Raw genomic sequence first — 57,671 nt, forward strand, 5'->3', positions numbered from 1 at the left:
GATTGTTCCCGCCATGGGCGTACGATTAATTTGATTTGCGGATTAGAAACTGGAGGCATCATGGATAAAACTGTTGAGTGGATCGTTAGACTGGCATGCGCTACGCTGATAGCAATGGCAACTCTGCCCACCCATGCGCAGCTAATGCTGGCCCACGAAGGTCATCATTCAGGAGACTGCGCCATCAAAACGGGGGCTTTTCCTGTAGCCTTCAGTGCTTATGAAAAGCCCAAGGGCGCGCTACCGCCAACTCATGCGTTTTGTGATCATGTTCCGGAACCTGGGGAATTGCATCTCACCGTTGATCTGACAGATCCGGACTCGCGCGAGATCCCCATCGCGGTGCGTCTGGTAATGGAAGGGCATGGGGAAGGGGGGCACGAGATCGTGTCTTTGCCTGCCAAGGCATATCCGTCCGGAAGTATTACCTTTGGAGCGAATCTTGAGGATCTGGGCCAATACGCACTGTTGCTGGAGACGGAGAAAGACGGCAAGATGACTACGGCAGTGCGGATTCCGATACACGTCGGAGGCGGAGGCGGTCACGGCAGCCATGGGGGCGGGATCGGTGTGACGGAAATAGCCCTCTTGGTAGGCGTGGCAGGCATTGGCGCCTTCCTGTGGTCGCGCAGGCGACCAAGCCCGAAGGCGTCCTAAACGTCAGTCCAGACGGGGCTGGTGATCATTTAAATCTGAGCCAGCCCAGCGGCGAGACTTATTGTGAAGTAAAGGTCCGGACCGTCCATTCTCTATAAGCAGCTGTAAGTGGATTAGCTGTAGAGAGGAACGGGTGATTGGGTATTACTGAAAAATAGTTTTTCGCAACCCGGCAAAAGCCTCACTTACATAGTCGATCTGCTCACTAGTATGGGCCGCGCTCACGCTGCAACGCACCAGCGACTTCCCGTCGGGCGCGGCTGGCGGTAATATCAGGTTGACGTAAATGTCGTGTTCGAGCAGGCCCCGCCATAGCGCTAGCGCTTGCTGAGGTGTATCCAGTATGGTTGCGATAATCGGGCTGGGTTCCGGGCCGAGCTGATAGCCGAGCTCCTTTAGCCGGGTGTAAAGCTGGTGAGCGTTACTCCAGAGCTGTCGACGTAACTCTACACCTTCACGCAGCAATTTGAGTGCTGCCCGAGTCGATGCAATGGTAGCGGGCGTCGGGGAGGCAGTGAAGATGTAAGGGCGGCTGACATAGCGTAACTGATCAAGTTGGGGGTGATTGCTGACGCAATATCCTCCAATACTGCCGAGGCTTTTACTGAAAGTGCCGGTGATGAAATCGACTTCGTCAATAAGCCCGGTTTCTTCGACCAAGCCTTGCCCGATTCTGCCCAGAACGCCCAGAGAGTGGGCCTCATCCAGAAGAAGCGTACTTTTGTACGCAGTTTTTAACCTGACAATCTCCGCCAGTGGCGCTCGATCCCCCAGCATACTGTAAATACCCTCAACGATGATGAGAGTTGAGCGCGAACGATCTCCCAAACGGCGGAGGCGCTTCTCCAAATCTTGGGTATCATTATGGCGAAACCTGATAATTTCAGCGCCACTCAAGCGGCACCCATCATAAATACTCGCATGCGAGTCGCCATCGATCAGAATGACATCCCCCGCTCCTGCGAGACCGGAGATCGTGGCCAGATTGGCTTGGTAACCGGTCGTGAAGACGATGCATGAGTGGCAGCGATAAAACTCCGCAAACTCCCGCTCTAGCGCTCGATGCCCGGAATAGCTACCGTTCGCCATTCGAGAACCGGTGGTACCTGTGCCTTCACTATCAATCGCCTTATGAGCGGCTTCCAGGCATTGTGGCGCAAAGGTGAGTCCAAGATAGTTGTTCGTGCCCAAAAATAGTATGCGGCGATCGCCGATCTTTGCCGCCGTCGATGAATACACCTCTTCTATGGGCGTTCCAAAAACTTCGACCCCTTCTGGCAGGAGCGCTTTTCTTGCGGCAGCAACAGCATCAAGCTTATCTAGCAGGCTCATTGTTGGGCAGATCTTATCTGATGAATCAAGTTTGTGAGTTCGTGAACAGTCTGAACATCTGCGAGAGCATTCAGGGGAACGGAAATATCGAACTCGTCTTCAATTTCCATAACGAGGTTCAAGAGCTTGACAGAATCAATGGCAAGCTGATTAATGAGATCAGTTTCAGGTGTTATTTCAATATCAGGCGGGCAAAATTGCTTTAGATGCTCGCGCAGCTTCTGCAGAATGTCGTCGTAATTGTTTGCCATGAATGAATCCCAACTAATTGCGTTTTAGAACTATATTGCCTGAGATAAGGCATCGCGCAACCGGACACGCGGATGCCAATCAGGAAGCGCACGAGTTAGCGGAGTGATATTGCACACCCAGTCCGGATGTTGCAGTTCTCTCACTTTTCCAGGGGTTAGCATTGGCGAATAACGGAGAAAGCGGGCCGCCCATAAATTAATGTTTGCTACCAGCGAGACAAGTGACGCAGGCAGAAAAACGCAGCGTACCGGACGGCCCCAAACCTCCTGGGCAATAGCCGCCACGGATTTGCCGTCATAACCCCCTGGCATTCCATCGTCAAGCTCGTACACGCCCTGGACGGGAACGGGGCTTGAAAGCCAGCACAGCACAGCCGCAACCAGGTCGCTCACGTGCAATAATCCGAAACGCATCGCTGGCTTTCCAACCATGGGCAACACCCCAAGGCGGGTCGCCTTGAATAAAGGCTTCATTTCCCTATCACCCGGACCATAGACAGCAGTCGGACGAAAAATCGTAAACGGAAGGGACGGCGAGTGGTTGACGACCAATAGCTCAGCCATGCGCTTGCTGGTCGCATACCAGGAGAGTTCGGGATTTCGGGCAGCTAAGGAAGAGATAAGGAGAAAGCGGGGCGGCGTAGTTTGCTGAGCGGAAGCGCGCAAGAGATTACCCGTGCCTTCAACATTGGTATGGATAAAATCTTCAAGCGACCTTCCCTTAACCTGGCCAGCGCAATGTACAACGGCGAACACATCCTTGACCAGCCTACTCAGTGCATCAGAATTATTCAGGTCGCCTTCTATCCATTGCGTGGATTCATCATCTGCCTGAGGATACCTTGTAAGGGCCTTGATTTTCCATCCTTGCTCGATCAAGGACTGTAACAACGCACGACCAATAAAGCCGGTGGCACCGGTTACTGCCACCCATGACCCAGACATATCCCCGCTATTTGTCCCCAGACTCGGCTGATAGCTGGTCTGCCAAATTGGTCCGCTGTATAAAACCTTGGCGGGCTGCAAAACGCGATAGCTTTCCGGATGAAGTCCGCGGCAACGTGTGCGGAGGCACTAATTCAACCAGGCAATTAACCCCGAATGCCATATAAACGAGCCGCTGCAAGCGACCGGTAAGGGACTGTCTATCTGTTACAGATGTAAGACGGCACTCGATGACCAAAACGATTGTTGTAATATCGTTCGCATCGGTTATACCAAAGGCAGAGGCTTCCCGAGTCCTAACTTCAGGTTGTTGTTCCGCGAGTTCTTCGATGTCTTGGGCGCGAATATTGCGCCCATTAACGATAATAACGTCCGTACGACGCCCCGTAACGTATAGATCACCCTCGAACACGAACCCCAGATCACCGGTATCCAGCCAATTGCCAGGCTTTAACGTCTTCTGGGTATCTTCCGGGTTATTATAGTAACCCGTCATGATACTGCTGCCTTGCACCAGTACGCTCCCTACCCTGAGATCCGACAACTCCAGGCCCGCATCGTCAACCACTTTCACAGTGTGCCCAGGCAAGGGGCGTCCACAGTTGACGAACTCGCTAAATTTTCGTCCCTCTGCTTGTAGCCGAACCGCCATTTTTTTGTCAACTAGCGTCCCGGCATCAACACGCAAACTATCAAAACCCTCACCGACTTGAGAAAAAGTTACTGCGAGCGTTGATTCAGCCAATCCATAGCACGGAAGAAAAGCGCGTGCATCGAACCCGGCGGGTGCAAATTTTTCTGCAAAATTTCGCAAGGTATCAGGGCGAATCATCTCGGCGCCTACCCCTGCCGCACGCCAACTACTAAGGTCAAGATCTTCCAAATCCGAATCACGAACGCGCAACGTGCAAAGCTTGAGGCCAAAAGGCTGGCTAAACGCGACGGTTGCACGATTTCGGCTAATCAGCCGCAGCCATTGCAGAGGTCTGATCGCAAAATCCCGGGTGGCCAGATAGTCGACCGAGACTTGGGCAACCATCGGCGCCATCACCATGCCGACCAATCCCATATCGTGATAAAAAGGCAACCACGACGCGCACCGGTCGCCGGAATGTATCTCCAATCCATGACGGACAATTCCCTGGAGATTGCTCATCAAGGCGCGCTCCGTAATGACCACTCCGCGCGGAAGACGTGTGCTCCCCGACGTAAATTGCAGATACGCGATTTCGTCAGGAACGTTTGACTCTAACGCTACATCGGGAACCGAAAAATCCTCGAGCTGTTCTGGCGTGCCGAACCAGCGCAATAGTTGCGATCCTTCAGCAGCCTCTTGCAAAAAGCCAATGTAGTCGGTATTAGCTACGGCCGCACTTGCTTGGCCAGCCTCTAGCATTCCCCGAAGTTGTTGAACATATACGGCATGACTACCAAGGTTGACTGGTACGGGCATCGCATAAGGAATCAACCCTGCATAACGGCAGGCGAAAAACAACTCGACAAATTCCGGGCTTGTATCGGCGATAATAGCCACCCGCTCACCGCGCGCAAGTCCAAGCCCACTAAGGCGCTGGGCGGAGGTACGGGCATTTTGCCGTAGGGCGTGGTAAGGGAGGACTGAACGCAGGTTGCCTTTGGCATCGTAAAAGTTATACCCAGCGGTCCCGGACGCAGCGTATTCCAACGCAGCGGTCAGTGTGTCGAAGTCAGCTAATCTCTGAACCTGGGTGTTATACGTTGGCGTTGGCGTTAGCGATATGTCTGATTCGCTTGATAATCGAGGGTTAAACGCTTGCGGTAGCGGAGCGTTCAACTTCGCTATTGTTGAACTCAAGGTCTTCCCCTCCAAATTAATCGTACTAGTCATCTTTTTATAATGTAAAGGATTCCGGTCAAACCAATATTAATTCTGGTCGCAATCATTACCGCTTGGCTCGAAATGCCTGGAGTGAGAAAAACCAGACTCGGAAAACAATAAAAGTAATTAACTAATTATCATCGAGCTAATATTACATTAGCTCGCACGTTGGCAACACAACATCATGCGCATGCCCATATCCAAGCTAAGTCCCTGAAAATAGCAGGTTTCCACCGACAGAAAATGACAATGAAATGACCGGGAGACTCTTCCTTACGGCTTGCATGGGCGACAGGTTCCATTCTGTACGAGTTGTGAGCCAATATAAAGAAATTTTGGAGAACGAGTTAGAAATGTGTGGCTTTTTTGCAACAGTTACTAATTCACCTATTGCTGGTTTGCGCGGCGGGATATTTCCGGCTGAGTTTCAGCTTTGCGCCGGTGTCTTTAACGCCTTCGCATCCCCTTGCTTCCTTTTATTAGTGAAGGTTCTTTCGCTGGGATATTTGTTCGAGAGAACGCGGAATTAAATTACGCAATCCTCTATGGAGTTACTGCTGGGGATGGGCTTCCCCAGCGAGAGTGCCAAGGGTTGGCACATGAGTGCCGGTATGAGAGGCTTGTTCAGTAATGACCTAAGCTTCCAGCCATGCCTTCGCATCTGCGTAGTTGCTGAAGACTCTGATGTCTGCATCAACAAACAGATTGAAGACCCATGCAGCCCAGGCCCGCCACTGATTATCGGTAATGATCGCAATCCGCCTGAAATCGTTGCCGTGCTCGCGAATAAATTTGATATCTTCCCATGCGACATCGACGGTGTAGTCCAGCATGTCGCGCCAATCAAACAGTACATCCACTTTGCTGTCCACACGGGATTTGTAGAGCACCTGCTCTTCGAATTCCTTAAAATCTGCCAAAGTGAATTCACCAAAAACAGCAACGCTGATCAGATTGTCGGCTTCTTGAATGGTAATCATGGATCAATCTCAACGAGGGTACATGGGCCAATTATTACCACTACAAAAGATGGGGGTCGATTTCACGTCTCAGAAATTCGTGAAAGTGTACCATGCCATCTTCCATCGGTGACTGATACGGACCTGTTTCGCTCATTCCCTGTTCATGCAGGGCGCGGCGTCCCTCACTCATCTGCCTGCAGATTTCATCATCTTCGACGGCTGTTTCATGATAGGCGGCCTGTTCCGCCTCGATGAATTCCCGCTCAAACAAAGCGATCTCTTCTGGATAATAAAATTCCACTACATTAACGCACTGCTCTGTTCCAGCCGGATGCAGCGTGCTGATAATCAGCACATGAGGATACCATTCAAGCATGACGTTAGGATAATAAAGCATCCATATCGCACCCTGCCGCGGCACCTCTCCTGCCGTCTGGCGCAGGAGTTGCTCCTGCCACTTCGCATAGACCGCTGTACCAGGGCGTGTGAGACCATGATTGACGCCGACGGTCTGGACGTTGTACCACTCGCCAAATTCCCATCTCAGTTCGGCGGTATTGACGAAGTTCCCCAAACCGGGGTGGTAGGGTTCAACGTGGTAATCTTCCAGATACACTTCAATAAACGTTTTCCAGTTGCAGGCATATTGTTCCACCTGCACTCGTTCTAGGACGTGGCCTGAAAAATCAAAATCCTTCAGAACGCCTAGCTGTCCCAGATCGCGCGCGACATTCCGCTTTCCCCCGAACAGGAGCCCGTTCCAGTTTTGCAACGGTGTAGTGCCGAGATTAAGGCAGGGATTTTGCGCAAAGTGGGGCGCACCCAGCAGTTTGCCGGTCAAATCATAAGTCCAGCGGTGTATCGGACAAACGATGTTCCTGGTATTGCCCCGCCCTTTCAGGAGCAAAGATTGCCGATGGCGGCAAACATTAGACAATAGTTCGATACCATCATGGTTACGGACCAGCATCTTGGCGTGACTCATCCATTCCGGGACGTAGTAATCGCCGATATTAGGGACCATAATCTCGTGTCCGATATAGCCCGGACCGGCGTCAAACAAGATGCGTTTTTCTAAATCGAGAATATCGGAATCGAGATACCAGCCGACGGGAAGTTGCGTGGGTGTCGATTGGGAGAGATCAACTAAGTGGGACATATCGATACGTAAGACCTTTCGAGGGGCAAAAAAGACAGTTGATATACGAAAAGCCTCAAGAAGTGCAATAAGCTTAGCAGAAACAGCACGCTCTCTTTCCTGGAAAGCCTATAATCCCGACTAGGAGGGTCGGGTTAAGGGAAAGTTTCATGGATTTAATTGACCTATACCAGCTAATTGCGTTATTTTTGCAGTTTCCCGGCAATTCACGTCTTTCGTAACATCATGCTTATCATGACAAACCCCTCCAACGGCGTCAAATTTTTGCCTCCGGCGAGCTTTGAGGCCGCCTTGACGGAACTTGAAAGTATCGTGGGCGAAATGGAAGCAGGACAATTGCCACTGGAAGATTCGCTCCTTGCTCATAAACGAGGCATGGAGCTGTTACAATATTGTCAATCCAAGCTCCAGGATGCGCAACAACAGGTGCGTCTTCTTGAGGCTGATACATTGAAAAATTTCTCCCCATCCGGTATTGATGATCGCTGATTTCCAGGATTGGGCGAGAAGCCGACAGGAACGCATCGAAGCTTCTCTGCAGATCCTGCTCCCCGCATCGAATGTCCCCCCCGAGCGTTTGCACGACGCCATGCGCTACACTGTTCTAGGTGGTGGGAAGCGGGTACGTCCTTTACTCGCGTTTGCAGCGGGAGAGCTGAGCAACGCAGCCGAAGAGCGCGTGACGATCGCCGCAGCTGCAGTAGAACTGATTCATGCCTATTCGTTGGTTCATGACGATTTGCCGTGTATGGATAACGATGTGTTGCGGCGTGGCAAACCGACCTGTCACATCGAATACGGTGAGGCTATCGCGCTGCTTGCTGGGGACAGTTTACAAAGCTTGGCTTTTCAATTGCTGGCCGAGCATACCGTGGCAGATATCCCGCAAGTTCAACTGGAAATGATAAAACACCTGGGGCAAGCGGCCGGCTCGCGGGGTATGGCCGGCGGTCAAGCGGTTGACCTGGCTAGCGTAGGGGCCACGTTAAGCCTGCCGGAGCTCGAATTTATGCATATCCATAAGACCGGCGCGCTTATTCGCGCCGCGGTCATGCTGGGCGCGTATTGTGGAAGCGGCTTGAAAGAGAGTGAATTGACGAGCCTGGACCACTTTGCCAAACGTATCGGCTTGGCCTTCCAAGTCGTGGATGATGTGCTCGATGCAGAGGCGAGCACAGCAACTTTAGGTAAAACTGCCGGCAAGGACGCTGACAATAACAAACCAACATACGTAAGCATCCTTGGGCGCGGTCAGGCACGCGACCTGGCCGAAGAGTTACGCCGCGATGCGTACCAGTCATTGGAAGGTTTTGGCGAAAAGGCGGACCGGCTGCGACAGGTTACCGACTTCATTATCCAGCGCGAATTTTAAGCTGGCAATCCCAAGGTAAAGAATATTTCCATTCTCCAAGGTTTAAATGTATCCATTGCTTGATAGTGTCACCGACCCTTCCAAGTTACGTTTGCTGGAACGCAAGCTGTTGCCTCAGCTCGCAGAGGAGTTACGGCAATTTCTGGTTGAATCCGTGGCCAAAACCGGGGGCCATCTATCGTCCAATCTGGGCACCGTTGAATTGACCATAGCCCTGCATTACGTATTCAACACGCCGTACGATCGTTTGGTATGGGACGTAGGCCATCAGACATATGTTCATAAGATATTGACCGGCCGCCGTGAAGGAATGAGCAGATTGCGTATGCATGGCGGTATCGCCGGTTTTCCGCGACGGGATGAAAGCGAATATGACGCTTTTGGTACTGCGCATTCCAGCACGTCTATCAGCGCTGCCTTGGGAATGGCCGTGGCGTCGCAGCACGAGGGTAAGGACCGATGCGTGGTTGCGGTCATCGGGGACGGCGCCATGAGCGCCGGCATGGCGTTTGAAGCCCTAAATAATGCGGGGGCCATGAACACCAATCTGCTGGTGATTCTGAACGACAACGACATGTCCATTTCACCGCCTGTGGGCGCCCTCAACAATTACCTTGCGAAGCTCATGTCCGGGCAGTTTTATGCCACCGCCCGGCGTGCCGGCGAAAAGATGCTGGGGGTGGTACCACCTGTGCTGGAACTTGCCAAGCGCGCGGAAGAACACGTCAAAGGCATGGTCACACCCAGCACGCTGTTTGAAGAATTCGGTTTCAACTATATAGGCCCCATTGATGGTCACGATCTCGACGTCCTTGTAAGCACACTTAACAACATCAAGCATCTGGATGGTCCCCAATTCCTTCATGTCGTAACCCGAAAGGGCGCGGGTTACCAGGCGGCAGAAGAGGATCCGATCCTTTATCACGGGGTCACCAAATTCAATCCACAGGCGGGCATTATTCCCAAAGCTTCAAACAAGCCTTCCTACACCCAGATTTTCGGCGACTGGTTGTGCGACATGGCGGCCTTGGACCAGCGGTTGATTGGGATTACTCCCGCAATGCGTGAGGGTTCAGGCCTGGTAAGATTCTCGCAGGAATATCCCGACCGCTATTTCGACGTTGGAATCGCAGAGCAACATGCGGTCACGTTCGCAGCAGGTCTGGCATGCGACGGACTGAAGCCCGTCGTGGCCATTTATTCAACTTTCTTGCAAAGAGCGTACGATCAGTTGATCCACGACGTCGCTATTCAGAACCTCCCCGTTGTGTTTGCCATAGATCGGGCTGGGTTGGTGGGGGCGGACGGGCCCACTCATGCCGGCAGTTTTGATTTGACCTATCTGCGCTGTATTCCAAATATAACGGTGATGGTCCCTGCTGATGAGGATGAATGTCGTCAAATGCTCTACACCGCGTTTCAGATGGACACACCCACCGCGGTACGTTATCCCCGGGGTGTGGGAACGGGGGTGGCTGCCGAGAAGCAAATGCGAATGCTGCCTATTGGGCGGGGCGAAATTCGACGCGAGGGAGAAAAAATCGCTCTGCTGGCGTTCGGCAGTATGCTTAAACCTTGCCTTGAAGCGGCCGATGAATTAAACGCTACCGTTGTAAATATGCGTTTTGTTAAACCATTGGACAATGATCTGGTCGCTTCTCTTGCGCTGAGCCACGATTTGTTGGTAACGGTGGAGGAGAATACAACCATGGGTGGCGCGGGCAGCGCGGTAATGGAATCACTTGCGAGTGCTGGCTTCAAAATCCCCTTGCTGCAATTGGGCTTGCCAGATACGTTTATTGATCAAGGCGATCCTGCTCAAATGCTTGCCGACTGCGGACTGGATAAAACATCCATCGTCACGTCCGTCAGAGCGAGATTCATCGAAGTCTAATTCAACACATTGCGGACGGCATAGCATGGATTGCTACGCCACCGCCATGTTCCAGAACACTGCATGAACGAAGTCAATGTCCCGATTGCGGACGTCCAAGCCGCGCTCGATAGTCGCCGTATCGCTATTAACAGAGCGGGGATAAGATCTATTCGTCATCCTGTAAAAATTGCGGATAAAGGGCGGCGCACGCAACATGTCGTCGCCACCTTCGATATGCACGCCAATTTATCGCATCAACTCAAAGGCGTGCATATGTCCCGTTTTGTAGAGATTTTAAACAGCAATAATCGCGTCATTTCCGTGAAATCATTCGAGAGTATCGTAAATGCAGTGGTACAGAAGCTCGAAACAGATTCTGGAGGGGTTGAGATGACCTTCCCTTATTTCATGAGCAAAACCGCGCCTATTACTGGCATAACAAGCCTGATGGACTACGAGGTAACTTTCGCAGGCAAACTTCACGAAGGAAGCTACCAATTCAATTTGAAGGTCGTGGTACCAGTAACGAGTTTGTGCCCGTGTTCAAAACAAGTGTCCGCGTACGGCGCCCACAACCAGCGCTCCCATATGTCGATTTCCGTCTCTCCCGCTAGTTCTGTGTGGATTGAAGATCTGATACACGTGGCGGAAGATCAGGCATCTTGCGAACTCTACGGACTACTCAAGCGTGCAGACGAGAAGTACGTTACTGAAAAGGCCTTCGATAATCCCAAGTTCGTCGAAGACGTCGTGCGTGACGTGGCTGCAGTGCTGAATCGGGACGCGCGTATAAACGCCTACGTGGTGGAGTCGGAAAACTTTGAATCCATCCATAATCATTCCGCTTACGCATTGATCGAACGGGACAAGCTAGAGAATCCCTGACTGCAGATCTGCTTCTTCGGCGCCGTTAACTCTCAGCCCAACGCGAGCCATATCGGCAAGCCGTATCGCTCTGTACGGATGAAAGCGGCCCAAGCGGCGCAAAATTGACCTTTTAGGGGGGTAAAGGTATTATCCGCCTTCCGGGGTGTAGCGTAGCCTGGTAGCGCGCCTGGTTTGGGACCAGGATGTCGGGAGTTCAAATCTCTCCACCCCGACCATTCATGCAATCTGGTGGGCTGATATCCGACTTGAGTGGTGCCCGTAGCTCAACCGGATAGAGCACCAGCCTTCTAAGCTGGGGGTTACAGGTTCGATTCCTGTCGGGCACGCCATACGGTTTTGCGGAATGGCACCTGAAATTAACGCTGTAGGTTATCTTTTAAAACGGTGGCTGTAGCTCAGTGGTAGAGTCCCGGATTGTGATTCCGGTTGTCGTGGGTTCGATCCCCATCAGCCACCCCATTAAAACAAAGCATTACAGAACCCGGCTTCTTTTTCGTTTGGCAGTTGTTTCAAGATGTAACCGATTTGTAACCTGATTTTGTAAGAACTCGTGCAATCGAGCATGCTCGATTGCATAAACCGAGCAGTCGGGTTGGTGCCGCCGTGTTGACTGCAGCTAAACCAAAAATGGCATCAAAGTCTGAATGCGCCAATACCTGACTCTCTAAGAGACTTGGCGCAGTTTGAGCAGGAGGCCTATGGCCAAACCAACTCTTACGCGTTCAGCAGCGTTACATCTTCGCATGGGGGCGTTTGCGGGATTGTTCGCGATATTTCTCGCGTGCTTCCCGCCTGCTGCTGCGTTCGCTTTGGCGATTGCAGTGTCGGTGTTTCTAGCGAAGCTGTAAGGCGGCAGTTCAGTGGCTCGTACAGCTTCGGCTGGCGAGCCACTTATAGCACTACCGACTCGGTAGGTATCGAAGGTAAGCTTCGATCATGTTTCGCACGATCCCCCTTGCTTCAGCCAGCTCATCTGCTCCTGCATCTCTAAGTACCGTCCGCGCATTTTGACCACGGTGCCGACCTTGATTTAGCGGCTCATTATTACAAATCCGTCCCAACCGTGACCAGATCGAATTAGGGATAGCAAGAGTTGATCGGGCGTTGGCCTCGGTGCCAAACTTATGAGCGAGTGCGTCACGTATTTCATAAAGATGGACCAACTCATTGTTAGGGTCGTTCACCGCCGCGTCATAGCTTTGTAGAAGCCTGAGGAGCAATTCATCAGAAGCGTGTGCGAGAGCTCCTTGCCGCAGTTGCTCCATTATCTGCAGACTTTTGGCGGCCGAATCTGAAATGACGTTTCCGTTTTTGTCAGTCACTTGGAAATCGACTGACCCGCCAGTTATTCTAATGATGGCCGGTTCCAGCTCAACAAAATAATCTTTTCGTCCGTTTTGATGTACAACTACTTTGGTCGGTTGAGATAATTTATAGGCCGTATGAGTTGAGAAATGTTGGGCCAAAAAAATAATATTCAGACAGCTATGTAATTTCCCGCGAAGAGAAGGATTCGACTCATAAGTCTCGGCATCAATCAGTGCTTCAACTTTACCAGGGGCAATCTTCAACGTATGCCCATCGCATGAAGCATTGAAACCTTTTTTGAAGTAATTGGAAGGAGAAAAGCTCCATTGCAATACCACGTCGGTACACATCACATCAAGTTTCCGTTGGCCCCACAAGCAACTGACGATACAACACAGCCATTAAAATATCTAGCTGAGTGACAGTATTGTTGAGTTAGCTCAACTGTATGCAGACCTTCCTTGATTGCAAATCCCCCCTAATAGAAATTGCAGACGTCTGCACTTTGCCGGACAAACAAAAACCCCCATCTTTTGAAGATGAGGGTTTTTTGTATGCGTTTCTGCTCTAGCCAGGTCAGCCGTTGGGATCCACCGTGCGCACCAGCTCGTGTTCGAGATCCTTCACCTTAGCCACTAGCTCCTCGTTTTCTTTCGTGAGCTTGTCGATCTCCGCCAGGCGTTTCGGCATTGCCGGCCCAACAATGGCAGGGTATTCCATTTCTTGTACCGCTTTCCGGAGACCAGCCTTTAGCTGGTCGCCCAGCATCCAAAATAACGCTACTTCGAGGTCATATACAGTAGATTCTTGTTCGTCGTGTTCACATGCTGATAGGATTTTAAGCCCTCCCATCTTCCCTCTGTGGCCCTGATGGTAGCAACCCGCGTCTTTGCCATGACAAGGATTCTGAGTGATAAGCTTCACCGCTCCCGCCAACTTTTGCGGATAGCGGGCTGCAATCCGATCCATACGCGCGACAAGCAGGTCCGCCAGCTCTTCGCGAGGTGGAGGCAGATTCTTGAGTTCCTCGATCCGCAGTTTGTTGTGCGCGATTGTGGCTCGCATTCCCTTGCATTCATTACGCGCGTCAGCGAGGGTCGTTTTTACTTTCAAAAAGTCAAACATTTTCAATTGTCCTTTGTCGTTTCAAGTTGATTAGCGACCGCGAGTTACCCGGCCAGCGATAATGCTGCAGCGCCCTGCGCCGGTTGCTCGCGTGTATGCGGTGAAGCTTTCCAACGTCGGAAACTCAGCGCGTATTGCGGGATCGTTGCGCCATTGCATTACGCATGAGTCCTCTACAGATAGCCCAGCTGGTACCTTAGAAACCGCAGCGGCCCCCTGGCCAGCGCCTGGAGCCGCCCCAGGTGCGCCCAGGACGCTCTCGAAAGTGCCGATCCGATCAGCCAGACCCGCCCTGACAGCTTCAGCCCCTACCAACATCCCGCCTTGTCCAAAGTCCGAGTTAACTTTCTTTTCAGATACGCCTCGATAGGTTGCGACCTTTGCGGTAAACACTGCTGCAAGGCTATCAACTCCACTCTGCAAGACGGCGCGCCCTTCCTGAGTTAATGGATCGGGTCTTTTTCTCGGCGCATTGGAGGATACGATTTCATGAAACGTGATTCCTTCCATCCCTTGGCGCACTCGATCATCAATAATGGTTCCGACCACCCCGATACTTCCTACGCTTGCCGTGTCGGAAATGGTGATGCTGCTTGCGGCGGATGCAAGCCAATACGCTGCAGAGGCTCCCATTCCGGAAACGTGCGCATCAATGGACTTGATCGATCTTGCTCTGTAAATCAGGTCTGCCAGCTCAGATATCCCCGGTACCGCACCGCCAGGCGAGTCAACATTGAGCACGATCTTACTGACTGAAGAATCTGCCAGGGCGTAGCCCAGCTCGTCCTTGATGGTTTCCACATCGGTACCACCGAAAAGCATATTGAAGAGGCTTGCGCGTGGCGTAATAACGCCAGTAATACCTATTACCGCTACGCCGCCCTCAGTGCGCCTCCTGGTCGCCCCAGGGGGAGACTTGAGGCCGGGACCGGCAGCACTGACGTTACGTATCAGGCTTTCGAACGTTTCCCTGTGCAAGGCCCAGGGACGGCCCGAGAGTTCAGTTTGCGGGTTCATAGGCTCTTCACCCCCGCTGATTTCAGCGCGCTGTTGATCTGTTCCACGCTAAGCACCTCAGTTATCAAACCCGGTACCTCGTCTTCGTCGCAGTCCATTGCCTGGCGTAGAACCCGTTGCCAATAATCCGTGGCATCGCCTTGGTGACGTTCTTGGAGTACTGGCGAGCCTTTCCAGGCGTGAAGCGCCAAGACTGCCAAATGTCCTAATGTCATATTCGATTTTCCTATAGTAGTTTGAGGATCGATCTTGGTAGATCGAGACTCATCGTACGTATCGGCCTGAACGTGCCACAAGATGGAAGAGGTTCCGGCAGCTGGCGGAGGGTTCTGCACGATCTCCTTCAAGCGGCGCCAGCTTTGCGGGACTTCCCCAGGGCTTGCCTTAAACGCGAAGAACAAGGCTTGCCGAAAGGGCGTCAGTTCCTGCGGCGGGGCTTCGCGGTCTTCCAACCCTGGCCAGAAGGCTTCCTGAAAGCTGTGGATCTGATCACTCAACTGGCGGCAGCGATTGTATGCACTGGGACCGTCAAGCAGCTCGAAGGCACGTACGAGCCAAGCGTTACGCAGGTCCAGGCGATCAATGGTCCGCCAGTTGCGCTGTGAAGCAGAAGGAGCAAGCCCCATCACTTCATCAAGCCGCTTTAATCCTTTTACGTATTCCCGGAAACTCGCTCGAAGCCACTGTAGGGTATTTGCCGGAAGTGCGTCCTCATCACGCGAGGTTAACGCTTTGATGTGCCCTTCAACTTCAGGCGGCAGTGCTCGCTGTGTGGTTGCTTCCGTAGAAGGGGAAACCATGAGCTGCCCCCATGGATTAGATTGAAAATTCTGTGTGCTCATCCGAAAAACTCCCCGACGACCACCTTATTGACCCTACAGACCACCCCACTGTGACCACCCCATGACCTGTCAGTCACTAGCGCTTTTTCGCGCCCGTGAGTGCCGCGACAAAAATTTTTTCTGGAAGGACCCATGAATGCTCGCTGGCCACTCCCTCCACTCACACACATACACATAGGGGTGAGATAAGTGAAATAAGGGAGAAATGGCGTGGTTATTAGGTTTGAGCCCGATTGGTAAGTGTGATAAAAGGGTGATTTATATATAAAGTGATTTATATTATTTATAGTTATCTCACCTTTTCTCACTGTTATCTCACGCTTAATATTCGTCTGTATCCCGCATGTATAGGCTTTCTTCACTTATCTCACCCTTTCGTATAAGCGTAATATCTCAATGCAGGACGGCCACCCGACGTGCTGTCCTTGCGTTCCTCTGCCAGTGGCGGGGCAAGGTTGAGCAATACCTCAAGCGCGTGCTTCACCTGCTTGATGCGCTTGCGGTTCCAGTGGTCCTGGAGGGCACTGAGGGTAATGCCTGGCCGCTGTGTGATGAGTTCCAATACCTCAGCGACAAATGGATCGATGCCGCCTTCATCATCCTGGCAGTTAAAGATATACGTGACACTGGCGTGCCAGTATTCCACCCAGGCAATGGCCGCCCATAGATCGCGTGGCTCGATCTCCAGTCGCCCATCCATTGCAGCAAAGATCATTGCGAGCATTCGCGCATACATCTCGGATCGCGCCAGAAGGCTACCGCCCTTGCCATCCCTATCACGGGTAAGGCGTGGGTACTGCTCTATCCATAACTCGCGTGCGGCCTCGCTGAGACGAACCTCGCGCGTATTGTTGCCATGGAGATCGCCGCCCGTTGCTACCAGCACGGCATCCGCTACACGCGCTGCCAGCCGGTTCAATGTCTCTTCCGGCGTTGGCTCTGGTAGAGGCACCAGTTTAGGACGGTACACATACAGCATCATGAAGCGATTCAGCAGCCCGTTTGCCACCTCGTTATCGGTCGATTTCTCGCGGAGTTCATGGCTGGTGATGTGCCCCAGGATGACGACATGGGGCCGCGTGGCCTTGGTCTGGTTAGTCTTGGTAAGAGGCTCCATATCGCGACCGTCGAACAGATTGCGTATGGTGGCCGATAGCGTGTTGTTGTCGCGCCGCAGCTGCGAGAGCGTGTTGTCCATTTCGCTTTCAATAACCAGCAGGCGCTTATCCGCCACGCCAGCATCGGCCCCTTTACCGTTGTCGTCAGCCTCACGCGCATCGCGTATTGCCCAGGCAACCCCCTCACCAGTGGAAAGACCGCCGGCGTGAATCCGCAGGCGGTCATTGTTCCCTTGTCGTTTTCGAAGGATTTCATCTGCACGCCGGAATATCTCTCGCACCGTGGTTTCCGCCGTCCCTTTTCTGGCCTTGCCGCTCTTGCCCACGATGATCTGGAACGGTCTGCAATGAATTGCAGCGTCCCCGATTTTCTGGAAAATGGCGCGGCCAATCATCGAGCACAAGAAGCCCAGGACGTTTGCAGCCACGGCAACGGGATGCGCTTCGCTGTTGGAGCATGCTGCCTCGACAAAATCATGAACAAGGGGAGGGAAGCCATCCTCGTGCATGCGAGGCGGTGCCAGGGGAGTATGTGTTTCGACCAGTTGCGGCGCGGGAGACTTGGCCGCACCTCCCTTCGCTGACACTTTATCGAGGGCAGCAGCGCCGCGTTCAATGCTCTGGCTATCGTTACGTATCGCCATTCGCCACCTCCACAGCTGCCTGAAGCCTGGAAGCGGCGACAAATAACCGCTTCCTGTCAAACTCCGAAACTGTTCCGCCTTTCGCTATGTTGTTCGCTGATATCGACACCAGCAGCGCCTCGAAGGCAACACAGCGCAATACATCGATTGCGGCCCATGGCCGCAGCTCCTTCGCGCCGGTGTAACCTCCTTGGCGCTCGGGGAATAAATCTTCAAGGGTTAGCCCTACCGCAGCGAGAACGTCGCGTGTAGAGCATCCTGCGAAGTCATGGATGAGCACGCGGCCATCATCCAGCTCACGAATCGCCAGGGAGGGGCGGCGATCGTCATGTGCCGGGCACGGTGCTATCCAGCGGCCCCGCCCGGTTTGCCTGATGTTGTGTAGAAGCGAGAGCAATTTTTCGGCACTCATCCCAGCACCTGTTTTTCCAGTTTTGCTCTCAGCACTCCTAGCATTCCCAGGGTGAATGTAGGGCTGTCGTACGCACGCCCCACGGCTTCAGTGCCATAAGATTGTCCACTCGTCATGTAGACGAATGCGATTCCGACCAGCTCGCCGCGCTCGGCTTTAGCAAGCAAATAACGCAACTCATCTGCGCAGGCTTTGGAGGCGTCGGACGAATCATCGCCTGGTGGCGCTGATCGGGTGACTCGGGCTATTGAGGATGAAACAAGTTTTAGAACGGGCTTATCAGTGGACGCGGCTGCGCCCTTGGATGTGCGTTTCATGGTAAGGCTCCTTATCATGCGGTTTAACCGCGCCCTCACTGCTAAATGAGGGTGGGCGGTGACAGACGGGTTAGCAGACCGGGATAAGGGACCGGCAGGGATTTCTCCCTCCCAACTGCACCGCCCATAAACTTTATGGACAGGAATGACGCGCATAAAAATGCCGCTCAAGGCGGCTGCGCGCCTTATCTCCGGACTGCTAAATCCGACGAGTGAAACCTCACCCGCGCAAAGAGCATAATCCCGGCCTGATGCGAATGTCAAGCTTTTGGACGACGTGAGGTGCATGATCACAACCCCGCTATCTTCTTAAACCGCGATAGGGCTGCATCCATTTCCTCAATATGTGCCGGACGATGATCGCCAAACAGCAGATCGGCTTCCAGTGCGCGATAGATAATGGATTTTTCTCGCTCGGTCGGCTCCGGCCTATCCTCGGCTAAGGCAGCCTTTAGGCGGACCTCATGAGCAAGCGCGTCAGCATGGGTGAGCCTGGCCAGGCCGACAACAAGAGCGGGATACTTCCTGATTATTTCGCGCTCCGGCTCCCCCATCGTTTCCAGCATGACGGCCAAAACCTTCGCAGCGTTTTCCAGCTCTTCGCTTGCGTACAGCGATGAATCCATTCCCAGCTGCTTATAATCGATCTCGGGGGCGCTCATTGCGCATCACCATTCAGCAACGCCCGGATTGCAGCAACGGGCCAAGCCAAACGTCCATTAATGCGGATCGGGCGGATCGCGCCGTTCTCAAGACATGCCCAGGCGCGGAGCGTTTGCGGCTTTCTATTTAAGTGATGCGCTGCGGCATCGGTCGGGATTGCCGATCGCGTCTCAAGCGCGAGCGGAGTGAAGGGTTGATTTACTTCTGTTTCCATGTTGAACCACCTCTAGCCTTTCGGCGTTGTTGATAATGGTTCAATCACGATTGGGCAACCACCGGAAGTCAACGGGCAATAAAAAACCCGCAAAGCTAGAAGCTGTGCGGGTTTCGGGGGATGATAGCGTTAGGCAAGAACTTGCCTATTTGAACTTGCCTACTTTGCCTAATCCGTAGGGGGTATCCATCCACTTAAAACGTGACGGTAAATATAGTCTTCTGATGGATTTATTCCTGACTTAGATATGACATTATTATCCCTGCACCACTTTGCGAGATCTCCTTTAATGCTGTTTTTGGTTGGACTGGAGCCCATTGCTTTGTATTTTCGCCAGAGGAAGGCCGCCTGCTCCTGAATCCGCATTTTCCAGTGAACAACAACGGGCTGCAAGTTCTGCACCGTACTCCCAATATGGGCGGCCTCCGGATCTCTTTCTTCTATAAAAGCTAGTACCCCATCTTTCTCATCAGCTGGCAGACAGGCAGCATATTCCCGCACACGCCTGGGAAAATCTTCCTCCATTTTGACCAGGCTACTTGCATCACCAAAAAAAGAATTTTTGAAATGTTCTAACCCAGCTGCAGTCTTGGCTTTTGGCCCAAAAAATTCTAGCCAAGAAGGGGATTTCCTATCCGAATTTACCCAGAAAGTAGACATCCGATAATAGCCAAAATGCACAAGCAAATCGCTAGCTCGGCGCTTTCTTTTAGGGATGCCGGAATAGGCAGCGGAATAGCTGAGCTTTTGCCCAAGCATATGATCGAGAATCGCGGTTTCGATATCATATTCGCCCAGTTCGCCATAATAATTTGCTGGCACAAATTCGGCGAGGTCGCGCATTACCATCGCACGCAATTCACGGGGAACAAATCGACTCATGAAACACCCCTTCAGGTGTCATCCTTCGAATAGGGGCGCCAGACAGGCGGTGAAGGTTTCCGCTTTTCTCCCCGTCGGGATAGTCTGGAGCTTAATCGTCAGGTGTTTTTCACTACCTGTAAATCAGGTTGCACCGGGACAAATTCAATCCCGGCTTGTTCCAATATCCATGCTTCAATTTTCACATGCCACTTGCGCAACAGATCAAGCGGCCGCCGGATATAGTGCTGCTCCCGTACCCCTTGTGGCGCATGCCCCTGGATCTGTGCAGCGATCCCGGCGGGCATCTCTATCCACTCGCACAGACTAGCAAAGCTGCGACGCAGGCCGTGCAGTGTCACTTCCACGCCAGCAACAGCACAGACTCTGTAATTCGCATCATGGGGGTCCTGCAAGTGGCCGGAAGCAGCTGTTGGGCTTGAGAATACATACTCATTTCGACGTGGCAATGAGGCCAGCAGATGCGCCAGGTAGGGCGGCAAGGGAATAACGCGCAATCCTTGCATCTTGTCCTTTATGGTCATGCTGCCCCATTGGAAATCAACATCGTTCCAACGAACAGCGGTCAGCTCATTCGTGCGTGCACCGGTCAATAGCAGGGCTTGCAGATAGGCCGAAATAACAGGGTTCCCAATTTGTCTTACGGCTTTAAACCATGCCGGCAGTTGCTCGCGTTGCAGCGCGTCATCTTTCTTCTGCGGTCTGCCTAATATTTCGCGGATGGATTTGTTTCTTGCAGCGTTACCAGTCACCAGCTCCCGATAAGCGGGATACTCTGCACACCAGGTGAGAAAAACAGACAGCAGGCGGCTGGCAAGGCGGGCTCGACCTGGACGTTGCTTACTTTCCACCTTTGCCCATTCCGTCACCAGGTCAGGGCTTACGTCGATAAGTCGAACCATGGCCAGTGATGCAAGGGCGCCCGGTTGGGTCAGCTTTTCGCTTCGTTTCCTTGTCTTCCCGCCAGTTTGCATGGCCTCTATATGGTCGGCATAGTGACGCTCGCCCCAGAACGGCTTGCGGGCTTTCAAATATTCATCCCATGCCATACCAAGCGTTACCGCTTCACGGGCCTCCTGCATAACCAGGGCGGCAGCTTGAGCCTCTTTAGCCAGCCTTGCTGATACCCTTGCGGCCTCCTCATCAGCTTCCACCTGGCGCGGGTCGTCGCCCTGGTCTATTGTCACCTGAAGTTTGCGGGCTTCTTTTTGTGCATCAGCAATGCTCCATGCGCTCGCGTCGCCTATAGTGACGCGCATGGACTGCCCCTTAACCTTCGATTGGAAAATGTACCGCTTTCGATCTGAACCGGCGGTTGCCCGCACTCCCAGGCCGTGTACCTCGTCACACCAAAGAAAGGCTTGCTGCTTGTCCCTAGGGCATTGGAAGTTTTCAATCCTTCCAGCGGTGAGTTTCACCTTCGCCATGAAATTTGTAACCGATTTGTAACCCGATTTTTAGTATATAGCGGAATATTGATCAACACAACGGATGAGCGAAAACGGATCAACTGATTGAAAAACAAGGGAAGAGAGATTTTGCAGAATGGCAATCAACACAGAAAAATACCCTATTACGCGGATTGTGATTCCGGTTGTCGTGGGTTCGATCCCCATCAGCCACCCCAAGTACTTCTTTTATCTGCATTATCTCTAGATTTAACGGTTGTGGTAAACTGACTGGCCCCTACAGTCTGGCACCTACACATCTCAACCGTGGATACAAAATACCTTCAGAAGCGCGGACATCAGTGGTGGGTACGAGTCACTGTGCCACGCACTCTCACACACCTCCTAGGAACACACCTAAGAGAGTCCCTTCGTACTTCAGACTTGAAGGTTGCTAATAGCCGGAAGTTCCAAGTGCTTGCAATCCTGAAGGACCGCATAGCCCAAGCTCGAAAGGATTCACCAAGTACCACTAAAAGCAAAGCGACCATCTTTCGGGAAGCTCTTCGGGAAGCGTACGCGGAAAACGATTTGTCCGCTATTGAGGCTCTTCAGTTTCTAGCTGGGGACGAAGCAGAAAGCATAGAGCGTCAGCATGGGCTTAGTGTCGCACAGGCTTTTCACGACGAGGCAACCTCGGTAGCCCCAACACTAGCCGAAGCAGCAGAGGAGTGGCTTAGCTCTACTGTTACAAAAGAGAGTACGCGACTCAAGCGCCGCAAGGCCTATGAGGGCCTACGGGAGTTCCTGGGGGGAGATAGCCTTCCTCTAAAGCTAACCGATGTCCAGGCAAGGGATTATGTTGATTCCCTCAAGAAGTCCAAGCTGGCCCCCAACACCATCCGGGATAAGCTTTCCGCTCTAGGGGGTCTGTGGACATACATGGCTGAGCGTCTGATTGTTCCTAAGGGCACTAATCCGTGGAAAGGTTTCAACATCCAGGGAGGCTCTACAGAAGCCTGTCGAGCGTTTACCCAAGCCGAGATTCTTATACTGTTGAATGCCACGTATCCACAGCCGTGGCACAAAGACGTATTCGTATGTCTACTCCTTACTGGAGCACGACCACAAGAGCTTTGCAGCCTAACTCATGCTGATATTGACCTGGCTGAGAGGCGTATCTCAATCTCTTCTAGCAAGACCAGGGCGGGAATCAGAAGGCTACCTGTAGAGCACCCTGTTCTCCTCTCCATACTCGGGAAGTACGTTAGGGAGGGGCACAAGGGGTTCATCTTCCCGGTGAAGCCTGGGGGTGCCGATAAGTCCCCAGCAGCAAACTATGGGAAGATGTTTGGAAGGATTAAGGCTAGCTTAGGGTTACCGCCAGCAGCACAGCTCTACAGTGCTCGTAAGTCTTTTATAACGACTGCCCTGGACCTGAATCTTCCCCCCATGGAGATAGAGCGGTATGTAGGGCATGAGGTGGGAAGATTGATACTTACTGTCTATAGCCAAGGGAGGGGTGAGAAGGGTCTTAGAGAAGTGGCGATGGGGTTCCGCTACGGTGAAGTCGTAGAGAAAGCCTTAATACCTGTGACGTGCTAATGCACGTGAACCTATGCAAGATGCTGTAGGAGGCTGGGGGAGCGTGGATTTGCCCGACACCTACGGCTTGGGTTACGTGCTGGACTACATAAAAGTATGGCTTGATAAAGTAGCGCTAGCGGTTATTTGACAGTAGCACTGGCCTGTTGAAATAATATAAGAATCACCCCAAACCGGGATGAATACCGAATGGCTGAGCGCACCACGCCGCAAGATAGCGGACATAGTCCGAATCCAGAAACGGTTCTACTTGAGCTTCATCGATTGGTTGCAATATTCCTTTCAAGTAAAAGCTTTGCTCAACTTCGTACAGGTATTGGCGAGAGTTGGGAACCCATCGAAGCATTACAGGCGTGCGAGGAAGGCGAAATTACACGAATATTGCTTACTGTAGCCATTACTTTCCGCATAATCGACAACCGCAAAAGGGACCACGTACCACCGAGCCGGTCCTGCGGGACATTATTGAAGAATCTCAAATACCCTGCCATTAGTACTCCATTAACAGTTAGGGAAGCATGTAACAAAATCCTTCATGCCGATGCAATTCGTGGGGATTTAGATGATACAGCGGACGGGCAGGTTTACTTGAATCCAGTCATTTACCTCTACGGACCACAGCAACCCGTGCAGTGGAAGGTTACGCTGAACATAATTGATTTTGCGAAGGAGTATGTTTCAATTGTTTCTTTCCATTAGTCGCGCCATGAAATCCCATTGAGTGAGAAACCGGCCCTACATTGGCTAAAGCGAGTTGCACGTGCGGTAGCTTGGATAATAGTTGCTGGCCTTCCAGTAGTTACCGCTATCTTTATCGCCGGTCCTGATGCCATTCGAAATTTTCCGAAAGTTCCGGGCGCTATAAGCGAGACCGTTAAGAGCGTTCTGTATCAGTCATGGTTGGACAAGCAATTGACAGGAAAATGGAGCGATAATGCTCATGGCAATGCAGGCCCCCCTCCCCCGAACTCACTGACCATAGAGCTTTGGGTTAACGATGGAACAGTAGATGGACTGATTTCGTCCTCGTACGTAGGAAAGTGGAAACCGAGTGATCTACCCGTGGGAATTCCCGCCTACTACACCGCGTTATTGCGTGGAGAAATAGAGGGCAACTCATTAAAAGTGGAGGTTTACGACTTTGTTGACGCCAAAATAGTTAAGTTTGCGGACATAGCGATATGGTACGGGGAGGAGGATTTAGGGGATTTCGGGGCTTCCACGCCCGACGATAACATACAACAATTACGTGTGGAAACGAAGTGGCAGCTATCTCCGGCGCTTCCCGAATCCTTAACCCTTACTCGTGCCCATTAGATATGTGCCGCGCAAAACTTGAGATTAAAGAAGGTTTCCACCGCATCGCGCAAATATTGCCAGAATTCTAAAAGATTATCAGTTGAGGGTCAGTGCCCACCCTCATTGGTTCCATCGGGTCCCTAAATAGTTTTACCCCAAATTTCCGAGTAGGTACCCAACGTCTCGGCTCCAAGCGTTTCCCCCCTCCTGGTCCCCTTCTCTTGTCTTTTGATCCAATGACGGTTTAGCAATGACTTTTGTCTTGATCTAGTAGCGCTTCAGTAGCTTATCGACAATCCTCCGCTGTGTTGTCTACCGTGCGTTACTTTCCTTGTTACTCTGCCTTGTCCCCGTATCGTCTACATTTGCTCTACGTTGCTCTACTTATCGTCTTAGTGCTGCTACATGTCTTGTCTACGTTGACACTCTAGTTTGCTGCACATATAGTAAGTATCAATATATTGCGGTAAACACATTGCTTTACATTGCAACAATTCATCATTAATTGGACACCCCGTATGGAAATGAGTATGGAAATTGATGATGTGAAACAGCCGACACCCGAGGAGATACGAGCTCTACTTAAGAAGCACGGCATTAGTAGGGAGAAGGCTGCTTCCCTGGTGCATGCTTCACTTCGTGCTTGGCACAACTGGAGCGCACCCGAGGGAGGAGTAAACCATAGGGAAATGCCGAAGGCTGCTTGGGAGTTGCTACTAATTAAGTTGGGAGAACATCCAAGCAAGAAACTTGTTGACAAATAGATTCATTGAGTCTATATTCGCTTCTCACTGAGTGCGGCATTTCGCCAGAGCGCCAGTAACATTAAGGAGAAACACATCATGGCAACATTCACCCTTTCGTTTACCAAGAAGTTCGCCTTAGAAGTTTCCGGCTTCTCCTCCCTCTATATCCGCTTCGGTAGCTTTGAGCGCTTTTGGAATACTGCTGGTTTCCCCTCACACTAATCACGATATACGGCTATACCAGGGGAGCTTAAAAGTCAGCTCTCCCGCTCCCCCTCTAGAAACTGGTAGCACTTTACATGTGCCGACTCACCTCGTATTAAAGCCACTCCTTTCGTTCTATTTATGACAGGGGCGTTATTAGCCAACCAAGTAGTGGCTTGGCTTGCTCAATTCTGTTCATTAGTGCGATAGCAAACTTGTCAGTTTCGACAAATGCCTTGGTGCCTTCCCTAAATCGTTGCCAAGCGCGTATAACCTTAGAATATCCCTCCTTATCCTTGGGGTCCTCAAGCGGGTCACTATGAGAACCCATGTCTGTAAATCCACTACGAAACGCGTTTTTGATTGAGCCAACACCGCTTATTGGGTAGTCGCGAATTCCGGCTTCAATAATACCGAGCTGTCTCATCAGAAAATCCTTAACTCCAGGAGAATATGACGCAGTTTCAATCTCTGCCCTCAGCTTTAGCAACATATCCAATACATCCTGTAATTCAGCTAAGGAAATCGGAGGTTCTGGTTTAAGAATTTCCGAACAGTATGCAAGCGCGAGAAGAGTATCTGGTTGAATATTGCCCTTATAATTAGACCAGGGCGCAGATATGTTTGCTACCGTAACCACGTTCCTAACCCTATCCAGGTAAGGCATATATAGTTCTGGGGAAAATTGTGTTTCTCCCATTAATGTCCTTGCGCGGTTAATCTCGATACGTACCAGTCCGAGCTTTTCCAACACATCATGAGGGTCCTCTAACGCCGCCGCAGGGTCAAGCCCAAGAACTTGTGCCCAAACCTGTACTGTAGATATCTGATCAGATTTCTCTAAAACCTTTTTCATCAGAATTAAAAGCCTTTTTGCAGAATTGTTCTGTTCGTCTGCTGCTTCATCCATTTTCTTCTCACCCGCATTGATTAATGACAGTAGCCAGCCTACAAGGATACGCTAATCCAGCCCATCCCTTATCACTGAGGTTGGAGGGAATAGTGTCCATCTAGGGTGTACCCATTTTGTACAGTCAGAAAGGTGTACAACCAGGGTATAAATGGGGGTGGTATTGACAGTTGTGTCTTATGGTCTTAAACTCTGACTGTACATTAATCACCAGGGGCCACCATGAAGCACCAAACTGTTGGATACATCCGAGTCAGCTCTGTAGATCAGAACTCCGAAAGGCAACTGGAGGGCATGACGCTCGACAAAGTGTTTACGGATAAGGCAAGCGGTAAGGATACAAATCGGCCTGAGCTTCAGGCAGCGTTGACCTACCTTCGACAAGGAGACACATTAGTAGTACATAGCCTTGACCGCTTGGCTCGGAATATCGAGGATATGCTTAGGATTGTGCGAGAGCTGAACGCGAAGGGTGTATCCATCAAGTTCATGAAGGAAAGCCTAGCGTTCGATGCAGCCACCAATGACCCTCGCTCGACCTTGATGTTTACCATCCTTACCGCGTTCGCTGAGTTTGAGAGGTCGTTGATCAGGGAGCGCCAGCGTGAGGGGATAGCAATAGCCAAAGCCAAGGGTGTGTATAAAGGTGGCACCAAGAGCCTCACCTCTCAACAAGTGGAGGACATTAAGCAGCGAGTAGCAGCTGGTGTGCCAAAAGCACGTATTGCAAAGGACCTCAAGATTAGCCGGCAAACACTATACAACTACCTTGATCCGGTAAGTAAGGTGGCACAGCCAGCGTGAGGGGGAAACGCCCGAGGGGAAACTAAGCGGGGATGCTAAGGATACAAGGGCAACAGGTCACCTTGGGGCCATAATGCTCAGCATGGGCTTAAGGTTGCCCTACAATCGATTGTCGCCTCAAATCAATACCTATCCATGGCTCAGCCCCTTATCGTTCAACCTGAGCCATTGTGGCGTGTTGCTAGGTTGCCTGAGCTACTTGAATTGGAGAGAATCAGGGTCCGTCACAGAACGCGGCATGGCATGGCTACCCTGTAAGAGGGAGCGTGTTACTGGTCAAAGATTGGAGCATACTGTCGAGCTACGAATCTTCTCCCACAACAACAATTATAAGGACTCTGCCATATGAAACCCCACGTAGCTCTCACCCTTCTGTTACTCTCCAGCCCGCTTTCCTACGCAGACTGTATCACCTATCAAGGTGGCCTCACAGAATGCAGTGGACCGAGGGGTTACCAGTCGTCACAGAGAGAATACCAAGGGGGACTGGCTGAGTCCTATGATAACCGAGGGAACAGAGCCACCATCCAGAGGCACACTGGTGGATACACCACAGTGGTAGCCCCTACAGGTATTGCCCCTAGTGTCTCCTCTGCTCCCTCACCAGGATACAGCGGGGGTAGAGGTGGGGAGATTAACGTGGGGTCCAGGACGAATCCTTATGTGGACCCCTTTGGGAGATAACAACACCTAGCTCCCTCAAGGTCACATCAGGGAGGGCTAAACTTAAGGCATTACCGACCAATTCTTCCATGTTGGCAGCATAATATAAAATGATGGTTCAAGCGGTGTGATTAGCGGTGGATCATGGGGTTAGAACAATAATCAATTCTAAAACCCCACTCTCGCACAAGCCCCACCCCCGGTGAGATATATAGTAAGGTAACCTATTGGTATAACTCTTAGTGTACCTCAGGGTAACCAGTAGGGAGACTGTGGGGTGATAGCGAGGTACTAGATACTTACTGCTACCCTAGATACACCAAAGCTAAGTGAACCTAGCAAGGAAACCTCAGGGTAACACCCCATGCTCCCCTACAAGATAGGTGCGGTAAGCGGGGTGGGTAACCTGAGGGGCAACAGTGATTGAAGCTGTAAATGGGGTAAGAGACTCAGTACTTCTATCCCAGTTATGTGCTCATAATGCCACTCTTACCAGCACCCCTGTTAAACAAGGTATTCTCATTAGCTCACATAGGGTTAGGGCAATAATCAATTCTATAACCTCACTCTCGCATAGCAGCCCTACCCCAGGGTCAACTATAGTTATATACCTATAGGGTATCTATTAGTTTACTCACTAGGTACCTATAAGTTACCTAGTAGGGATGCCAAGGTTTAGTGGTAGGTAAGGTAGTGGGTACTGTCCTCACCGTCTCACCTGTAGAACACCCTCTAGTTAACTCCCCGTCACCTGATAGCTCTGCCTAGAGGGGGACTACAGGAGGCTGGTAGTGCCCCTAATACCACTCCTTACATAGATACCTTCAATACAGGTGTCTATGGGAGTACCCCTACAGGCTACCTCTGGTTAATACCTGAGCTAGCGATGCGTACCCAGGTCACCCAGAGGGTACTAAATGTTTCCACAAAGTCCTCCCGCGATGGAGAGGCCGCTAGGCTCTGAATCAACCTAGTGTGTTATGAGAAGTAGCTATCTGCTCTTGCGAGAGCTAATAGTGGCCCTGAGGGGCAAGCTTGGTTGTTATCCACTCTTTGTAGGCAATGCAGTCAGCCCCCATTGAGTACAACCAGGAAGTACTGCCCCTCTTGCTGCACAAATTAGCCCGGTTTAGAGTGTTAGCTCAGTTGTCTATGAGTCTATATCTCTATTCCGGGCTTTTTGGCTGAGAGGGGTAATACGCAACTGCGGCACCTCAGGTTCCCCTAAAGCCACCCTCAGACTCATCAGGTTAACCTAGGAAGAGCTACAGCCTGAGTTTGATAGACTGGTAGCCAATGCTAACCACGGTACACTACAGGGCCTTGTAGGTGCCCTACTGTCGATTCAGTCTATTCCCTTCTTTCGGAGACCTCCATAGCAAAGCATCACATCAATGCTCTTTGTCTCTCGGGGGGTTAGGGTCGTTACCTGGGGCAATGGTGTCTTTGCTTCGTATCTTCCCATCTACACCCTTGGTGATTAGCTCTCCTCCGCCTTGCTTCCCTAGCATTCCCTTTGCTGCTCCGATAGCTTCCTTTTGGGTTGCATGTTTGCTAGAAGCCCGCTCGGCATCATTACGCTTGTTCTCCCAGGTTCCATCCGGTTGCTGGGATACGGTTCTGTCTCGCCCTTTACTCATGTCTTGGCCCCCTCGAATGTCCAAATAATTATTAACTGCTCATCTGTTACTACGACACTAATAACGATTAGCTAAAGCAATAAATGAAACGGAAGTAGCGTCAACGTTACCCTTTCAAAAAAGCATACACCCCTTGTTGCACCACAGCAGGTTCCCCCTAAACTTTCCATTCCCCCATATGCGATTCTAATAAAGAATATCACCCCTCCCATACCTTGTCATTAACCTCATCACACTATTCGGTGAGGCGAAAACACTTCGTTAACAGCAACCTATTCGTTACCTGTCTTGTTCTTTTAAGGACCCCATATTATGCTAGTAGCTTTAAATACTCTCTCAGCAGCCCTTCACGCATTCAAAGAGTTTACCCAACAACCCGATGTGCAAATACAGACCGTGCAGACCTTCTTAGTCATCGCCGCCCAGGGAAATCCCGGAGTAGATGAATTAGCACGGCAAATAGGACTCACCCAAGCGGCCGCCAGCAGAAATCTCAAAAAACTGCGAGAAGGTCCGCATGGGCAGGAAGGGTACAGTCTTATCACTATGACACTAGACCCCCTTGATAACCGCAGGCGAATAACTAAGCTGACTGCACGAGGGCACGAACTGGTGCGCCATCTTGAGGGAGCAATGCTCCCCCCGATCCGCTCCCACGTTATTCGGGAATTGATGAAAGGGTAGACATGATAAAGCCCACGGGGAAGAAGGGAACCTATTGGTGTGATTTCCGAACCCCCGATGGGAAGCGTATCAGACAGTCCCTGCATACCGCTGATTGGGCAGAGGCCAAGGCTCTAGAGATAAAGCTGAGATACGATGCTAAAGCTACTACCGACCGCATACGCAAAGGAGGAATCACCCTTTCAGAGGCATTTCAACATGCTCTACGGGTAAGGGACTCTTGGAGGTCCGCCAAAAGCTTAGGCTCTATCGAAGCGATATATAACCAAGTTGTGGCCCACTTCGGAGCCAAGCGCCCCCTCTCGAAGATTACCGACGAACTCCTCCTTCAGTATGGGGAGAAACTTAAGCGCCAGCGTAAGACACCCTCCACGATAAACAAGAGGCTATCCCTAGTTTCCGTGCTGTTTGATGAAGCCATTAAATGGAAAAAGTACAGTGGGGAAAAACCAAAACTCATCAGATACAGGGTCAAGAATGATAGGAGGAGGTTGATTACTCCCGAAGAGGAAGCTTGGGCTGTCTCCCTGTGTATCCAAAGCAGCCCGTACGAGGCGGCAATGGCTGAACTTATCATTGTCTTGGCTGACACTGGCCTGAGACTCTCTGAAGCCCTCAGAATTCTGCCCAGGAACTTGGATATACATAACAGGACTGTGCTCGTAATGGACACCAAGTCGGGAGATGACAGAGTTGTACCCCTTACTGGCAGAGCCTTAGCAATCCTCCAGAGGCGCAATACGACTCCAGTGTTTTGGCCTTTGAATGCTCACGTGGTCTCTCATATCTGGCGAAGGATTCGTAAGAAGATGGGCTTGGAGCATGATAAGGAATTTGTGTTACATGCCTTCCGTCACACTTATGGTTCCACGCTGGCAAATGCTGGGACCGATTCTTTCCGTTTGCAGAAGGTTATGGGGCACAAAAGTATTCTGTCTACACAACGATACATTAAGGTCTCAGCCTCAGCCCTCAGTGGCCTCTCCAGCATTATCGAAGCTCGCACTGCCACGTTCAAGCACCACGTTCTCCCCGAAGACAAGCAGGAAGAAACCCCTAAAGGATAGCTTTAGAGGGCGCTAGTCAATTCCCCCCGCGTAACACCTAAAGTAGCACTCACCCCCAATATCTGAGGATATACCCCAATGCCCCGAGAAGTTAGAACGAGCATAGACACGAGACAAGTCTTAACCCCCATCTCAGCTCCACGAGTTACCCAGGTGGTTGCACAGCCTACGAACCAGCTAGTAACCCCCGCCGTAGACCCCGAGCTAAACGGCTTGATACACGGGCTTGCCACCATCAGCCCCTCCCTTCAGCAGTACGCCTACGCTACACGCTTCGAACAGGCAAAGGACAACGAAAAGCAGATAGCCGCTGGTGCTGCTGCCAAAGCTCAAGGGAAAGATATACCTCCTGGTTCCCCAGAGTACTTCAAGCACGGATACATGGTGCAAGCCGGGCAAATAGGTGCTGAACAAGCAGCAAATGAATTCACAAACAGGATACAAACTGAGTTCGATTGGGATACAGGGGACCTCAATAAGTTTACCAAGGACCACTTTTCCCAAGACACGAAGGGAATAACTGATGAGTCATACCTTGAGGGGTACAACCAGGTAATCCCTAAGCGTATAGAAGCTGTCCAGGCTGGTGTCCTCAAGCACCGTAGCGAGGCATTAGTAGCCAAGACTGAAGCTAACGCTATGGTAAAGCTGGACAGGGACATGAGAGCCTACGTGGAGAACGGCGAAGCTATCCCTGATGTGGTCTTTGATACCCACCGCAAGGACTTGAAGGATGCATTCGGTATCTCAGGTAGCCGGTTTAATGAACTTCTCTTTGCCTCCATGAAACGTATTGGGGACGATGGAAACTATGCAATCTATGAAGCATTGAAGAAGCCCAAGCCTGACGGTACCCCAGGTATGTATTACATTCCCGCGTGGAAAGAGAAGATAGACCAAGCACAGATTCACTCTCAGAATGTTTATCTCCAGAAGCGTAGCCAAGCAGATGCAAGCCTAAAGAAGGAGAGAGAGGATAAGCAGGATACAGCCCTCTACGACGTATTCCTCAAGATGGACACCGACCCCGCATCCGCAAGAATGGAGTACTCAAGGCTTCGCAGTGAGGGGTTATTCAGCCGTGCATCAGACTTGATTAACTGGGACACCAAGATTAACGCCGCATCTAAAAGGGAAGCGTCAGCGGAACAGCAGGACCATGAGGTCACACTTCAGCAGGGTATCTATACCGGCAAGGTACGCCCACAGCAGATAGTCCAGGCTGACATTACTCCAGCACAGAAGCGTTCGCTTATGACAGAGTGGCGGCAAGTGACGAATGATGCACGGCAAGCAGCCGCAGCAGGGCAGACCGCAGCCAACTCCATCTATCGAACTCAGGACTTCCGCTCAGGGGAAACGTACATTGAAACAGTATTACGCCCCCAAGCTTCCCCACTAGACCCTATGGGTATAGGTACCGAATTTGCACGGCAACAAATGGCTACAGCCCGCAAGGAGTTCACTATTCGCGCCCGTGAAATTAAGAAACCACATGAGCTTCAAGAGCTAGCATCGGAGATAGCTACCCGCTTTCTGGATAGGAGGAAGGACCCGAGGGTCAATCAGGAAGTAGAAATGGCTGGCTCCCTCCGCTACTCCACGCTGGAGGAACTGAAGGCAGCAAGTGACGCGGGACTACTCACTGACCCGGTAGAGTTTGAAAACCATCTTCGCTATTTCAGGGCCGCACAGTCGCGGGATTCTAGAAAGGCTCGATAGCTAGCGCGTTTGTTGCATCACACTGATTGAATTTGACCCCCTAGGCTTTCCTCTATGGAAACTTCGGGGGTCCTTTTGCGGCCAACCCATCCGCAACATTGAAGTGCCTCAGACAGTGACTCATCAGAAACCTCTAGGATGAGCTAGAGATACGACACTAAGGCAGAGGTGTCAAATTCATCGCTAAATTGATTGTGAGCCGCCAAAACGCTATTACTGACCATTCCCTACAAATCCTCACCCATAAACTAGCTCATCGTTAACGGTGGGAGTAGTATCTAAGGCTGTAGATGAGACAACAATATAAAAAGGAATAATAAGAATGAAAAGCCTATCTCTCTTCCTGCTCCTCTCTCTTTCATTTCTTCCTTCAGCCCCTCTGTCGGCCCAGGTTAATTGCACTACATACTTCGGTGGGGAAACCTCTTGCAATGGCCCTCGTGGGTACCATGCGGAGGGGAGGCAGTACTTCGGAGGTGTAGAAAGCTGGTATGACAATAGGGGGAACACCTCTACTGTTCGGCATCACGCCTTCGGTGTAACCACGATAGATGCAGAGCCGCGTTACACCTTTCCACATGGGGCAGGAAGATTATTCAACCCATCAGTGGACACAGGGAAAGGGCGTCTAGATATCCCCCTAATTGGGGAAAAGCGCCCACATCATCGTGATAGAGGAGGCGACACCTACCAACAGATGTACGGCACACCCCAGCCCACAGCTTATAGCGCTAAAGAGATGGAGCAGTTTGAAACCGCCCATCGCGCTCGAATGGCAGAGCACGCTGCTTGGCAGAAAAACTATGAAGAGGTGATAGTTCCTATCATCTTACGTTCGCGGGCTGAGAACGCAGATGAGCAAGCCCGGCAGGTAGCGGGTAAGGCCCTAAAGGACAAAATTCTTGGCAGAAAACAAGCAGAAGCTAGGGTAGGTAATTTAAAGCAGGTGGCGAAGAATGACACAGACCTGAAGCAGCAGAAAGCACGAGCTTCAGCAGAAATGGCCCTCCTAGATGCAGAGCTAGACCATATGATAGCTAGGCAGGCTCAAGCTAAGGGGAATTGATGAAGTAGAATTGGCCCCTACAGGTGGCACCTACACCCATCGTGTAACCCTCATGGATACTAGGTAACAGTATATAGGTGTTGCCCCCCATCAGCCACCCCAATTACTTCTTTCCTCTGCATTATCCTTAGCTTTAAGAATTGTGGCACACTTACTGGCCACTGCAACCTGGCGCCTATGGCCCTTCGTATGGGTGCTAAATACCTTCGGCGACGCGGGCCACTATCGGGTGGGTAAGCCACTGTATCGCGTCGCTCATACATCCCCTAGGAACATATTTAACAGGGTCCTCTCGTACTTCAGACTTGAAGGTTGGCAATAGTCGGAAGTTCCAGGTGTTAGCAATCATCAAGGACCGCATAGCTCAAGCTAAGAAGGAGTCACCAAGTACGACCAAGAGCACAGCCGCGCCCTTTAGAGAAGTCCTTCGTCAAGACTATGTAGAAGACAGGCACGGCACAGTGGAGCTGTTGAAGCTTGGTTTTAGACGAAGCAGAGCGTATAGCTCAGGTACATCGTGATAGTGATGCACAGGCAGTTTATGCAGAAGCCGACCGCCCCATAACAAGAGCACACGACCCTCCAAGACGAGTAGCCGATTGTAGAGGTTCAAGGAGTTACCAATGTCACACCAGGGTGTAGCCCCCGTCAGCTACCGCATTTTGCGTCGTTCTACAATACTCCGGTTGTACCCGCCCCGTCGTCTCCCTCCCCCAGAGGATAGCACCGGGCGAACGCCGCTGCGATTCTCCCCTGGCTCCCCCCATCCCTTGCGTCAATCTACTCATCCTCATCTTTAAAAAAACAGGGTGAATACGTCTGCTAATCCTGGTCAGGCTCGTCCTATATAGGTTATTTGCAATTATGTTAGATAACGTACAGACAAGCCTCTCTAAAGAAGCCAATCTCTAAAAAAACAAAAAACCAGTGAGTTAAATGCTGGAATGCGGCGAGGAGAAACGCTGAATCATGGCGGCTTTAAACCCGACTCAACCTGATCCTAATACCCCCTCAAGAAGGAAGTTGTCGTGGATTCTTAAGCGCAATTGTTTTAAGGCTATGAAATTAAGTTGCAACAAGCATAGGTTACATTACTACACACTATATACGACCTCTGACCCTGCGCAGCTTTCATGGCCCCGGCTCCCAACTTTCAGAGAAGTGCAATGAATAATATCGCCGCTTCAGAGTCATTTGATCTGATTCAGCAATTTTGCTCAGAGTAAGAGGCTCGATAATTCTGCGGCCGATATGCACTTGGCACCTGTCCATAGACGTAGATCTCGAACGGTCATCGAACATTCGGGTAGCCGCGGCGGCTTATATGTCGTGGGAAGCGTTGTTGCCCTGTCAGGGCATGGACTGGGTCAGGGTTCGTCGCCCTCGAGCCTGAGGTGGGTGATTCTTCAATTTACTGTTCAAGCTGGCTAAGCAAACGTCTTAATCACAACATGGGCTTGTTCTCATCACTTTCGTCGGATCATCTCCAGCGTTACTTCCGTATAATTCAGGAAGGCGTGGCCGTACGCCGGCATTTCGACCTGTTGAAGTGGCTTCAGGGGGAGATGCAGCACTATTTACCGCATGAAATCATGCTGGTCGCGTGGGGCGATTTCAGCTCTGATGTTATACGGTATGATATTGTTTCCGCTTTGCCGGGAGTAAGAACAGCGCATTCCGAGCCGGCCGGTCTTTCGCCATTGGTTCGTGGGCTTTATAATCGTTGGGTCGACGTCGGGAGAACCCCGTTTATATCGAGTGTCGATGAACTGGGCATTCTTCCTGAGTACAATGCTCTGCAATGTTCGTTTGGCAAGGCTTTGCAAAACATGCGCTCCTACGGCTTGCATGGCATTAGCGATAAACGGGGACATGACGAATGCCTCTACATAATGTTTAGCTCTCAAGACAAACTCAACGATTCAACGCTCAGCACAATCGAGATTCTGCTGCCGTATCTCGATTCGGCGTTGCGTCGGGTTGCGCCTCTGACAAGTTCTTCTTTTCAGGTGCCGTTCCTGCCGAGTTCACGTGGCAGCGAATACTACGGCCTAAGCGATCGCGAAGCGGAAATCATGGATTGGGTAAGGAAGGGCAAAACAAACGCTGAGATCGGAAGCATTCTATGCATCAGTTCATACACGGTAAAAAATCATCTGCACCAAATATTCAGAAAGCTGGACGTCTATAACCGGATGCAAGCTGTTTCCAAAATAGAGCGTAGTCCGAGTCATGGCTGAAGCGAATCCGACCTTTTCTGCTTCGACGGTTCCCTCCGGACACTCCAAGGGGCCGCTTGGTAACAATATGTTGAGCGCCGTTGAGGCTATCCTCGATCCTGCCGCACTTACGCTGTCACTCTGGCTTGTAAGCGTCAGCATTGAAGGAGAATTGCTCCCCCCCTACCTGATTCTGGCGGTGATCGTGTTCTCGATTACTTTCCCCGGCACTTCGCGCCTGCAATCCAGCATCATGGAAGTTATCGTCGACGTTTTCTACAGCTGGTTCTGGGTCGTGTTGCTTCTTTTTTTTCTTGGTTTTGCAACCGGATACATCGCCGAATTCTCCAGCCAGACATTGATCACCTGGCTTTGGGTTGCCCCCTTAAGCCAGGTTGGCGTGCACCTCGCATTACGCACCGCAGCGCCATATCTGTTGATGCTTCAAGGACCCCCGCAGCGAGCCATCATAGTAGGCATGAATGAGCAGGGCGTCGCGCTGGCGAGTCGCATTCAACAGACGCGGTATTCCAAAATCGAGTTGTCCGGCTATTTCGACGACCGGAATCCAAGCAGATTATATGAGACTGAACATGGACAATTGCTGGGGAGATTGCGGGAGCTTCCTTATTTTGTAAAAGAAAACCGCATCCAGTACATTTATTTGTCATTGCCAATGGCGTCGCAGCCTCGCATTCTCCACGTGCTTGACGAACTGAAAGACACTACTGCCTCGATTTATTTTGTGCCCGACATGTTCATTACCGACCTTATTCAGGGCAGGAGCGGAACGGTTTGCGGCACTCCTGTAATCTCGGTTTGTGAATCTCCCTTTACAGGCTCAAACGGGTTGATCAAGCGGGTGAGCGATATCGTTCTGTCGCTGCTGATCCTGGCTCTGATTTCTCCCCTCCTGCTGCTTATCGCCGCGACTATTAAGCTGGATTCGCGGGGTCCAATCATTTTCAAGCAGCGCCGTTACGGACTTGATGGGGAAGAAATTGTTGTCTATAAGTTTCGATCGATGCGCGTGTGCGAGGATGGCGATACTATCCGGCAAGCCCAAAAGGATGACAGCCGCGTGACCCGTTTCGGGGCTTTTCTGCGCAGAAATTCCTTGGACGAATTGCCCCAGTTTGTAAACGTTCTTCAGGGCCGCATGAGCATCGTCGGGCCAAGACCGCATGCGGTCGCGCATAACGAGATCTACCGGAACCTGATAAAGGGCTACATGATCCGCCACAAGGTCAAGCCTGGAATCACTGGATGGGCTCAGGTTAACGGTTACAGGGGCGAAACTCGCACCCTTGATAAAATGCAGGCTCGTATCGATCATGACCTTGATTACCTGCGTAACTGGTCGTTGCGGCTTGATCTGCACATTATCTTAAAAACGGTTTTGATAGTATTGCGAGATAGAGCTGCTTATTGATAGCAGCTTGAACAAGCTGGCAGCGGACGTATTTTGAGCAAAAAAATGGAAGATGCAATAAGCAATGAGCTGCAGTCAAACGCTTGCGAATCATCATTCAGTTAAAACGGTATCAAAGGCAAGGGCGCGGTCGACAATCCCGCTTGCGCGAGGATGTGGCGGAGCGGGATTGGACCCTGGCCGAGAGATGTTCAGTGACTTCTCATTTCGCGCACGGTCCCGCGCTTTTAGCCTGTTACAATGGTTCCTAGGAACTATTGTCTGAAAAGTTTAAAAGGTGATACCGTTGTGATACTGCGGCCAAGAACAGAAAATACATAATGAAAATAATATTGCCGCCGAACCGTCCCCGTCGTCATAGCCGTTGGTTTGGAATTCCCGCTTTTGTATGCTTGTCGATGCTCGCGCAATATGCTGTAGCTGATCGCGGCGATACGCTCAACCTCACCGGGGGGAGTACGTTCCTGTACGACACCAATGTATTTCGCTTATCAAACATCGTTCCCGCGAGTATCGTCGGCAGCGACACTAAATCCGATCTCATCATCACCACAACGGGCACGCTAACTTGGGATAAGTTTTACTCCATGCAGCGCTTCGAGGTTAATGGCAGTCTTGTTGACAATCGTTACCATAATTTCGATTACCTCAATTTTCTGGCAAAAAACGGCACAGCCACCTGGCACTGGTATCTGACCCCCTCTTTTTACGGGAGGCTGATGGGGAACCACCGGGAAGCGCTGAACAACTTCGCCGATCTCACCGGGTTCGCTAACTCCACTAACCGAAATCTGCGTATTGAGAATAATTTCCGGTTTGAGGGGGTTTTCGAGCTGGATGGCGCATGGCGCCTGATAGGTGGGGTGGCTTATGACGTCCGGACGAACAGCAGGACGCTCGTGCAGGATTTTGACAACAGCGTTCTCTCGGTCGATGGGGGACTACGCTATGCCTTTCCCTCCGGGAGTTCGCTTACGTACAAGTTCAGACATGGCCATGGGGAATTCTTTAAAAGACCAGAGCCGATACAGAGTCAGCTCTTCGATACCCGTTTCAACGAGATGGAGCATGAGTTGCGGCTTATCTGGCCCGTAACCGGCAAGACTTCGATCGATGCGCGCGTGGGTCACTTGGCACGTCACCATGCTCACTTTCCCGAAAGGGATTTCGAGGGCTTCGTGGGCAATTTCAACCTTAACTGGGCTGTTACGGGCAAAACTCGGGTGGTCGCCGGTTGGGCGCGCGACCTGCTCAACTTTCAGCTAGCGCCGAATACCTTTGTGGGTTCGCCATTTTTTCAACCGTTTTCCAGCAGTTATGTAGGTGCGAACCGGGTCTTTTTCGCCCCGGTATGGCAGATCACGGAAAAAGTAGCATTGCGCCTGCGTTACGACTTCATTCTGCGTGATCATTTGGGGGCCGTCCAATTTGTCGCGGGCGGGGATCGTACGGATACATCGCATTCGGGCATGATAGCGGTGGACTGGCAGCCGTTGAGGGCACTTTTTATTAGTGGCGCACTACAGCGGGATCACCGTTCCTCGGACCATAGAGGCTTCAATTTCGACAGTTCAGCGGCGAGCGTCTCGGCAAGACTTAATTTTTAGCGGTGATGGGGTGAACGAGCGGTGTTAATAACAAAAACAATTTGCATGGTGAGCTTGTTTTCATTTCACGCTGGGGAAAATCGGCCGCTTTCAACCAAGGCTGAGTCAGCCGACCGGTTCATTGACGACTTTTATTATCTCGTGTATATCATTTTAATAGCCTTTTTTGTTGTGGGCTTGCCGTTACTGGCACCAGTCCCGCAGTGGTTGTCAGGAGTCGGCGTTATCGCTCTTTGCTTTATACCTATCTTTTCTCGGGCAGGAAGGCAGCTTTGGCTAAGTCGCAATGTATACCGTCACATATTTTTACATTAAAAGAAGGCAGAAATGCGAAACATCGCTCACCATATAATATCTATACTGCTGATTCCCTTGGTCGCGCTTGGGATTGCCGGTTGCGGTAGCAAAGAGGCTGAAAAGCAGAAGCCCGCGACACAAATCGCCGCGAAAGTTAATTCAGGCGAAATTTCTGTTCACCAGCTTAATTACGTATTGACGCGGACCCCGGGAGCGGGCGCTGCAAGTGCCGAGACGGCGCCCAAAATCCGCCGTGAAGTTCTGGATCGACTGGTTGATCAGGAACTCGCAGTCGAGAAAGCTACGGAAAAGAAGCTGGACCGGTCACCCGAGGTACTCCTCGCTCTTGAGAATGCTCGCCGGGAGATACTAGCCCGCGCCTATGTGGAGCAAGTTACTGCGGCTGCCCCCAAGCCGACTATTGAAGAAGCAAAGAAATATTACGCCGAAAACCCGCCACTTTTCGCGGAGCGCCGCATTTATAACATTCAGGAAATCGTAATGCCGGCAACTGCCGGGGTTCCCGCCGAGTTGCGTGGAATGGTCGAGGCCGGAAAGCCGATGGAAGAGATTGCCAATTGGCTTAAAGGTAGGGGCATAAAATTTGCGGCGGGTAGCGCTACCCGATCGGCTGAACAAATTCCGCTCGAACTGCTACCGAAAATACACCCGCTCAAGGCCGGGCAGAGTCTGGTTCTGGAAGGCCCCCAGACAGTGACGGTGATGAGGCTTGCTGGTGCGCAATCGGCGCCGGTGTCGGAAGAGGCGGCACTACCCCGTATCCAACAGTTTCTCGGCAATCAACGCGCTGCCGAGATGGCCAAACAGGAGTTTAAAACCCTTAAGGCCAACGCTAAAATTACCTACATGGGGGAATTCGCTGGCTCTGACACACCGCAAACTGCGGCCGGACCCCAGGCCACCGAGGCAAAAGACCCTGGTATGGCAACCCGCGCTTCTACCCCCGGCGGGTCAGTCGAGAGAGGCGTAGCCGGTTTAAAGTGAAACTGTCCAATTATTATATCTATAAGGGAAATTTGACATCCATGACTCAAGCTCTGACGCGGATACTGACTCTTTTCTTTGCCCTATTGGCGACGACCGTTTTTGCGGAGGGGAATCACGACTATCCGCTTGGCCCTGGGGATGTACTACGTATTCAGGTTTTCCAGAATCCTGACCTCACTACCGAAACGCGCGTTTCCGAGAACGGGGTGATAACTTATCCCCTGATTGGCAACATTGACGTTGGCGGTCTCCCTATCTCTGCCGCAGAAAAGAAAGTTGCTGACGCACTAAAGAATGGCGGTTTCGTTCGGCAACCACAGGTCAACATTATTCTCCTGCAAATGCGCGGAAATCAGGTGAGCGTACTCGGGCAGGTCAACCGTCCGGGCCGGTTTCCGCTTGAAACCCTCAGCCGCGTGAGTGATATGTTGGCCATGGCCGGAGGGATCACCCCGACCGGGGATGATTCAGCCATCGTAATTGGTTCGCGCGACGGGAAGCCCTTCCGTAAGGTGATTGATATAGCGGAGCTCTACCTCGGTGAAAGATCCGATGCGGATATCATTCTCGCAGGCGGCGACGTGATCTACGTCCATCGCGCGCCGGTCTTTTATATTTATGGTGAAGCTCAGCGTCCGGGCGCCTATCGTATCGAACGGGGAATGACAATCCAGCAGGCCCTTGCCCAAGGTGGGGGGCACACCGTGCGTGGCAGTGAGTGGCGGCTGCGGTTGCATAGGAAAAACGCGGACGGTGTGGTCGAAAAACTCTCTCCGGAGATGACCGATACCGTACAGCCAAATGACATCATTTACGTGCGGGAAAGTATTTTCTAAACGGTAGCAAACCAGTAGCCAAACCTTATGACACTCTCACAATTTCTGCTTATCCTTCGGGCCCACCGGAAAGTAGCGCTCCTCGCGTTTCTTCTCGTCGTGAGTACGACACTGGTGGTGAGCCTGATCCTGCCAAAGGAATACACAGCCTATACAGCGGTTGTGATCGACGTTAAGTCACCCGATCCTCTCGTCGGTATGGTATTGCCTGGATCCCTTACTCCAGGATATATGGCGACGCAGATCGATATCATAAACAGTGATCGAGTGGCGCAACGGGTGGTCAAACTGTTACGCATGGATGAAAGCCCGGCTATCCGCGAGCAGTGGGAGGAGGCGACCGAAGGTGAGGGTGATTTAACGGTGTGGCTGGCTCAGTTGTTAAAGAAAAAACTAAACGTTAAACCCTCGCGCGATAGTAATGTCGTCAACATTGAGTTCAGTGGTGCCGACCCCAGCTTTGCTGCGGTCGTGGCTAATGCCTTCGCACAGGCATATATAGACATAAATCTCGAACTCAAGGTCGATCCGGCCCGTCAACACGCGAGCTGGTTTGACGACCAGACAAAAGCCCTCCGGGACAAACTGGAAAAAGCCCGTCAGGCGCTTTCGGCCCATCAGCAGGAAACCGGCGTTATTGCCACCGAGGAGCGCCTGGACTATGAGGTTGCCAAGCTCAACGAGCTTTCAACGCAGTTGACCATCGTGCAGGGACAAACCTCCGACAGCAGCAGCAAGCGCAGATCTACTGAAAACCCGGAGACGCTGGCGGAAGTGATGCAAAATCCATTGATCAACAGCCTAAAATCTGACATAGCCCGCCTTGACGCCAAGCTTCAGGAAAGCAGCGTGAATCTCGGTAAAAACCACCCGCAGACGCAACGGGCGCAGTCGGAGCTCGCATCGCTTAGAAACAGGCTAGCCAGTGAGACGCGGCAAATCCACAATAGCATCAGCACCTCCTACGAAGTGGGCAAACGGAAGGAGCAAGAGTTGCTGGAAGCGATTGAAAGGCACAAAAAATACGTGCTTGAGCTGAACGGACAGCGCGACCAGATCAGTGTCCTGCAGCGCGACGTTGAAGCTGCCCAGCGCAACTTTGAGGCGGTGAGCCAACGTTCTGCTCATACCAGACTTGAGAGTCTCTCGGTCCAAACAAATATCGCGATACTGAATCCAGCCTCTATACCCATTGAACACTCACGACCCCGGATTCTACTCAACGTATTGATCTCCATATTCCTGGGTACATTGCTTGCGGTAGGTGTGGCGGTGGTGCTTGAGCTTATGAATCGCCGCGTGCGCTCGGTGGAAGATCTAACCCAAGTCATGGATCTGCCAGTGTTAGCTACGATCTCCATTGCCGGAACGCGATCTCCTTCGGGCACCAGAAAAGGTAGATTTTTGGGACGTAGTGCGCCAAGACGAGCAATAGGAATGGAAGTCCCCGAGCATTGACCGGAACCCAGCCATGAAACCAGTTACAAGTACCTTTCCAAGTATTAAGCGGCAGCAGACCACAAGTTCGGGTGATGCGCAAGTTCACGGTAAAACCCAGTTGGGTGCCGGGAGCCATAGCTCAATCGGTACCATTCTTGTCGATAGCGGACGTTTATCTTCCGAAAACGCTGAGCGTATCCTGCGGCTACAAATAGAGCAGGACAAGCGTTTTGGCGACACCGGCCTTAAACTTGGTCTCCTGACGGAAGAGGACATTCGCTTCGCACTCTCACGTCAGTTCGATTATCTTTACCTTCCGCAAACAGACACCAGCCTGCATCATGATCTTATAGCTGCCTATGAGCCATTCAGTCCCGCGGTTGAGAAGTTGCGAGCGCTACGCAGCCAACTGATGTTGCGCTGGTTCAACGGCGAGACGCGGCGCAATGCTCTTGCCATCATGAGCCCGGGCGAGAGCGAGGGGCGAAGCTTTATCGCAGCCAACCTGGCAATCGTATTCTCTCAGCTCGGGGAACGTACTCTGCTCATCGATGCTGACCTTCGAAATCCGCGCCAGCATAAGTTATTCAAGTTGGGCCATGGTGGGGGCCTCTCAGGTATGCTTGCGGGCCGGAACGGGACCGAGGTCATCAGCCGGATTTCGCCACTCCATGGGCTTTCGGTGTTACCTGCTGGCGCTGTGCCACCCAATCCGCAGGAATTGATCGGCCGCCCCGTTTTTGCCGAATTGTTACAGACACTTATTCAAGATTTTGACATTGTTATTGTCGATACCCCCGCTGCCAACCACCATGCTGAGGCAGTGACTCTTGCTGTTGGCGCATCCGCGGCGCTCATACTGGCTCGCAAAAATCGCAGCTCCGTACCCGACATCGTCAGTCTTGCCCGCAGTCTTGAACAAACGCGCACGATGCTGGTGGGCTCAGTACTGAATGATTTTTAAGCAATTAAGTAAAGGACGATACAGCCGGATAGCAAATCTCACTGAAGAACGTACTTCAAAGCGAGCAAGCCGGGTTGCGGCGGTGTTGTGCCGCACCTCTACAAGTTCTGTTACGTTGGGTTAAAACTAAAATGAGCATCAATTCACCAACTGCATTCAACAGACGAGCGGACGCATCGGCGGGCTGGCGCAGACAATTGCTCATCTGGTTACCTATAATAACCGGGTTGATTGTACTTTACCTTCCGAGCCTGGTTGATTTGTTCCGGGGCGTCTGGAGTACCGATCAGCAAGCGCACGGCCCCATCGTACTAGGAATCGCGTGCTGGCTTATGTATCGGAAGTGGCCGGAAATGGTGCTCGTGAGCGAAGGCCAGTCGGGCACTCCCTCGATTGGTTGGCCGCTTTTCATATTCGGTTTAATACTTTATATCCTGGGCCGTTCACAGGATATTCTGGTCTTTGAAATTGGCTCGGTCGTTTGGCTGTTTTCCGGAATATTACTACTCATTCGTGGCGGGAAAGCGCTTAAAGCACAGTGGTTCCCTCTCTTCTTCATGCTTTTTATGATTCCGCTCCCCGGCCCGCTGGTTGATTTTCTCACCATGCCGATGAAAATGGCGGTTTCCTATGTAGCTGAAAACATACTTTTCTGGGCTGACTACCCAATCGCGCGTACCGGCGTGATTTTGCAGATCGGGCAGTATAAGTTACTGGTTGCGGATGCATGCGCCGGGCTTCACACGCTTTTTACGCTGGAAGCGCTGGGATTGCTCTACCTCAACATAGTACGGCACGACTCCGTCATGCGCAACATTGCTCTTGCCATTCTGATCGTGCCCATCTCTTTTACCGCAAATGTCATACGCGTGATGATCCTGACTTTGATCACTTATCATTTCGGGGATGAGGCAGGGCAAGGCTTTCTCCACGGTTTCGCCGGCATGGTTCTTTTTCTCAGCGCGCTGCTTTTGATTATTGGTGTAGATTCCCTCCTTCAACTTGCCATCAGGTTGCGGCATAAGAGTGGGACGGCAAGCCCTACCTGAGCCCATGAATGTCTGGATAAAAAATTTCATTCTGCTCGTCCTAATGCTCGCGGCTTCAGGGCTCGCGCTGGCCTTGCGGCCCACCTACAAGGTCGCGACATATGAGCCGGCGATTGACCTCGAAGCGATAATTCCCCGCGCTTTTGGGGAATGGCACGCGGAAAAGGAAAATCCAGTGCCAATGGTTGACCCGCAGCAGCAGGAAATGATTGAAAAAATTTATACACAGACCCTCAATCGCACCTACGTTAATAACCATGGCTATCGAATCATGCTCGCGATAGCATATGGAGATGATCAAAGAGACGCCATGCAGCTGCACTATCCGGAAGTTTGTTACCCTGCGCAGGGGTTTTCGCTGACGGGAAAGGAAAAAGGAACGCTCACGACGGAAAATGGATCAATTCCAGTCACGCGGATACTGACCAATCTGGGCCAGCGCAACGAACCGGTTACGTACTGGACAACGGTTGGCGACAAGGTATTCCAGGGGGGAATCGAGAAGAAACTTGTTGAGATAGGTTACGGCCTGAACGGAAAAATACCCGATGGCTTGCTGATCAGGGTTTCCTCTATCGACCCGGAAGCGTCCCACGCCTTTGCGGTGCAGGCGCGATTTGCCGATCAGATGCTCGGTGCCCTAACGCCTAAATACAGGCAAAAATTAAATGGCAATCTCTAGCTCGACTACCCCCGAAAAAAAAATCGCACTGATTACTGGCATTACTGGACAAGATGGCGCTTATCTTGCCCAATTTTTGCTCACCAAAGGCTACGTGGTTCATGGAATCAAGCGGCGGACCTCGCTTTTCAACACCGACCGAATCGACCATCTTTATCAGGACCCGCATGTCTCACAACGTAACTTCGTTCTTCACTACGGTGATTTGACTGATTCAACCAATCTGATCCGCATCATTCAACAGGTTCAGCCGGATGAAATCTATAACCTCGCTGCGATGAGTCACGTCGCGGTCAGCTTTGAAACCCCGGAATATACGGCTAACGCTGATGGGATTGGCACATTACGCATTCTCGAGGCGATTCGCATCCTTGGTTTTGAGAAAAAAACTCGATTTTACCAAGCCAGCACGTCCGAACTGTATGGGCTTGTGCAAGAAGTGCCTCAGAAGGAAACTACACCGTTCTATCCTCGCAGCCCCTATGCGGTTGCAAAGCTCTATGGCTACTGGATTACCGTTAACTATCGAGAGGCCTACGGGATATATGCGTGTAATGGCATACTCTTCAATCACGAGAGCCCAATCCGGGGCGAAACTTTTGTGACGCGCAAGATTACCCGAGCACTTTCCCGGATCAAACTTGGCTTGCAGGACTGTCTTTATTTGGGAAACATTGATGCGCTGCGCGATTGGGGTCACGCCCGCGATTATGTTGAGATGCAGTGGCTAATGCTCCAACAGGAGCAGGCAGAAGATTTTGTTATCGCGACGGGTATTCAGTATAGCGTTCGCGATTTTGTCAATGCGGCAGCCCAAGAGCTGGGTATGAGGCTGACATGGAGGGGGAAGGGACCTGATGAGGTTGGAATGGTCGCTTCAGCTTCCGCAAATGTCGAATCCAGAATAATTATCAGGATCGACTCGCGATACTTTAGGCCGACCGAAGTTGAAACTCTTCTTGGTGATCCAACCAAGGCAAAGAAAAAACTGGGATGGACGCCGAAGACTACTTTCCAGGAACTCGTAAGTGAAATGGTTCGTGAGGACCTGAAAAGTGCTGAGCGAGACGAACTCGTGAAGAAACATGGTTTTTCTGCATACGACTATCACGAATAGGATCGCGATGGATAAAAATGCAAAAATCTATATCGCGGGTCACCGTGGTCTCGTCGGGTCGGCCCTCCTCCGCAAGCTCTCCGCTGATGGCTACAATAATCTCATCACATACAACCACGTTGAATTAGATCTGACGAAGCAACGCGTTGTCGAGGAATTTTTCGCGCGGGAAACCCCTTCATACGTATTCCTTTCAGCTGCGAAAGTAGGTGGAATTTACGCCAATAACACATACCCGGCAGAATTTATTCGCGATAACCTTGCCATTCAGACGAATGTGCTTCACGAAGCTTATCGCAGCGGTGTAAAACGACTGATGTTTCTAGGTTCAAGTTGTATTTATCCCAGGCTGGCTCCGCAGCCGATGAAGGAAGAATATCTCCTCAGCGGTCCGCTGGAATCGACCAACCGCCCCTATGCGATTGCCAAAATTGCTGGTATTGAAATGTGTTGGAGCTACAATCGGCAATACCGCACAAAGTACTTGGGGGCCATGCCGACGAATCTTTTCGGCCCCGGTGATAATTACGATCTCAATAATAGTCACGTTATTCCTGCCTTAATACGCAAGTTTCATGAGGCGAAGATGGCGGGGAATTCTCCTGTGACTATCTGGGGTACCGGTACCCCCCGACGGGAGTTCCTGTATAGCGAAGATATGGCGGATGCCTGTATCTACCTCATGAACCTTCCCGAGGAGCGATTCGATTCCCTGCTGGGAAGTGATGAGGCGGCGACTGGGGTGTTCATGCCCCCTCTCATCAATATCGGAGTGGGCACGGACCAGACAATCCGTGAGCTGGCGGAATCCATTAAAAAGGTGGTTGGTTGCACGAGCGCCATAGTTTACGACAGCTCCAAGCCGGACGGAACTCCGCGCAAGCTAATGGACGTTTCCCGACTGAATGCGTTGGGTTGGCGCGCTCAAACTTCCTTGGAAGCGGGGTTGGTCAATGCTTACCAGGATTTTCGTGGTAAGTATTCCTGAGCCTATCTCCATTTGACACAGGTCGGTTCGCCCACATCGGATCGGATTGGTAAGATAACTATGCATCTGCGCTATCGGTCCAATACGTAAAATGAACTCATCTTTCAGCCCAGCAGGACGGAGTGGACCTGTTGCTGTCGTGCTGGCAGCCGGGGTATTAGCCATCTTCTTTGGCCTGGTTTCGGTTACGGCCAACCCGACTCTTATCAGTGTTGCCGTTGCCCTGTTCGTAGGGGTATTTTTGATTGCACGGCCAGCGTGGATTGTCTGGCTGGTGTTGTCGCTTGGTTTGCTTGTGACTGGCCTCCTTCCTCTTTTTAGCGAGGAAGGAATCGTTACAAAAGCTTCCTGGGGCGTCTCGATTCTGTGTTTTTTCCTCATGATGGTGGCATTCTTTACGGCCATCACGTCGCCGGGCGCCCGACGTAATACTCCGGCCTTCGTCTGGCTCGCTCTATGTTTTCTCGTTTATTCAGTCCTCGTGTCTTTTATCCAGTGGTACTCCATAGGGGAGTTTTCCGGTGGCTTCAAGCGCTATTTTCAGATGTGGGGCCTCCTGTTCGCCTTGTGCTGGTTTCCCTTCATTGAACGGGACGTCCGGCGGTGGCGCGTATTTCTTCTGATCGTTGCGCTGCTGCAGTTGCCCGCTGCGCTTTACGAACTCATCGCTCTCGTCCCCCTGCGGGAGGGATTACGTAATATTGTGCCACTCGATGTTGTTGCAGGTACCTTCGGTGCAATGCGTTACGGTGGTGGCGCCAGCGGGGAAATGGCCACTTTCCTTATCATCGTGCTGGCATTCCTGCTCGCACAGCAAATGGAGAAGACGCTGCCCCCCCGTCGCATAACGCTGCTCGCGCTGCTGGTACTAACGCCGCTGTTTTTGGGGGAGACGAAGGCTGTAGTGGTTCTGCTTCCAATAATGTTTTTGGTTCTCTACCGTCGCGAAATGATCGCCCGCCCTCTTTATGGGCTGGCTGGTCTTGTTGTTGGTGTGCTGCTTACCGCAGCTGCAGGTTTATTTTACGTGAGTTTGTCGGAAAGACACCTGGACGACCAGATTCAGGATTACCTCGACTACAATATTTATGACAAGGGCTATGGCCAGTATCACCTTAATCGAACCACAGTAATAACCTTTTGGGCCAAGCAACAGGGTACGCATGATCCAATTTCATTTGTGCTCGGAAACGGCCTGGGCAGTGCGCATAATCAGGCTGGTGGACACGTGGCGATGCGATACCCAAATCACGGAATCGGGTTGACGACCGCTTCGAGCCTGCTTTGGGACGTGGGTATTTTCGGGGTTGGTCTGTTCGTTGCTATTTTTGTCTCGGCCTGGAGAACCGCGGTCGGGTTGCAGCAGAAACTCGCGGACCCGACGATGCGGGCCGATGTTGCAGCGATTCAGGCAGCGCTGGCGCTATTCGCCGTTTATCTTTTCTTTCGTTCATCGCTGCTCGAAAATCTGAGTTTTCAGATCGTGTTTGTCGTCTTGCTCGGTTATCTCGCGCGGTTACATCGTACGCATGGTGTTCTCCCCGACAAAAGCCGCTGATGGGTGTCTCGCCATATTCCAGGGCAGCGCTGTCGCGCAGCGCTACGCACTTCCTTGCCGGAAAGGCGGTTTCCGCTCTGCTTACTGTAATTCTCTTGCTCTGGCTGGTGCGGTTGCTCTCGACCGAGGAATATGGCGCTTACGTTGCGTTCGTGAGCGCAATGGAACTTATGCTCGCCATTACCTCCCTAGGTCTGCCTTGGGTGGCGGCACGGTACCTGCCTGAGTTTCGGCTATATGCCAGCGGTAACAAACTGAGCCAATTCGTGTGGCAGCTAGTTGGCCGCCTCGTCGCCTTTTTGGTAGCGGGATCTCTGTTGCTCTTTGCGGTGATGCCATGGGCACTGGAATCTCTCGAACTTATGCAACATACCGCTGCCGCAAGGTTATACCTTTTGGTGGTGATCATGGAGGGCACGGGCCGGAATATAAGGGACCACATTCTCGGCCCCTTGCTACAGCAGGGATCTGCGCAAATCAGTTTAGTCGCCCGCAACTTGGTCATGCTACTTCTTATAAGTATAACGGTACTCCAGGGTCCAGTGTACTTGCACGCTGTGGTACTGATCGAAATAGCGGCATCGCTATTCGGCATCTTCGTGGCGATCCGCGCATTGACCCGATACCTGCACGCACACCGCGACTTGCCGGGTAAGAACGACTGGCAGCCGGACATTTGGCGTGAAAGGTGGCGTATCGCGTTCTATATGTATTTCAATCATCTCGTTACGATGACCTATAGCCCGCAGGCTTTCGTGTTTCTGATTCAACGTTATATCGGTATAGAGGCTACCGCATTATTCGGCTTCTTACGCAGCCTATATACGCAGATTGCCAATTATTTGCCCGCTTCACTGCTATTCAGCCTGATTCGGCCAAAATTAATCGCCTCTTACGTGGGCGAAGGCGGACCTGGCGAGTTGACCCGAAACGCTAATCTTGCGGGCAAACTGAGTCTGTTCGCGCTGATGCCCGTCCTGGTATTCGTCGGGTTGGTAAACGATGAACTGTTGAGTCTACTAAGTGGTGGCAAGTTTGTCAGCGGTGGATATTACTTGGCAGGGCTGCTGTTAACCCTCATTCCCTTTAGTCAGCGGCACATTGTTGAAACAGTGGCGGTCGCCAACAACATGAGTTCGCTCTGCCTCTGGGGAAGCGCACTGGGAGTTTTATCGCTGCCGCTGGCCTATGTGCTCGTCGAGTCGGGCCTGGGCCTCTGGGGACCGATCGTCGCCATGTTAGTCGGCCAGCTCATTTTCAACACGGTACTTATCGGCGCGTTGGTTCGAACCACGGCATATCGGCCCGATATGCCAGGATTCATTAAGCTCTCCGCCTCAGCTTTGTTGTCATTCCTTGTGATACAACAAATGAGTATGCAGAACGCATTGCCAATGCACGGATTACTGAAGCTGCTCCTTTACGCCGCGCTGGGCTGCGGCCTTTATCTGCTCGTGTCATATTTCCTCAAGCCTTTTAATGGAGACGAGCGGGCCAGACTGAACCGATTGCTTAGACGTAACATATTCATTTGGTAGCAGTAAACCAACGGTTTGATTGTATGGCTACCGCCTTTGATTCAAACCTTATCTTGTCTCTTATCGACCCGAGGCAGGGTTGAACTTAAAGTGCTTTTAAGGTCCGGTCCAACTTCAAGAGTGAAAGTTGAATAAAAATGCATCATGGTATTTCGCAATCATTCACCCACCAGCCAGCTGATCGCATTGGACCTCCCGCAATAAGCGTCTGTGTATGTACCTACCAGCGACCTCACTTGCTGGCACTGCTTCTAAATAGTCTTGCACAACAAAGCTTCCGCGGGCTTTTCGAAATAATCGTTGTGGATAACGATCCTAACGGCAGTGCGTCCGATATTATCGACAGGGCGAAACAGCAGCATCCTGCTTTCAGCATCCGCTATACAGTGGAGCCGAAAAAAGGGATTTCGTTTGCGCGCAACACCGCAGCATCGCTTGCTACCGGAGATTTTGTCGCATGGATCGATGATGACGAAACCGCTACGAAGGATTGGCTCGACTTACTTTGGAAAACTCGGTTGCTAGAGGATGCAGACGCTGTTTTTGGTCCGGTGGTACCCGCTTTTCCCGAAGGTTCCCAATCCTGGGCCAGACGCAGCGGGCTTTATGATCGTCCGCGGCACGTGACCGGGACGGCCATCGACGCCCGGGAGGCCAGGACTGGCAATGCTCTTGTAAAAGCAAGCTGGTTCCAGCTTCTTGCGCCGCCTTTCGACACGAGGTTGGCAAATACCGGCGGCGAGGATTACGATTTTTTTGCCCGGATGCAGGATCGGGGAGCGAAATTTCAATGGTGTGACGAAGCAGTAGCGTATGAAGTAGTTCCATTCGAACGACAGCAGCCGAAATGGATGTTGGAACGGCGGCTTCGTGGGTCGGTGAATTACTGGCGGGCCCATCCGTCATCCGTAGCCGTAAAGGCTGTCAGAGCATTGATGGGAGGAGGCGTATTTATTATTTGTGGCCTTGCTGGCATTGCCGCAACTCCTTTCGGTCTCCATCGTGCAGTGAGACTGTGGTGGCGCGCGATGGGCGGCCTGGGCAGGGTGGTAGCGCTGACCAAATTTACCTGGAGAGGTTATTGAGTGCGTCGAACGAGAGATACGGTCGAGCCGGATAACTCATTCTGCCTCAACGAGCGCGTATTCGGTCTACTATTAAAGGGGAATATCGTCGGCGAGCAGAATTGCCAGCACTGGCCGCTCAAGATCGACGCAGCTAATTCCCGACAGTTGCAATTTGTTTAGATCAAAGGCCTAACTAACAGGGGGGCTAAACGATGAAGCCGGTTATCGCAATGGGACTATTCACAGTTGTAATTTCATGTTTATCCAGCGCAAGCGTAAGCGCCCAATCAGATGCAATCGCAAAAGAATTTTTTGGTCTCCATATTCACCGAGCAGATCGGGGCACGGCATGGCCGGAAGTTCCATTTGGGAGTTGGAGGCTTTGGGATGCGAACGTAACCTGGGCCGAACTTGAACCATCCCGGGGGAAATGGAATTTCTCTCGGCTTGATAAGTATATTGCGATGGCCGAAATGCGGGGCGTCGATATTTTACTACCTTTGGCTAACACGCCGGGATGGGCCGCTGCTCGCCCGAGCGAAGCCAGCGCCTATAGTCCCGGCAATGCCAGTGAACCTGCCACGATGGACGATTGGCGCCGTTATGTCAGGGCAGTGGGGGAGCGATATAAAGGACGCATCCGAAACTATGAAATCTGGAACGAACCGAACCTCAGGCCACATTTCACCGGAAGCATGGATAAACTTGTCGACCTGACTTGTGAAGCCTTCAAGATATTGAAATCCATCGATAAGTCGAATAAAGTTGTGTCGCCGGCGGCATCCACCGGGACGAAGGATCATATTGAACACCTCGACCGCTTTCTTGCCTCTGGAGGGAAAAAGTGTATTGATGTGGTAGCTCATCATTTTTACGTGACCCAATCGGGACCCGAGGCAATGGTTCCCATCATTCGTGACGTGCGTCGTGTGATGAATAAGAATGGCGTAAGCGAAAAGCCGCTGTGGAATACGGAAACGGGTTGGCGATTCGATAGTAAAGATGGTTCCTCGGATCATCCAATGGTAAGGGGTTACAAGAAGATCACAGCGGACGACACGAACTTTGTGCTCAAAGCATTCGCATTGTCCAAAGCTGAAGGGGTTGATCGTTTTTATTGGTACGCATGGGATAATAAATCCGCTCTTGGCTTCATCGATCCTCACTCTGGAAGTCCCAAGCCTATTGTCCAGCAGTGGCGCAACGCATATGATCGCCTGCTCGGCGCATCACAGGTGCGCTGCTCCCAGAATCAGAATAATTGGATTTGCACTTTTGTTAAAAAAGACGGCGTGAAAGATGAAGTATCCTGGTCTGCTAAGTAGAAGGCACGTTATTCGAGATAAGAGTAACCGTCAGATAATATTCGACAACGCCCTTTATTCCGTAAGTCGCTTGCCTGGAGAGAATTATCCAAAGAGCGGATTCCGGGAAAAACCGGGCAAGCGCGCGCCGAAGCTCTGCCAGCATTTGCATAGCCAACGTTTCTGCGGTCGACTTCGTTGATGGAAAACCGACGCACAATTCTCGTCCTGGGAACGCCCATTGACGTGTTGGAGTGGGAATCAGCGATCGTGCGGATCAACGGATGGGCGCAGGCTAACGAAAGCCGTTACGTATGCATTTGTAACGTTCACTCAGTTGTAACCACCAGGTACGATCCTATTTTCGGGCAGGTGGTGAATGACGCAGATATGGCGACCCCAGATGGCGAGCCCGTCGCATGGATGTTGCGGCGTTTCGGTGTTCCCCTGCAAAGACGGATTAACGGTCCCGATTTAATGTGGCGATATTGCGCCGAAGCGGCAACCCGGGGTGAATCAATTTATCTTTACGGCAGTACCCCCGAGACTCTTCAAATCCTGGAGCATCGACTCGCGAAGACTTTTCCCGGCTTGCGTGTTGCTGGAAGCTGGTCTCCACCATTTCGTGCGCTGACAGAGGAAGAAGATGAAGCTGATGTGACCCGTATCAACGCATCGGGCGCGGGCACCGTATGGGTGAGCCTTGGTTGTCCGAAACAGGAAAAATGGATGGCGGCACATCGGGGTCGTATTAACGCTGTGATGATTGGCGTGGGCGCCGCTTTTGACTATCATGCGGGAACCACCCCACGTGCGCCATCATGGATGCAACGAAGTGGCCTGGAATGGCTCTACCGTTTGCTCAGCGAGCCACGTCGCCTGTGGAAACGTTATTTCGTGACGAATACTCTTTTTATTTTCCTGGCAACTCGCCAGTTGCTTTTTCGCCGCCGTTAAGCCGCCGTGGTTTCCCCTTTTTATCATGCAATTTGCGAATCGAGCGGCGCCATAACAGGCGCCGCCCCTTATTAAGTTGTGCTCATCCTGGTGATTGTCCCAGCGCGCAGCCCGCAGCATCTGTAATCTCACCTGCGGATGTTTGGGAGCATTTGTCCTGGATATCAGCAACCCCATCTGCATCGCTATCAACAAGGGATGGGTCTCGCGTGAAAAAGATCTCGGTGCCAAGTGGAGGTAGATTAACAGGCCAGGAAACGGGCTGCTGATCCGAGAACCTCACGTAATTCGCGCATGCCTCCGGTGCGCTAACCTCATCGGGGCACGAGATGTCATCTGCATTCCTGCCTGGGTTGCTAATGCGCCGGAGGCTCAGCGCTGATTCCAGCGCCGCGATCGGAACAATTTCGAGGTTTGCGATATATAGTGATTTTCCTGCGGGAATTTTTTGAAAATCCACGCGCGCACCCCGTTCGCCCGTCATGGGGTCCCCTGCCGTAATAGATTTAGTAGTTTTAAAGGTGAAGCTGTATCGTTTCCATCCGCGGCTGCCGGTAAAGGATTGAGGTTTACCCATAAGTGTTTCATATCCGAGGTTGGTGCCCCAGCCATCGCGCCTGATTAGAACTTCGAAGGGTTGTCCGACTTCATCAGTTCTGATATCAAAGGTTACGCGGTACCAGACGTTCCCCTTTATGGAAAAATTTGGGGATGAGAGAAGTCCGTCTGAGGCTCCTTCAGAGCGGTATAAACAAGGACCAACCAAGTCGCAGTTTTGAAAGCTGAGTTTTCCGAGTGGAGCTGTCTGATTCCACGTCGACCAACCAGCATTTCCAGCGACCAGGTTACCGTTGGGCACGATGTTGACGCCGGTGATTTTAGTAGCTGCATAGCCGACGGGATTATGAACTTTCCCACTGGCATCGCGCGCCATATTTGCGATAGCCGACGTGGCCTGCCACTCTTCAAAACGCAACTCTGTGTAAGGCTCGTTTGAGTCACTTTGACCAATGACACGACTGGAGAGAAGCGCAGAATAATGATTGCGTTCAAAGGTCCCGAAGTCGCCTGTCTCCCCTATGCTGCTTTGTTTCATCAAGCCAATAACCGGCGTCGTAGGGATCAGCGTATTATCGTCGATACTGTTCCCATATATATCACCGTTTGCGCGCAAACGCTTCGTTTGTTCCTGCATTAAAATCTGGAACTGACGATTTCCAAAAAGCATATTACTGCTGACATTATTTTTGTATGAGTTGTGTACCTGTATGCCAAACTCCGCCCATGCGACACTGTTACTCTCAATTTTCATGTTAGTGGAGAGATCATCCAGATAGATGCCGACGGAGTGTATCCGAGTATCAATAACCCCGTCAGCATTGCCATAGACCTGTTCAACCAGATTCGAAGCAATTCTTGTGTTGGGGGATCCTACGTTGACGTAAATACCGCCACAATCGTTGAGCAGCAGGCAACTATGTAAAACCGCGTTTTTTTCGATATTGCCATCTGCAAGTGTCCAGATACCATTTCCCCCTGACCGGCTGATACGATTATCCGTTATCGTGGCGGCTGAACCGGCCTGCACAGTTGCCTGAGTCGGCGCGGGGAGGCTCCAGACGCGGTCGCCAATCATTGTGACCGCGCTTTCGCTGATGTCGTTTCCTGTCACACGGAGAGCTTTGGAAGTAAACGAGGATATCGCATCTCCGCCGGTACGCAATATCCGGTTCGTGGTAATGTTAACTTGGCTGGAATTATGGGTGAATATGCCCTGCCCCACCGTGTCCGTTATGCCAACCGACTTTATCGTGATGTTCTTCGCATTGGTCAGGTCAATCCCGAGACCGGTGCGCCGCAAGTTTATTCCTTGGAGGATAATGTTGGAACGATTGGATAGATCGATGCCTTTTTCAAGCACGCTCAGGCGAATTTGCCCGGCGGGATCGTTTCCTTCCGGGGTCCAGATAGAGACGGACGTTTTATTGGCATCGTAGAGCCATTCGCCGGGGGAATCCAAGGTCCCGGTTGCATCAAGAAGAAAGTATCCGTGTCCTTTCCGAATTGGATAGCTTGTCGCTGGCGTGAAGTTAAGCCGGTTACCTGAAATGCTGGTAATGGTTACCTCATCGATTCGCCACGGTGCGGAGCGTATGCGCAGCCGATTCCCTGGCCTCGGCATGACTCCCTGTGGTAACTTCAGGTCAGAATCGATTTCAAGATAGGTGCTTCCGGCGCCGCCGTAAGGAGTGCGCACGGCATTCGCATCTGACGCCGCGACAGCGTAAACAGAATCCGGGCGTTCAGTGTCATGCCCCCGATTGGGGTGATATGCTGGCAGCAAGGGCAGATCGCCGATCCATGCACCCAGGGGAGGCATAAAAGCGGCCTTGAGACTAGTATCTTTGAAGTGAAGCTTTACCCCCTCGGACTGGACCTCAATATCGAGTCGCGCATTGGATATCGTAGACCGAGTGGTAAAGGCAAAGCTGGATTTTTGCCACGAACCGTTTCCAGTTATCCAGTACACAGCAGAAATGGGTTCATAAGGTGCGCTGCCTCGCCTGACCAATACGGCAACTTTGATTCCTTTCGGAATCCTTAGTGTGATTGCGCCGTTATAGGAAACCCCCGCCTCAACGAGAAAGTTGTTGCTGATAGCAATGCTGCCGGGCTTCATACTGGTTGTAAAAGCCGCACAACCAGCCGGAGAGTCAGGGCAGTTATTCTCGTACACAAGTTTCTGGTCTGATGAGGCCGACCACGACGTCCAGCCCTCCACGCCCGCCGCAAGAGTTCCATTTTGAAACTTTTGAACCGGCCAGGAAGAGTTGAAAATAGCATCACCTTCGCGAGCCCATCCGTGTGCGTCGATACGCTGACTGCCCTCAATAGACGGTGGCGTACTGCAGGCAGAGGATGCTGAACGAATAGTAATCGGTAGCTCGGGTGTCCCGGAGCTTTTGAGTCGAAGTGTCTGTATCCATTTGCTCCCGCACTGGAGCTCCACGACGTCCCCTGGGGAAAGCGTCGCAGCCGTCAGACGATTAAGACTTTGCCAAGGACCATCATTACCTGCTGTCTTGGCCCTCATTTTCCCGGACCACATATCGTTGCCGAGCTCGGAGTCGATATAATAAGTTGTCGCATGAGCATACTGATGGGTAGTAGCAAGAATAAAGATAACAATGAGTTTCTTGATAATGTTCATAATGATTTTTTTCGTTCGCGGTATATAAAAGTGTCTTTCAGGGGTAGATGCGATCATTTTTTTGTCCTCATAGCGCTGGCACACGATCGGTGACGAGGTCGTCCTCGTGTCGATGCAAACGCCGGACACGGCATTGCGTTTGGTGTGGAAGTTCGACATGGCCTCATGCCGTTCCCTGCTTTTGAAAAACTTGGGAGCAAATGCCCAAGCTTTTTCAAAACAGTAAAGGCGAGCAAAGTCCGTCCCTCGACGGCGACTTATGAGCCGGGAACGAATAACTGCAAATTGGCGAGCGATGAACAGCCAGAAAAAATGCTGCCCTGAGACAGATTTTGGCGGCTGCTTGTTGGTTTTCACGTTCAGTTCCTCCTCTAGAGCGAGGCCGAACTGCGTGATGACGCAGGCATCGAACGAAACCAGATGGGAAAACGGAACCGCAATCCAACCCATCTAGTTTTGTCGACAAATACCCGGTTACTGCAAGAAGCAGTGAAACGAGTCGCGTTATCTGGCAGTCCTGCCGTCATGGGGCTTACGCCCGGTAGACCGATGACTTTGCGTCCCCCGCTTTCGCGGGGTTTGCCCTTTACAGACTAAAAATACGTTACATCTCTTACGGTATAAATTATGAAAAGTTAACTCTACCAGAACTATACATAATTTTTAAATGTTTGTAGCTTAGAAAAGAGGGAATTCTCGCCTATTTTTTTCTGAGGGGCTCGTTCGCCATATTTCGCTTTTTTAAGCCCGCAATCTC

The 57,671-nt window shown here is 51.6% G+C and carries 52 protein-coding genes, 3 tRNA genes and 1 riboswitch; of the genes, 35 read left to right on the plus strand and 20 right to left on the minus strand.

Features of this window, described 5'->3' with window-relative positions; translation table 11 throughout:
* The first annotated feature begins 60 nt into the window (after window positions 1-60).
* Window positions 61-657 carry a hypothetical protein gene (locus tag C8R31_RS10120; RefSeq protein WP_107693953.1) on the plus strand — a complete coding sequence of 199 codons (597 nt, stop codon included), beginning with the start codon at window positions 61-63 and terminating at the stop codon, window positions 655-657.
* Window positions 658-801: 144 nt separating this feature from the next.
* On the opposite strand, the gene C8R31_RS10125 is transcribed toward C8R31_RS10120, so the two are convergent.
* From C8R31_RS10125 to C8R31_RS10155, 6 genes are all read right to left on the minus strand, one after another.
* Window positions 802-1,989, minus strand: coding sequence for an aminotransferase class I/II-fold pyridoxal phosphate-dependent enzyme (locus C8R31_RS10125; protein ID WP_107693954.1), 1,188 nt, complete (start codon window positions 1,987-1,989; stop codon window positions 802-804).
* On the minus strand, window positions 1,986-2,240 hold the full coding sequence (locus C8R31_RS10130) for an acyl carrier protein (RefSeq protein WP_107693955.1): 255 nt from the start codon (window positions 2,238-2,240) through the stop codon (window positions 1,986-1,988). Before C8R31_RS10130 ends, C8R31_RS10125 begins: the two co-directional genes overlap by 4 nt.
* 30 nt (window positions 2,241-2,270) lie before the next feature.
* Window positions 2,271-3,185 (minus strand): NAD(P)-dependent oxidoreductase, encoded by a 915-nt coding sequence (locus C8R31_RS10135; protein ID WP_107693956.1) that lies wholly within the window; start codon window positions 3,183-3,185, stop codon window positions 2,271-2,273.
* A gap of 7 nt (window positions 3,186-3,192) precedes the next feature.
* Window positions 3,193-5,019: a fatty acyl-AMP ligase gene (locus tag C8R31_RS10140; protein ID WP_107693957.1), complete on the minus strand. Its 1,827-nt coding sequence runs from the start codon at window positions 5,017-5,019 to the stop codon at window positions 3,193-3,195.
* A 659-nt stretch (window positions 5,020-5,678) separates the two neighbouring features.
* Window positions 5,679-6,023 carry an STAS/SEC14 domain-containing protein gene (locus C8R31_RS10150; RefSeq protein ID WP_107693959.1) on the minus strand — a complete coding sequence of 115 codons (345 nt, stop codon included), beginning with the start codon at window positions 6,021-6,023 and terminating at the stop codon, window positions 5,679-5,681.
* A gap of 40 nt (window positions 6,024-6,063) precedes the next feature.
* Window positions 6,064-7,164, minus strand: coding sequence for an aromatic ring-hydroxylating dioxygenase subunit alpha (locus C8R31_RS10155; RefSeq protein WP_107693960.1), 1,101 nt, complete (start codon window positions 7,162-7,164; stop codon window positions 6,064-6,066).
* Window positions 7,165-7,398: 234 nt separating this feature from the next.
* Here C8R31_RS10155 and C8R31_RS10160 point away from each other — a divergent pair, with 234 nt between their 5' ends.
* The 8 genes from C8R31_RS10160 to C8R31_RS16065 all read left to right on the plus strand — a co-directional run bounded on the left by C8R31_RS10160 (window position 7,399) and on the right by C8R31_RS16065 (window position 12,148).
* Entirely contained in the window at window positions 7,399-7,653 is a 255-nt protein-coding gene (locus C8R31_RS10160) for an exodeoxyribonuclease VII small subunit (RefSeq protein WP_107694163.1), read from the plus strand.
* Complete coding sequence (locus C8R31_RS10165; RefSeq protein ID WP_107693961.1) at window positions 7,643-8,536, plus strand: polyprenyl synthetase family protein; 894 nt, start codon at window positions 7,643-7,645, stop codon at window positions 8,534-8,536. The genes C8R31_RS10160 and C8R31_RS10165 overlap by 11 nt, the downstream gene beginning before the upstream one ends.
* Window positions 8,537-8,582: 46 nt before the next feature.
* Window positions 8,583-10,430, plus strand: coding sequence for a 1-deoxy-D-xylulose-5-phosphate synthase (dxs, locus tag C8R31_RS10170; protein WP_107693962.1), 1,848 nt, complete (start codon window positions 8,583-8,585; stop codon window positions 10,428-10,430).
* Window positions 10,431-10,493: 63 nt separating this feature from the next.
* Window positions 10,494-11,297, plus strand: coding sequence for a GTP cyclohydrolase FolE2 (folE2, locus tag C8R31_RS10175; protein WP_107693963.1), 804 nt, complete (start codon window positions 10,494-10,496; stop codon window positions 11,295-11,297).
* A gap of 141 nt (window positions 11,298-11,438) precedes the next feature.
* Window positions 11,439-11,515: transfer RNA gene (locus C8R31_RS10180), tRNA-Pro, on the plus strand.
* Window positions 11,516-11,552: 37 nt separating this feature from the next.
* Window positions 11,553-11,629: transfer RNA gene (locus tag C8R31_RS10185), tRNA-Arg, on the plus strand.
* A 55-nt stretch (window positions 11,630-11,684) separates the two neighbouring features.
* Window positions 11,685-11,759, plus strand: a tRNA-His gene (locus C8R31_RS10190).
* Window positions 11,760-11,998: 239 nt separating this feature from the next.
* Window positions 11,999-12,148, plus strand: coding sequence for a hypothetical protein (locus tag C8R31_RS16065; RefSeq protein ID WP_181320545.1), 150 nt, complete (start codon window positions 11,999-12,001; stop codon window positions 12,146-12,148).
* 51 nt (window positions 12,149-12,199) lie between these two features.
* On the opposite strand, the gene C8R31_RS10195 is transcribed toward C8R31_RS16065, so the two are convergent.
* The 11 genes from C8R31_RS10195 to C8R31_RS10245 form a co-directional block, all read right to left on the minus strand.
* Window positions 12,200-12,961 (minus strand): hypothetical protein, encoded by a 762-nt coding sequence (locus C8R31_RS10195; RefSeq protein WP_146164580.1) that lies wholly within the window; start codon window positions 12,959-12,961, stop codon window positions 12,200-12,202.
* 223 nt (window positions 12,962-13,184) lie between these two features.
* Window positions 13,185-13,733, minus strand: coding sequence for a hypothetical protein (locus C8R31_RS10200; protein ID WP_107693965.1), 549 nt, complete (start codon window positions 13,731-13,733; stop codon window positions 13,185-13,187).
* Between the two features lie 30 nt (window positions 13,734-13,763).
* Complete coding sequence (locus C8R31_RS10205) at window positions 13,764-14,750, minus strand: S49 family peptidase (RefSeq protein WP_107693966.1); 987 nt, start codon at window positions 14,748-14,750, stop codon at window positions 13,764-13,766.
* A complete protein-coding gene (locus tag C8R31_RS10210; RefSeq protein WP_107693967.1) occupies window positions 14,747-15,592 on the minus strand; it encodes a hypothetical protein in 846 nt (281 codons plus the stop codon). The genes C8R31_RS10205 and C8R31_RS10210 overlap by 4 nt, the downstream gene beginning before the upstream one ends.
* Window positions 15,593-15,959: 367 nt before the next feature.
* Window positions 15,960-17,354: a DUF3987 domain-containing protein gene (locus C8R31_RS10215; RefSeq protein WP_107693968.1), complete on the minus strand. Its 1,395-nt coding sequence runs from the start codon at window positions 17,352-17,354 to the stop codon at window positions 15,960-15,962.
* Window positions 17,341-17,766, minus strand: coding sequence for a DNA primase (locus C8R31_RS10220; RefSeq protein WP_107693969.1), 426 nt, complete (start codon window positions 17,764-17,766; stop codon window positions 17,341-17,343). Before C8R31_RS10220 ends, C8R31_RS10215 begins: the two co-directional genes overlap by 14 nt.
* The gene (locus C8R31_RS10225; protein ID WP_107693970.1) at window positions 17,763-18,083 is read right to left on the minus strand and encodes a hypothetical protein; all 321 of its coding nucleotides are present in this window, start codon (window positions 18,081-18,083) and stop codon (window positions 17,763-17,765) included. The genes C8R31_RS10220 and C8R31_RS10225 overlap by 4 nt, the downstream gene beginning before the upstream one ends.
* Window positions 18,084-18,373: 290 nt before the next feature.
* The gene (locus tag C8R31_RS10230; protein WP_107693971.1) at window positions 18,374-18,745 is read right to left on the minus strand and encodes a hypothetical protein; all 372 of its coding nucleotides are present in this window, start codon (window positions 18,743-18,745) and stop codon (window positions 18,374-18,376) included.
* The gene (locus C8R31_RS10235; RefSeq protein WP_107693972.1) at window positions 18,742-18,960 is read right to left on the minus strand and encodes a hypothetical protein; all 219 of its coding nucleotides are present in this window, start codon (window positions 18,958-18,960) and stop codon (window positions 18,742-18,744) included. Before C8R31_RS10235 ends, C8R31_RS10230 begins: the two co-directional genes overlap by 4 nt.
* Window positions 18,961-19,128: 168 nt before the next feature.
* Window positions 19,129-19,842, minus strand: a complete 714-nt coding sequence (locus C8R31_RS10240; protein ID WP_146164581.1) for a hypothetical protein — start codon at window positions 19,840-19,842, stop codon at window positions 19,129-19,131.
* A 98-nt stretch (window positions 19,843-19,940) separates the two neighbouring features.
* Window positions 19,941-21,269 (minus strand): integrase family protein, encoded by a 1,329-nt coding sequence (locus C8R31_RS10245; RefSeq protein WP_107693974.1) that lies wholly within the window; start codon window positions 21,267-21,269, stop codon window positions 19,941-19,943.
* Window positions 21,270-21,557: 288 nt separating this feature from the next.
* Here C8R31_RS10245 and C8R31_RS10250 point away from each other — a divergent pair, with 288 nt between their 5' ends.
* The 5 genes from C8R31_RS10250 to C8R31_RS16575 all read left to right on the plus strand — a co-directional run bounded on the left by C8R31_RS10250 (window position 21,558) and on the right by C8R31_RS16575 (window position 25,102).
* The gene (locus C8R31_RS10250; protein ID WP_308811268.1) at window positions 21,558-22,835 is read left to right on the plus strand and encodes a tyrosine-type recombinase/integrase; all 1,278 of its coding nucleotides are present in this window, start codon (window positions 21,558-21,560) and stop codon (window positions 22,833-22,835) included.
* A gap of 189 nt (window positions 22,836-23,024) precedes the next feature.
* Entirely contained in the window at window positions 23,025-23,534 is a 510-nt protein-coding gene (locus tag C8R31_RS10255) for a hypothetical protein (protein WP_107693976.1), read from the plus strand.
* 18 nt (window positions 23,535-23,552) lie between these two features.
* Window positions 23,553-24,152 carry a hypothetical protein gene (locus C8R31_RS10260; RefSeq protein WP_107693977.1) on the plus strand — a complete coding sequence of 200 codons (600 nt, stop codon included), beginning with the start codon at window positions 23,553-23,555 and terminating at the stop codon, window positions 24,150-24,152.
* A 512-nt stretch (window positions 24,153-24,664) separates the two neighbouring features.
* The gene (locus C8R31_RS10265; RefSeq protein WP_219907511.1) at window positions 24,665-24,898 is read left to right on the plus strand and encodes a DNA-binding transcriptional regulator; all 234 of its coding nucleotides are present in this window, start codon (window positions 24,665-24,667) and stop codon (window positions 24,896-24,898) included.
* Window positions 24,899-24,976: 78 nt separating this feature from the next.
* A complete protein-coding gene (locus tag C8R31_RS16575) occupies window positions 24,977-25,102 on the plus strand; it encodes a hypothetical protein (protein WP_258192667.1) in 126 nt (41 codons plus the stop codon).
* 121 nt (window positions 25,103-25,223) lie between these two features.
* Here C8R31_RS16575 and C8R31_RS10270 read toward each other — a convergent pair whose 3' ends face one another.
* Entirely contained in the window at window positions 25,224-25,994 is a 771-nt protein-coding gene (locus C8R31_RS10270) for a hypothetical protein (RefSeq protein ID WP_107693978.1), read from the minus strand.
* 222 nt (window positions 25,995-26,216) lie between these two features.
* Between C8R31_RS10270 and C8R31_RS10275 the strand changes: the two genes are divergently transcribed.
* Window positions 26,217-26,798: a recombinase family protein gene (locus C8R31_RS10275; RefSeq protein ID WP_107693979.1), complete on the plus strand. Its 582-nt coding sequence runs from the start codon at window positions 26,217-26,219 to the stop codon at window positions 26,796-26,798.
* 2,054 nt (window positions 26,799-28,852) lie between these two features.
* Here the strand turns inward: C8R31_RS10275 and C8R31_RS10280 are convergent.
* Complete coding sequence (locus C8R31_RS10280; protein WP_107694165.1) at window positions 28,853-29,101, minus strand: DUF2188 domain-containing protein; 249 nt, start codon at window positions 29,099-29,101, stop codon at window positions 28,853-28,855.
* A 312-nt stretch (window positions 29,102-29,413) separates the two neighbouring features.
* Between C8R31_RS10280 and C8R31_RS10285 the strand changes: the two genes are divergently transcribed.
* The 20 genes from C8R31_RS10285 to C8R31_RS10380 all read left to right on the plus strand — a co-directional run bounded on the left by C8R31_RS10285 (window position 29,414) and on the right by C8R31_RS10380 (window position 53,703).
* Window positions 29,414-29,785 carry a MarR family winged helix-turn-helix transcriptional regulator gene (locus C8R31_RS10285; RefSeq protein WP_107693980.1) on the plus strand — a complete coding sequence of 124 codons (372 nt, stop codon included), beginning with the start codon at window positions 29,414-29,416 and terminating at the stop codon, window positions 29,783-29,785.
* Between the two features lie 2 nt (window positions 29,786-29,787).
* Window positions 29,788-30,852, plus strand: coding sequence for a site-specific integrase (locus tag C8R31_RS10290; RefSeq protein WP_107693981.1), 1,065 nt, complete (start codon window positions 29,788-29,790; stop codon window positions 30,850-30,852).
* 78 nt (window positions 30,853-30,930) lie between these two features.
* Complete coding sequence (locus C8R31_RS10295; RefSeq protein ID WP_107693982.1) at window positions 30,931-32,574, plus strand: hypothetical protein; 1,644 nt, start codon at window positions 30,931-30,933, stop codon at window positions 32,572-32,574.
* Between the two features lie 322 nt (window positions 32,575-32,896).
* The gene (locus C8R31_RS16070; protein ID WP_181320548.1) at window positions 32,897-33,640 is read left to right on the plus strand and encodes a hypothetical protein; all 744 of its coding nucleotides are present in this window, start codon (window positions 32,897-32,899) and stop codon (window positions 33,638-33,640) included.
* A gap of 1,451 nt (window positions 33,641-35,091) precedes the next feature.
* Complete coding sequence (epsA, locus tag C8R31_RS10305; protein WP_107693984.1) at window positions 35,092-35,880, plus strand: XrtB/PEP-CTERM-associated transcriptional regulator EpsA; 789 nt, start codon at window positions 35,092-35,094, stop codon at window positions 35,878-35,880.
* 67 nt (window positions 35,881-35,947) lie between these two features.
* Entirely contained in the window at window positions 35,948-37,291 is a 1,344-nt protein-coding gene (locus C8R31_RS10310) for an undecaprenyl-phosphate glucose phosphotransferase (RefSeq protein WP_375136130.1), read from the plus strand.
* Between the two features lie 320 nt (window positions 37,292-37,611).
* A complete protein-coding gene (gene epsL, locus C8R31_RS10315) occupies window positions 37,612-38,898 on the plus strand; it encodes an XrtB/PEP-CTERM-associated polysaccharide biosynthesis outer membrane protein EpsL (protein ID WP_258192668.1) in 1,287 nt (428 codons plus the stop codon).
* A 327-nt stretch (window positions 38,899-39,225) separates the two neighbouring features.
* Window positions 39,226-40,200: an EpsD family peptidyl-prolyl cis-trans isomerase gene (locus tag C8R31_RS10320; RefSeq protein WP_107693987.1), complete on the plus strand. Its 975-nt coding sequence runs from the start codon at window positions 39,226-39,228 to the stop codon at window positions 40,198-40,200.
* A 41-nt stretch (window positions 40,201-40,241) separates the two neighbouring features.
* Window positions 40,242-41,039 carry a polysaccharide export protein EpsE gene (epsE, locus tag C8R31_RS10325; protein WP_107694166.1) on the plus strand — a complete coding sequence of 266 codons (798 nt, stop codon included), beginning with the start codon at window positions 40,242-40,244 and terminating at the stop codon, window positions 41,037-41,039.
* A gap of 27 nt (window positions 41,040-41,066) precedes the next feature.
* Window positions 41,067-42,497: a chain length determinant protein EpsF gene (gene epsF, locus C8R31_RS10330; protein ID WP_107693988.1), complete on the plus strand. Its 1,431-nt coding sequence runs from the start codon at window positions 41,067-41,069 to the stop codon at window positions 42,495-42,497.
* 13 nt (window positions 42,498-42,510) lie between these two features.
* Entirely contained in the window at window positions 42,511-43,443 is a 933-nt protein-coding gene (gene epsG, locus C8R31_RS10335; protein ID WP_107693989.1) for a chain length determinant protein tyrosine kinase EpsG, read from the plus strand.
* Window positions 43,444-43,574: 131 nt separating this feature from the next.
* Window positions 43,575-44,492: an exosortase B gene (xrtB, locus tag C8R31_RS10340; RefSeq protein ID WP_107693990.1), complete on the plus strand. Its 918-nt coding sequence runs from the start codon at window positions 43,575-43,577 to the stop codon at window positions 44,490-44,492.
* A 4-nt stretch (window positions 44,493-44,496) separates the two neighbouring features.
* A complete protein-coding gene (epsI, locus tag C8R31_RS10345) occupies window positions 44,497-45,174 on the plus strand; it encodes an exosortase-associated protein EpsI, B-type (protein ID WP_107693991.1) in 678 nt (225 codons plus the stop codon).
* Window positions 45,161-46,291 carry a GDP-mannose 4,6-dehydratase gene (gmd, locus tag C8R31_RS10350; protein WP_107693992.1) on the plus strand — a complete coding sequence of 377 codons (1,131 nt, stop codon included), beginning with the start codon at window positions 45,161-45,163 and terminating at the stop codon, window positions 46,289-46,291. The genes epsI and gmd overlap by 14 nt, the downstream gene beginning before the upstream one ends.
* A 7-nt stretch (window positions 46,292-46,298) precedes the next feature.
* Complete coding sequence (locus C8R31_RS10355; protein ID WP_107694167.1) at window positions 46,299-47,279, plus strand: GDP-L-fucose synthase; 981 nt, start codon at window positions 46,299-46,301, stop codon at window positions 47,277-47,279.
* A gap of 91 nt (window positions 47,280-47,370) precedes the next feature.
* Window positions 47,371-48,837 carry a hypothetical protein gene (locus tag C8R31_RS10360; protein WP_146164584.1) on the plus strand — a complete coding sequence of 489 codons (1,467 nt, stop codon included), beginning with the start codon at window positions 47,371-47,373 and terminating at the stop codon, window positions 48,835-48,837.
* Window positions 48,837-50,375 carry a lipopolysaccharide biosynthesis protein gene (locus C8R31_RS10365; protein ID WP_107693994.1) on the plus strand — a complete coding sequence of 513 codons (1,539 nt, stop codon included), beginning with the start codon at window positions 48,837-48,839 and terminating at the stop codon, window positions 50,373-50,375. The genes C8R31_RS10360 and C8R31_RS10365 overlap by 1 nt, the downstream gene beginning before the upstream one ends.
* 137 nt (window positions 50,376-50,512) lie before the next feature.
* On the plus strand, window positions 50,513-51,460 hold the full coding sequence (locus C8R31_RS10370) for a glycosyltransferase family 2 protein (RefSeq protein WP_107693995.1): 948 nt from the start codon (window positions 50,513-50,515) through the stop codon (window positions 51,458-51,460).
* Between the two features lie 194 nt (window positions 51,461-51,654).
* On the plus strand, window positions 51,655-52,767 hold the full coding sequence (locus C8R31_RS10375) for a glycosyl hydrolase (RefSeq protein WP_107693996.1): 1,113 nt from the start codon (window positions 51,655-51,657) through the stop codon (window positions 52,765-52,767).
* Between the two features lie 180 nt (window positions 52,768-52,947).
* Window positions 52,948-53,703 carry a WecB/TagA/CpsF family glycosyltransferase gene (locus tag C8R31_RS10380; RefSeq protein ID WP_107693997.1) on the plus strand — a complete coding sequence of 252 codons (756 nt, stop codon included), beginning with the start codon at window positions 52,948-52,950 and terminating at the stop codon, window positions 53,701-53,703.
* 82 nt (window positions 53,704-53,785) lie between these two features.
* Here C8R31_RS10380 and C8R31_RS10385 read toward each other — a convergent pair whose 3' ends face one another.
* Window positions 53,786-57,364, minus strand: coding sequence for a right-handed parallel beta-helix repeat-containing protein (locus tag C8R31_RS10385; protein ID WP_107693998.1), 3,579 nt, complete (start codon window positions 57,362-57,364; stop codon window positions 53,786-53,788).
* A 57-nt stretch (window positions 57,365-57,421) separates the two neighbouring features.
* Window positions 57,422-57,508, minus strand: a riboswitch (cyclic di-GMP riboswitch).
* Window positions 57,509-57,671: the final 163 nt, after the last annotated feature.

The organism is Nitrosospira sp. Nsp2 (assembly GCF_003050965.1).
In the GTDB taxonomy this organism is placed as follows: domain Bacteria; phylum Pseudomonadota; class Gammaproteobacteria; order Burkholderiales; family Nitrosomonadaceae; genus Nitrosospira.

Bases quoted from the DNA above. Each gene is read 5' to 3' on its own strand.
- C8R31_RS10215 (WP_107693968.1), bottom strand. From the start codon at position 17,354: ATGGCGATACGTAACGATAGCCAGAGCATTGAACGCGGCGCTGCTGCC.
- C8R31_RS16065 (WP_181320545.1), top strand. From the start codon at position 11,999: ATGGCCAAACCAACTCTTACGCGTTCAGCAGCGTTACATCTTCGCATG.
- dxs (WP_107693962.1), top strand. From the start codon at position 8,583: ATGTATCCATTGCTTGATAGTGTCACCGACCCTTCCAAGTTACGTTTG.
- C8R31_RS10130 (WP_107693955.1), bottom strand. From the start codon at position 2,240: ATGGCAAACAATTACGACGACATTCTGCAGAAGCTGCGCGAGCATCTA.
- C8R31_RS10320 (WP_107693987.1), top strand. From the start codon at position 39,226: ATGCGAAACATCGCTCACCATATAATATCTATACTGCTGATTCCCTTG.
- folE2 (WP_107693963.1), top strand. From the start codon at position 10,494: ATGAACGAAGTCAATGTCCCGATTGCGGACGTCCAAGCCGCGCTCGAT.
- C8R31_RS10375 (WP_107693996.1), top strand. From the start codon at position 51,655: ATGAAGCCGGTTATCGCAATGGGACTATTCACAGTTGTAATTTCATGT.
- C8R31_RS10160 (WP_107694163.1), top strand. From the start codon at position 7,399: ATGACAAACCCCTCCAACGGCGTCAAATTTTTGCCTCCGGCGAGCTTT.
- C8R31_RS10225 (WP_107693970.1), bottom strand. From the start codon at position 18,083: ATGAAACGCACATCCAAGGGCGCAGCCGCGTCCACTGATAAGCCCGTT.
- epsG (WP_107693989.1), top strand. From the start codon at position 42,511: ATGAAACCAGTTACAAGTACCTTTCCAAGTATTAAGCGGCAGCAGACC.
- C8R31_RS10365 (WP_107693994.1), top strand. From the start codon at position 48,837: ATGGGTGTCTCGCCATATTCCAGGGCAGCGCTGTCGCGCAGCGCTACG.
- epsF (WP_107693988.1), top strand. From the start codon at position 41,067: ATGACACTCTCACAATTTCTGCTTATCCTTCGGGCCCACCGGAAAGTA.
- C8R31_RS16575 (WP_258192667.1), top strand. From the start codon at position 24,977: ATGGCAACATTCACCCTTTCGTTTACCAAGAAGTTCGCCTTAGAAGTT.
- C8R31_RS10220 (WP_107693969.1), bottom strand. From the start codon at position 17,766: ATGAGTGCCGAAAAATTGCTCTCGCTTCTACACAACATCAGGCAAACC.
- C8R31_RS10200 (WP_107693965.1), bottom strand. From the start codon at position 13,733: ATGTTTGACTTTTTGAAAGTAAAAACGACCCTCGCTGACGCGCGTAAT.
- C8R31_RS16070 (WP_181320548.1), top strand. From the start codon at position 32,897: ATGAAAAGCCTATCTCTCTTCCTGCTCCTCTCTCTTTCATTTCTTCCT.
- gmd (WP_107693992.1), top strand. From the start codon at position 45,161: ATGGCAATCTCTAGCTCGACTACCCCCGAAAAAAAAATCGCACTGATT.
- C8R31_RS10210 (WP_107693967.1), bottom strand. From the start codon at position 15,592: ATGAGCACACAGAATTTTCAATCTAATCCATGGGGGCAGCTCATGGTT.
- epsL (WP_258192668.1), top strand. From the start codon at position 37,612: ATGAAAATAATATTGCCGCCGAACCGTCCCCGTCGTCATAGCCGTTGG.
- C8R31_RS10380 (WP_107693997.1), top strand. From the start codon at position 52,948: ATGGAAAACCGACGCACAATTCTCGTCCTGGGAACGCCCATTGACGTG.
- xrtB (WP_107693990.1), top strand. From the start codon at position 43,575: ATGAGCATCAATTCACCAACTGCATTCAACAGACGAGCGGACGCATCG.
- C8R31_RS10360 (WP_146164584.1), top strand. From the start codon at position 47,371: ATGAACTCATCTTTCAGCCCAGCAGGACGGAGTGGACCTGTTGCTGTC.
- epsI (WP_107693991.1), top strand. From the start codon at position 44,497: ATGAATGTCTGGATAAAAAATTTCATTCTGCTCGTCCTAATGCTCGCG.
- C8R31_RS10120 (WP_107693953.1), top strand. From the start codon at position 61: ATGGATAAAACTGTTGAGTGGATCGTTAGACTGGCATGCGCTACGCTG.
- C8R31_RS10310 (WP_375136130.1), top strand. From the start codon at position 35,948: ATGTTGAGCGCCGTTGAGGCTATCCTCGATCCTGCCGCACTTACGCTG.
- epsA (WP_107693984.1), top strand. From the start codon at position 35,092: ATGGGCTTGTTCTCATCACTTTCGTCGGATCATCTCCAGCGTTACTTC.
- C8R31_RS10245 (WP_107693974.1), bottom strand. From the start codon at position 21,269: ATGGCGAAGGTGAAACTCACCGCTGGAAGGATTGAAAACTTCCAATGC.
- C8R31_RS10235 (WP_107693972.1), bottom strand. From the start codon at position 18,960: ATGGAAACAGAAGTAAATCAACCCTTCACTCCGCTCGCGCTTGAGACG.
- C8R31_RS10265 (WP_219907511.1), top strand. From the start codon at position 24,665: ATGGAAATTGATGATGTGAAACAGCCGACACCCGAGGAGATACGAGCT.
- C8R31_RS10385 (WP_107693998.1), bottom strand. From the start codon at position 57,364: ATGGGTTGGATTGCGGTTCCGTTTTCCCATCTGGTTTCGTTCGATGCC.
- C8R31_RS10165 (WP_107693961.1), top strand. From the start codon at position 7,643: ATGATCGCTGATTTCCAGGATTGGGCGAGAAGCCGACAGGAACGCATC.
- C8R31_RS10290 (WP_107693981.1), top strand. From the start codon at position 29,788: ATGATAAAGCCCACGGGGAAGAAGGGAACCTATTGGTGTGATTTCCGA.
- C8R31_RS10255 (WP_107693976.1), top strand. From the start codon at position 23,025: ATGGCTGAGCGCACCACGCCGCAAGATAGCGGACATAGTCCGAATCCA.
- C8R31_RS10275 (WP_107693979.1), top strand. From the start codon at position 26,217: ATGAAGCACCAAACTGTTGGATACATCCGAGTCAGCTCTGTAGATCAG.
- C8R31_RS10230 (WP_107693971.1), bottom strand. From the start codon at position 18,745: ATGAGCGCCCCCGAGATCGATTATAAGCAGCTGGGAATGGATTCATCG.
- C8R31_RS10150 (WP_107693959.1), bottom strand. From the start codon at position 6,023: ATGATTACCATTCAAGAAGCCGACAATCTGATCAGCGTTGCTGTTTTT.
- C8R31_RS10135 (WP_107693956.1), bottom strand. From the start codon at position 3,185: ATGTCTGGGTCATGGGTGGCAGTAACCGGTGCCACCGGCTTTATTGGT.
- epsE (WP_107694166.1), top strand. From the start codon at position 40,242: ATGACTCAAGCTCTGACGCGGATACTGACTCTTTTCTTTGCCCTATTG.
- C8R31_RS10125 (WP_107693954.1), bottom strand. From the start codon at position 1,989: ATGAGCCTGCTAGATAAGCTTGATGCTGTTGCTGCCGCAAGAAAAGCG.
- C8R31_RS10370 (WP_107693995.1), top strand. From the start codon at position 50,513: ATGCATCATGGTATTTCGCAATCATTCACCCACCAGCCAGCTGATCGC.
- C8R31_RS10240 (WP_146164581.1), bottom strand. From the start codon at position 19,842: ATGAGTCGATTTGTTCCCCGTGAATTGCGTGCGATGGTAATGCGCGAC.
- C8R31_RS10280 (WP_107694165.1), bottom strand. From the start codon at position 29,101: ATGAGTAAAGGGCGAGACAGAACCGTATCCCAGCAACCGGATGGAACC.
- C8R31_RS10205 (WP_107693966.1), bottom strand. From the start codon at position 14,750: ATGAACCCGCAAACTGAACTCTCGGGCCGTCCCTGGGCCTTGCACAGG.
- C8R31_RS10355 (WP_107694167.1), top strand. From the start codon at position 46,299: ATGGATAAAAATGCAAAAATCTATATCGCGGGTCACCGTGGTCTCGTC.
- C8R31_RS10295 (WP_107693982.1), top strand. From the start codon at position 30,931: ATGCCCCGAGAAGTTAGAACGAGCATAGACACGAGACAAGTCTTAACC.
- C8R31_RS10285 (WP_107693980.1), top strand. From the start codon at position 29,414: ATGCTAGTAGCTTTAAATACTCTCTCAGCAGCCCTTCACGCATTCAAA.
- C8R31_RS10270 (WP_107693978.1), bottom strand. From the start codon at position 25,994: ATGGATGAAGCAGCAGACGAACAGAACAATTCTGCAAAAAGGCTTTTA.
- C8R31_RS10155 (WP_107693960.1), bottom strand. From the start codon at position 7,164: ATGTCCCACTTAGTTGATCTCTCCCAATCGACACCCACGCAACTTCCC.